Source organism: Methylobacterium sp. C33D, assembly GCF_053345825.1.
In genome coordinates this window covers 54,973-111,976 of sequence record NZ_JBKFAV010000022.1, presented here as the reverse complement: position 1 = coordinate 111,976, position 57,004 = coordinate 54,973, and the positions used below count along the sequence as shown (strand labels likewise).

Genomic DNA, 57,004 nt, shown 5'->3' with positions numbered 1-57,004 from the left:
TGGCCGCGAGGTTCAGGCCCTTGCCGTCGTCGGCGATCTCGATCGTGATGGTGCCGCCCTCGTGGTAGGCGGCGAGCCGGATCGTGCCGCGGGCGGGCTTGCCCGCCGCCACGCGCTCGGCGGTCGATTCGAGGCCGTGATCCGCCGAGTTGCGGACCATGTGGGTCAGCGGGTCCTTGATGACCTCGAGGACCTGCCGGTCGAGCTCGGTCTCGTTGCCGACCATGACCAGGTCGATCTGCTTGCCGAGTTCGGCCGAGAGGTCGCGCACCACGCGCGGCAGCTTCTGCCACGCGTTGCCGATCGGCTGCATGCGCGTCTTCATGACGCCTTCCTGCAGCTCGGCCGTGACGTGCGACAGACGCTGCAGCGGGACCTTGTAGCTCGAATCCTCGTGCCGGCGGGCGATCTCGAGGAGCTGGTTGCGGGTCAGCACCAGCTCCGAGACCATGGTCATCAGGTGCTCGAGCGTGTCGACGTTCACCCGGATCGTCTGGTTCTTGGCGGCGGCGGTCGCCTCGCCCTCGACGGCCTCGGCCTTCTCGGCGCGCGCCGGCTCGGGCTTCTCGGCCTTCTCGGCCTCGACAGGCTCGGCCCGGGCCGGCTCGGGCTTCTTCTCGACCTTGGGCGCCGCGCTGACGGCGGGGGCCGGAGCGGGCGCGACGGCGGCCGCCGGGGCGGGCGCGGGCACCGCGGGGGCCGGCGGCGGCAGGAAATCCGACTCGTCCGGGCCGGGGGCGGCCAGGAAGGCGGCCTCCAGGTCGTCCAGCGAGACCTCGCCGGGCTTCAGCTCGCGGACCACCGGATCGGGCAGGACCGGCTCGGGCGGGGGCGGCGGGGCGGCGGCCTCCGGCTCGTGCGCGCCCTCGGCCATGCGCTCCAGGGCGGAGATGAGGTCGTCATCCGAGCCCGCAGGCTCCGTGCCGGTGGCCTCCAGGTCGGCCAGGATCGCCTTCAGCCGGTCCAGCGTCAGCAGGATCAGGGTGACGGAATCGGACGTGGCGGGCAGCCCGTCGCGGAATCGCCCCATCAAGGTCTCGGCGGCGTGCGCCAGGGCTTCGAGCCGCGGGAGACCGAGGAACCCGCAGGTTCCCTTGATCGTGTGCACGAGTCGGAAAATGTTCCGCAGAATAGTCTCGTTGTTCGGATCCTGCTCGAATCGAACCAATTCTGCATCGACCGTGTCGAGATGCTCCCCGCTCTCGGTCAAAAACTCGCGAAGCAGGTCGTCCATAGGCGCTACTCGTTACGCGGAGAAGGTCTCGCGCAACCTACTTACTCGCGCGGGGTTAGGGAAGCGTTTCCATCCCGGCCCCGCGCGGCACCTTTTTCAGAGTTTCACGCCAGCGCCGTGTCCGAAGCTTCTCCATCGGAGTCTTCGGGCGCGTCGATCACTGCGGGCGTGGCGGTGATAGTCACTTCATCGCCCTCGATGGCGAAGCGCACATCCATGGCGGCGGCCCGCGCCACGAGGCCGGCGTAGAACGGCAGGATGCCGTGGGCGTCGACGGTGCCGCTCTCGGGCCGACCGGCCATCAGCTCCTCGACGTGGGGCGGGATGCGGGCGTGCGAGCCCTTGGCCTTGAGCACCAGCGTGGGCGCCTCGCCGTCGCCGGAGACGACGACGTCGATCAGGCCGCCGCGGGGAATCGCAGAGGTGGCGACCATCACGAGATTGAGGAGGAGCTTGACCTTGTTCTTCGGGAACAGGGCCTGCGGCGCGCTCCAGGTCAGCTTGGTCTTGTCGTCGGAGAACATGCCCTTGGCCACGCTCTCGGCGTCGGCGAGGTCGATCGAGGCTCCGGCCGAGCCGGCGGCCCCGAAGGCAATGCGGGCGAATTTCAGCCGCGCAGAGGCCTGGCGGGCGCTCTTCCCGATCAGCTCCAGGGCGAAGGTCCGCATCGATTCGTCCTGGTCGTCCTCCAGGACCTCGAGCCCGTTCACGATCGCGCCGACGGGGCTGATCACGTCGTGGCAGACGCGGGAGCAGAGCAGGGCGGCGAGGTCGAGGCCGTCGAGAGTCAGGGTGGGCGAGGTCGGGGAGGACATGGTGCGCTCCGGGCGGGCGGATCTGAGGTGCGGACGTCTGCGGGCCGGGGCCCCGATTGAGGCTGCCGGTTCCCGGCCGCCCGGTTCTCGGCCGCCCAGTCCTCGGCCGCCCCTGCGGCGATCGAGTCGCCCGAAAGGGTCCCGCGCGGCCTGCGGGCCGGACCGGGGGCGACGACCGGTCCGCACGGATAGACGCCACGGTCGGCTTTGAAAAGCGTTACCGCATCGGACGGGAGGCCGGGCCGGGCGCCGATTCCGGGCCCGCGCGCGCCGCCGCGGCCCTGTCCCGAAGCCGTGGTGGCCGCGTCGCGAACGCGCGGCCCGCGCTCGGAGCCATGCGCGCGGAGCCGGACACGGGCAGCCCGGTCGGCTACGATGCCGGCCCCGTCGCGCCAGGGAGGATGCGGCATGAGAGACGAGACCGGTCTCCAGAACGGATCGGCCGCGACGCTGCGCGCGAACCTGCGCCCCCGGCTCGGGCTCGCCGACCCGGACGCCGCGCGGGCCCGGCTCGCCGAGCTGGCGCCGGCGCTGCCGCCCGGCTTCCTGACCCCGCCCTGCCGGGACCTGCTCCTCGGGCTGGCGGACCATTCCCCCTTCCTCTGGCGGGCGGCCACCCGGTCGCCCGAGCGGCTCGTCGCCCTGATGGAGCAGCCGCCGGACGCGATGAGCCGGGACATCGTCGCGCGGCAGCGCGGGGTCGGCGCCGCCTGCGGGGCGAATCCCGACCTCGCCGAGGTCGGCCGGCGGCTGCGCGCCAACCGGGAAGCCCACGCCCTCCTGGTCGCCCTGGCCGATCTCGGGGGCTGCTGGGACCTCGAGGCGGTGACCCGCGCCCTGTCGGCCTTCGCCGACGCCTCGGTGAGCGCGGCCGTCGAGGCGCTCCTCCGGCAGAGGATCGCGGCCGGACGATACCGGCCCAGGGATCCGGAGGCGCCGCAGGACGGGTCGGGCCTGATCGTCCTGGGCCTGGGCAAGCTCGGCGGCTGCGAGCTGAACTACTCCAGCGACATCGACCTCGTCGTCTTCTACGAGGCCGAGCCCACCGCCGCGGCGACCGGCGGCGACCCGAAGCCGTTCCTCGTCAAGCTGGCGCAGGGGCTGGTGAAGCTCCTGGCCGACCGGACCGCCGACGGCTACGTCCACCGCATCGACTACCGGCTGCGGCCGGACCCCGGCTCGACCGCGGTGGCGCTCTCCACCGCCTTCGCCTTCGACTACTACCAGACGCTCGGCCAGAACTGGGAGCGCGCGGCCTTCATCAAGGCCCGGCCGATCGCCGGCGACATCCCGGCCGGCGCGGCCTTCCTGGCGGAACTCGCGCCGTTCATCTGGCGCCGGCACTTCGACTTCCCGGCCATCGCCGAGATCCACGCCCTGAAGCGGCAGATCCACATGGTCCGCGGCCACGAGACCGTCGCGGTCGGCGGCCACGACATCAAGATCGGCCGCGGCGGCATCCGGGAGATCGAGTTCTTCGTCCAGACCCAGCAGCTCGTCTTCGGCGGCCGCAAGCCCGCCCTGCGGGGCCGGCAGACCGTCCCGATGCTCGGCGAGCTCGTCGCGGAGGGCTGGATCGACGGGCGGGCCCGGGACGAGCTCTCGGCGGCCTACGCGTTCCTGCGCACCCTCGAGCACCGGATCCAGATGATCCGGGACGAGCAGACCCAGCGCCTGCCCACCGGGACCGAGGCGCTGACCGCGCTCGCCCTGTTCGCGGGCTTCCCCGACCTGCCGGCCTTCGAGGCGGCCCTGCTCCACCATGCCGGGCGGGTCCAGGCGCACTACGCCCTGCTGTTCGAGGCGGAGCCGGAGGCCGGCGCGGACGGGGCCGCCCTGGTCTTCGGCGAGAGCGAGCCGGATCCCGAGACCCTGGCGCGGCTCGGCGCCTTCGGGTTCCGGGACCCGCCCCTGGCCTGGGAGACCGTGCAGGGCTGGCATCTCGGGCGCCGCCCGGCCCTGCGGACAGGCCGGGCCCGGGAGATCCTCGCCGAGTTGCTCCCGGCGCTGCTGCGGGCGCTCGGGGGGACCGCCGATCCCGACGCGGCGCTCCTCGCCCTCGACCGGGCCTTCGCGCGCATGCCCGCGGTGGCCGAACTCCTCGCCATCCTGCGCTCGCACGAGCGCCTGCGCCTCCTGTTCGCCGACATCCTGGGGACGGCGCCGCGCCTCGCCGACACGGTCGGCCTGAGCCCGCACGTCCTCGACACCGTGCTCGACGCCGACTTCGTGACGCCGACCACGGATCCCGGAGAGGTTCGCGCGCAGTACCGGGCGCTCCTGGGCCAGCCGGCGAGCCACGAGGAGAGCCTCGACCGCTGCCGGGACGCCACGCGGCAGATGGCCTTCGTCACCGGGGCCCGCCTCCTGTCGGGCATCCTCACCCCGCGCCAGGCCGGGGAGGCCTACGCGGCGATCGCCGAGGCCACGGTGGCGCTGAGCCTGGAGGCGGAGGAGCGCCGGTTCGCCCTCGACCACGGCGCGGTCCCGGCGGGGCGCTGCTGCATCCTGGCGCTCGGCCGTCTCGGGTCCCGCCAGCTCAGCGCCGAATCCGACCTCGACCTCGTGTTCCTGTACGATTTCGACCCGGAGAACCGCACCAGCGACGGCCGCCGCCCCCTCGACGCCGTGGTGGCCTACAACCGCTTGGCGCAGCGCGTGTTCGCGGCGCTCACCACGGCCACGCGGCGCGGCCGGCTCTACGCGGTCGACCTGCGGCTGCGGCCCTACGGCAGCCACAGCCCGCCCGCGGTGCAGCTCAGCGGCTTCGCGGCCTATCACGGCGGCGAGGCGGAGCTCTGGGAGCACATGGCCCTCGCCCGCGCCCGGGTCGTGGCCGGCGACGCCACGCTGGCGGCCGACGTCACGGCCGCGATCGCCGGGATCCTCCGGCAGCCGCGCGAGACCGCCGCCGTCTGCGCCGAGGCGGGCGCGATGCGGGCCCTGGTCGCGCGGGAGCGGGGCCATGCCGGCCCCTACGACCTGAAGCTCGCCCCCGGCGCGCTGTTCGACCTCGACTTCCTGGCTCAGGCCATCGTGCTGAGCCGGGCCCGCGACTGGCCCGGCTGCATCGGCCTCGGCGCGGAGGCGCTGTTCCGGGAGGCGGCCGCGCGCGGCCTCCTGCCCGCGGCGGCGGGCGAGGCCCTCGCCGAGACCTACGGCTTCCTCGACGCCGTCTACCAGTGGCAGCGGCTCGTGATGACCGATCCCGCCGCCGAGCCGTCCGAGACCGCGTCCCGGCAGATCGCCAAGGCGGTGGGTCTCCCGGACGCGCGCGGCCTCGCGGCGGAGCTGCGCCGCCACCGCCGCCGGAGCCAGGCCCTGCTGGCGCGGATCCGGCGGACGGTGCGGATGCCGGTGCGGATACCGGTGCGGACGCCGGACGCCGCGCGGGAGCCGCCGGAGCGCCGATGAGGCGCGCCCCGGCCGGTGGCCGTCGACATTCACCCCCCGCTCGGGCATTCAGAGCGGTGTCGGGAGGCATCATGACGGGCGCGGCGACGATCTCGGGACCGGAGCGTGAGCGGATCGCCGCGGCGCTCGCGGAGATCGCCTGCGCGGCGGGGGAGATCCTGCGCCGCTACCACCGGGGCCCCTGCCCCCACGCCCTGAAGCCGGACGGCTCGCCCTCCAGCGCCGCCGACGTCGAGGCCGAGGACCTGATCGTCGACGCCCTCACCGGGCGCTTCCCGGGGATCGCGGTCGTGGCCGAGGAGCGGGCCCAGGGCGACACCGCGCGCCCCGCCGACCTCTTCTTCCTCGTCGATCCCCTGGACGGCACCCGCGATTTCCTCGCCGGGACGCCGGACTACTCCGTCAACATCGCGCTGGTGTCGGGTGCCCGCCCGGTGGCGGCCGCGCTGGCGGCCCCCGGCCTCGGTCGGGTCTGGTGGGCGGGCCCCGCGACCCTGGAGGGCCCCGTGGTCGCGGGCCGGCCGGGGGCCGGGCGGCCGGTCCGCGCGCGGCCGGCGCCGGAGGCGGGCCTCGTCGCCCTGGGCAGCCGGCGGCACGGCGATCCCGAGACCGCCACCTGCCTGGCGGCGCTGCCGGTCGCGGAGACGCGCCAGGTCGGGTCCGCCCTCAAGTTCGGGCTGATCGCCGCCGGCGAGGCCGACATCTACGTCCGCTGCGGCCCGACCATGGAATGGGACACGGCCGCCGGCGACCACATCGTCGCGGCGGCGGGGGGCTGCGTGGTGGTGCCGGGCGGCGGCCCGATCCGCTACGGCCAGCACGGGCCCGATCACCGCAACGGGCCCTTCGCCGCCGTCGGGGACCCGGCCCTGGCCCCGCGGCTCGTCCTCCCGGCCCGCGCGAGCGGCCGGCCGGCGGCGCCGGTCAGCGCGGCGCATCCGTAGGCGGCAGGTCGGGCGAGGCGTCGGGCGAGGCGTCGGGCGAGGCGTCGGGCGGGACATCCTGCAGGCGGCTCACGGCCGGCCAGGCCGCCTCCGCCTGCCGGGCCAGGCCGGGCTCCGCCAGGAACCGGGCGCGGCGCCCGGCATCCCGGAACAGGTAGAGCCGCTCGCCGATCACCGCGAAGACCAGGGGATCGGCGTCCACCAGCCGGCCCTCCAGGATCCCGGCGGCGTCGTAGCCCCCGAGGCGCGGGGCGTAGGCGGGCGGATCGTCCCGGAAGGCCGCGCGGTTGGCGCCGCTGGAGAAGCGCCAGACCTGCCCGCCCCAGGACAGCTCGAACCGCGCCAGACCGGCCTGCGGCCCGCCCTCCAGGAAGTAGCTGACCGGGTCGAAGCCGTTGAGCGTCAGCAGCTCGATCCGCGTCCGGGCCGGCAGGCCCTCCTCCGCCGCGGCCCGGCCGGGGGCGGCTCCCGGCAGGGCCGCCAGGGCGACGGACAGCGCGGCGGCCAGCGCCAGCGTGCGCGCCGCCCGCGGGGCGGCCGCGCCCGACCGTCCGGCCGCGCGGAGCGCCCGGGCTGCGGGGTCAGGACGCGTTAACCACATCTTGCGGATTCCCTCAGAAGCTGGTCCGACTCATCCGCCCGGCGCGGCCTCTGCCGGCCCGGCGGGACAGAGCGGCACAGGTCCATCGCACGAACCGTTAATCGAACCGGGCGAGGAGGCAACGATGACGGCACGAGACGATCGCGGCACCGACCGCCGCACCCTCCTGCGCGCGGGCCTCGGCCTGGCGCTGGGCGCCCCTCTGGGCGCTTCCCTCACCGGCCTCGGCACGGCGGGAGCGGCCCGCGCGGCCGGCGAGGATCTCGACACGCCCGAGACCTTCCGCCCCGGCGAGATCGTGGAATCCGGCCACCGCTTCTTCGGCACGGTGTCGCGCGGCCTCGCGCTCACCGTCGAGGAGGCGGGCCGGCGCTGGGGCGAGCCCAACGGCTACATCCTCGGCCAGGAGGGCGGCGGCGCCGTGGTGGCGGGCGTCCGCTACGGCGAGGGCACCCTCTACACCCGCAACGCCGGCAAGCGGCGGATCTACTGGCAGGGCCCGTCCGTCGGCTTCGATGTCGGCGGCGACGGCGCCCGCACCATGATGCTGGTCTACAACCTGCCCAACGTGCGCGACCTGTACCGCCGCTTCGCCGGCGTCGACGGCTCCGCCTACCTGGTGGGCGGCTTCGGGATGACCGCGGTGGTCAACGACCGGGTCATCGTGGTGCCGATCCGCAGCGGCGTCGGCGCCCGCCTCGGGATCAATGTCGGTTATCTGAAGTTCACCCGTGAGCCCACTTGGAACCCGTTCTGATCCGCCACGGGGTCGGACCGCGTTCTGATTGATCGGCGCCGCGAGATTTCACCCTCGCGGCCAACCTGGGCTAGAGTGGAACAGGGTCGGGTTTTCCGACCGGATGCGCGGACTGCACCCTCGTGATCGAAACGGTGATGATCTTCGCGCTGGGCTTCCTGGCGGCGAGCCTGTGCGGCCTGCTGCTGCTGCCGGCCCTCAACGCGCGCGCCGCGCGCCTGGAGCGGCGCCGGGCCGAGGCGCGCCTGCCCCTGTCGCCGGCCGAGATCGCCGCGGAGCGCGACTTCCTGCGCGCGCAGTTCGCCGTGCAGCAGCGCCGCCTGGAGCGCCGGGTCGAGACCGTCGAGGCGCGGCGGCAGGCCGACATGGCGGCGATCGGCGCCGGGACGATGCGGGTCGCCGCCCTGGCGCGCGACGTCGCGGCCCGCGACGCCGAGATCGCCCAGGCCCGGGCCAAGACCCGGGAGTTGGAGACCGAGCTGGCGCTCGTCCGCGAGGACGGGAGCGCGAGCCTCGCCACGCTCCAGGCTCTGGAGGACGCCCATGCCGACCTGCTCGACAGCCTCCTGGCGCTCCGGCAGGGCGCGGCCCCGGCACCGGACGCCGCCGCGCTGGCGGCCGAGCGCGACGACCTGCGCGCGAGCCTGAAGGCCGCCGAGGAAGCCCTGGCCCTGACCCTGGCGGACCGTCAGGACGACCGGGCGGGGCACCCGCCGCCGGAGCGGCAGGCCGGAATCGAGCGCGAGAACGCCGATCTCCGGCGGCGAATCGTCGAGGTCGCCGACGCGCTCACGGCCCCGGGCCGGATGCCCCGGGCCGCCGCGGCGTTGCCGCAGCCCGAGCGGGTCTGAGCGGATCCGCCCCTGAAACGGGGGTTTGGCTACCGGAACGAGACCGAAAACCTGCGATGACTGCCTTGTTTCGACCACGCAAAGGCATCATCGCAACGCCGACGCGTCCCGCAATCACAACTTCGACAGATGGTACGGATACCCATGCGCCTGAAGCCGATCGTCCTCGCCGTCGCGGCGGCCGTTGCCCTGACGCTGCCGGCAGCGGCGCAGCAGACGAAGCGCGGCAATGAGACCCTGAAGAAGTACTGCACCGGCGACTACCTGACCTACTGCGGCAACCTGGCCCCCGACGATCCGGCCACCGATGCCTGCTTCCAGAAGAACTGGAAGAAGCTCAGCGAGAACTGCCGCCGGGCGATCGACGCCTACGAGGCCGAGCAGCAGCAGAACGCCCCCGCCAAGAACCGGCAGGGCTCGCAGGGCGGCAAGGAGCGGCGGGGCTGAGGCCTCCCGACCGACGTGCCCTGAGCCGGCGACCCCGGAACGGGTGCTCGGCCGCGTGCCGGGGCCACCTCCAGAGTGGGCGCATGCGCCGGGGCGTCACCTGTGGCGGGCGGGCGCTCGCGCCGGGGCGCGGCAACGGCTAAGGTAGCGCTCCCGCCGGCCCTCGCGTGCCGGTACCGAGCCCGCCGGACCCTCGCGCGATGTTGTCGAAACCCGCCCTGAAACTCCTCGCCGTATCCGGCCTCGTGGCCCTGACGGCCTCCGCCTGCGGGCGGCGGGGCGCGCTGGAACCGCCGCAGACGGCGGCGCCCGCGGCCGCGCAGGCGGGCCCGGACGCGTCGACCGGACGGCGGACGCTGCCGGTCTCGGTCGGCCTGGGTGGCGGCGCGCCGGAGCCGGACCCGGCCTCGGTGCGCGCCGGCGACGAGCTCTCCGCGGCGGCGGTCCCGCCGGGCGGCACCGAGGCACCGGTGGAGACCAGCCGCGGCGCGCGGCGCGGCTACCGGGTGCCGAAGGAGCCTTTCATTCTGGACCCGCTGCTGTAGAGGGCGGAGGCCGGCACGCCGTCGCGGTGCCGCGCGCCCGGTGCCCCGGTCGGGAACGGTCATCGGCGCGCGCCCGCAGCGGCCCGCGGCGGGGTGTTTCACGGGAAACAGCCCGCGTTCCGGCACGGACGACACACGGCGACGAGACACGGCCGAGATGCACCATTTCCACTATCGCGACGGCCGCCTGCACGCCGAGGAGGTCGACCTGACCGGCCTCGCCGCGGAGGTCGGCACACCGTTCTACTGCTACAGTACCGCCACGCTGGAGCGGCACTACCGCGTCTTCGCGGAGGCGTTCGCGGGCGACGACGCGCTGGTCTGCTTCGCCATGAAGGCGAACTCGAACCAGGCCGTCCTGCGGACCCTCGCGGCCCGGGGCGCGGGGATGGACATCGTCTCGGGCGGCGAGTTGCGGCGGGCGCTGGCCGCCGGCGTGGATCCCGCCAAGATCGTGTTCTCGGGCGTGGGCAAGACCCGCGCCGAGATGGCGGCCGCGCTCGAAGCCGGCATCTTCTGCTTCAACGTCGAGAGCGAGCCGGAGCTCGCGGTCCTGTCCGAGGTGGCCGTGGGTCTCGGCCTCCGGGCGCCGGTCTCGGTCCGGGTGAACCCCGACGTGGATGCCGGCACGCACGCCAAGATCTCGACCGGCAAGTACGAGAACAAGTTCGGCATCCCGATCACCCGGGCGCCGGCGGTCTACGCCGCCGCTTCCGCCCTGCCGGGCATCGCGGTGCACGGCGTCGACATGCATATCGGCAGCCAGATCACCGATCTGGCGCCCTTCGCCGACGCGGCCCGGCTGCTCGCCGGCCTCGCGCGGGAGCTGCTGGCGGCCGGGCACCCCCTGCACCACATCGACTTCGGCGGCGGCCTCGGGATTCCCTACCGCGACGACAACGCGCCGCCGCCGGACCCCGCCGCGCTGGCCGCGACCCTGCGGCCGCATTTCGCCCCCCTCGGCCTGCGCCCGGTCTTCGAGATCGGCCGGATGATCGTCGGCAATGCCGGGATCCTGCTGACGCGGGTGCTCTACGTGAAGCACAGCGCGGGGCGGACCTTCGTGATCGTCGACGCGGCGATGAACGACCTGATCCGCCCGACCCTGTACGAGGCCTATCACGGCCTGCGGCCGGTCATCGAGCCGGGGCCCGAGACCCCGCGCCGCGTCGCCGACGTGGTCGGCCCGGTCTGCGAGAGCGGCGACTATCTCGCCCTCAACCGCGAGATGCCGGAGGTGAAGCCCGGCGACCTGATCGCCGTGATGAGCGCCGGCGCCTACGGGGCCGTGCAGTCCTGCACCTACAACACCCGGCCCCTGGTACCGGAGGTTCTGGTGCGGGGCGACCGGGCGGCCGTGGTGCGCCCACGCGTCGACGTCGACGCGCTGATCGCCCTCGACCGGGTGCCGGACTGGCTCGCGTGAGGCGCGCTGCGGCGGGTGCCGCCGCCCCGATGCGGGGACCCGACGGGCCGCTGCCGCTGTCGGTCTTCATCATCGCCCACAACGAGGCGGACCGGATCGGCGCGACGATCCGGGCGGTGCGCGGCCTGACCGACGATCTGGTGGTGGTCGATTCGGGTTCCACGGACGGGACACAGGCGCTGGCCGAGTCGCTGGGGGCGCGGGTGCTGCACCATCCCTGGCCGGGCTACGGCCCGCAGAAGCGCTTCGCCGAGGAGCAGTGCCGGCACGTCTGGCTCCTGAACGTCGACGCCGACGAGGTGGTGCCGCCGGATCTGGTCCGGGAAATCCGGGGCCTGTGGGCCGCGGGCGAGCCGCGCCGGCCGGCGTGGCGGATCGGCATCGCCGAGATCTTCCCCGGCGAGGGCCGGCCGCACCCGCTCGCCTACACGCTGACGCCGGTCCGGCTCTATCGGAAGGACTGCGGCCGCTACGCCGCCTCGCCGGTCCACGACCGGGTGGCGCTGGAGCCGGGGGTGAATCCGGGGCGGCTCCGGGGCGTGATCCACCATTTCTCGGTGCGCTCGCTCGGCGACCAGCTCGACAAGCTGAACCGCTACTCCGACCAGCAGGCGGACGACCTGGACTCGCGAGGCGTGGTGATCCCGACGTGGCGGGTGTTCGTCGAGCTGCCGGGCAATTTCCTGAAGGCCTATCTCGGCCGCCGCCACTTCGTGCGGGGCACCTACGGCTTCCTGACGGCGATGAACTACGCGATCTCGCGGCATCTGCGCGTCGCCAAGCACGTCGAGCGCCGCCGCGTGGCCGCCGCCCGCCACGATCGGGTTGACCCGCCGGATCCGACCTTCTAGAGCCAGAGCGCCGGAGACGTGGCCGAGCGGCTGAAGGCACTCGTTTGCTAAATGAGCATACCCAGAAATGGGTATCGAGGGTTCGAATCCCTCCGTCTCCGCCATTACGCCTTAAGGCGTTGGCAATCCGAAAGCCTTATGCATTCAAGGGGTTGAGCACAGCATCCTCCCCTACATAGGGCGCTACATTGATGCGGCAGTTCCCGCACCTCAAGCGGAACCACCGGTCCGGCAACTGGGTCTATTTCCGGCGTTTCCCTCTCGCTCTTCAGCCGGCACTGGGCAAAATTTTTTTTGAACGGTCGCTTCGAACTGCCGACCGCACCAGAATTCCGGGGGCATGGGCCGTAGCCCATCAGGAATTTGAGGCCGCTGTCGAACTGGCAACCCGAGGAATGGCGGGCAGCGACCCTCAAAGACAACCGGATCCAGAAGCCGCGAAATGGTTCAACCGAGCCCCCCGCCTGCCGAAATGGGATGGGGATGTCCAAGCCACCTTCGCACCGCTCGACCTTCGTGTCGAAGAGATAAAGAGCGCAATCACCGTATGGGGTAAGCGCCAGCGCTATGAGCGTGCCCAGCGCATCCTCAACGACCCGACATACCGTGAAGCCGAGGACGATTTCGCCTACGAGTGCCGCCTCGTAGGCGCTTGTGGTTTACAGCGGGAGCCATGGGCGCTGTTCTGCCCCCCACTGCTCGCGCTGACCCACGAGGTCCTCGCCGAAGCAGCAATCCCTGTTCCGCCGCTACATGCATCGATGTACTCCATCCAACGGATGGTCGAGGATGAACTGCGAGCGGTGCTGGAAGCGGAGGGGCAGTGGCGTCTGTACAACTTTGCGGACATGCCGTCCTCGCCACCCTTAGATCACAGATCCGCGCCGTTAGCGCCGAACGGCCAGCCCTACATCATGATCCATGCCCTTATTGACCAGTATGTGGCAATAACTCGCAAATCAGTAAAGACGGTGTCTAAACTGCGCATGGTCGCTCGACACATAGAAAGCTTACACGACGGTCCTGTTCCGCTTAATCAATTGTCCAAATCACTCCTCATCAAGCTTCAGACTGACGCATTAAAACTACCGGCGCGGCCTTCACATTCTGAGAAGAGGATGTCATTCGTTCAGCAAGTAGAAATGGCATCACAAGACAAGTCCGGTCGTAATCGACTAACTCCACAGGCTATAAGATCGTGGTTTAATCTTCTTAGTGCAGCACTTTCCTGGGCCGTAAAGGCAGACTTGCTCGACAAAAATCCCACATTGGGGATCAAGCCAGTCGTCAGGCCGGCAGAAGAGCGCAGCCGCAATCCATTTTCCAGCAAAGACCTAGAATTGATATTCGATCCCGCCCGTTATCCAAGCAATGACGAGCCGTCTCGATACTGGATACCAATCATTGCACTTCTGACCGGCGCTCGTCTGAATGAGATCGGTCAACTACATTGCGCAGATGTGAGTTTCGACGACGGAATATGGATTAACATCACTGATTTGAGCAAATTTGATGGGGCACAAAAACGACTGAAAAACTTAAATTCGCGGAGGATCGTGCCGGGACATCCTCTGCTTGAACGCCTCGGCTTCCCTGCTTATTTGCGCTCGCAAAAATCCATCTTCCTTTTCCCAGACCTTCCACACGGCGGGCATTACGAGCCGACGAAAGCATTCTCACAGTGGTTTGGTCGTTACTTATCTAGGGCAGGTATCGACGATCCCACGAAGGTATTCCATTCATTTAGACATACCTTCAAAGATGAGTGCAGGCGTGCTGGCATCGAGGAAGAGGTGCATGATGCACTAACTGGCCACGCGGGAGGCACCCGTGTCGGCCGAAGCTATGGCGCAGGGGTCCCAGCCGATGCTCTTCGCGCAGCGATAAATCGCCTAGAGTTCCGCGATCTGACCCTGATCCTCTACCGCCACATCCGCGTTTGCTGATGCCGTCCCATCAGCGAGCATCGAGGCGAATATGGCCCTTCGTTGCACACGAGAAAGTTCAGAAAGTTTCAAAATGAGGTCCGGTAATTGCGCGTGATTGTTAGCGGGGTCGTATGTTATCGCAACAAGCTTCCTAAGCTTACGATTTATTTCCATGATATTGGTCGGCAAGCCCTCTGCGGTGAAGATGTAGTGCGGTCGAGCGTTCTCATATCTCAATGCGTACATTTCCATCAATGAACATACGGCGGGATCATCCATTGAGAACCCGATAAACAAAAACGTATAATTCAGCAGAAGCGTCTCAATGAAGGAGGAATAGGATGCGCTGCCAAAAGCAAGGCGGATGTACTCAGATCGAGAAAAAATCAAAGTATCGGCATTATCAACAGTGCCATGAATTTTAACTAGATACTTGTTGCTGTGGTCCTTTAGGAGCTTGAATATCTTTGGGCTTATCGAAGGCAGAATAACGGGCAAATGCGTCGATGTACCGAGTTTATTTTCCCAACAAGCTTCAATGATCTTGTCAAAATTCGTGGTCAGTATGATGCGCTGATCCAGAGCAACTATGGCTTTGTGCAGAGCAGAAGGCTCTGCCATTTGGCCGAATTCTCTTGTGACGTGTCCCTCCCAGGCTTCGCTCAGCGCAGCCTGAAGGAGTTCACAGGCCAACAGATAATCTTTTTTATCAAGAAGTCCCGAGATTTGGGTTCGGAGTTCGCCATCTACCTGTAGGCACATGTCGCGGAGGAACCCCTCCCAACCCTTGATACGAGCGCCCGAACGAGTTGTTGCGCTTGACGACACTCCTGCGCCGAGGAACAGCACGACACGTTGGCGCGCAACATCATCTATCAGGTCTGCATTAAACACGGACATGCCGGTAGCGACCTAAGACGCAACTAAATTTTCGAGATATCTGACTGCAATGCCACGATAGATAGTGCGTGCCTGCTTTCGTAGTTGAGTGTAACTCCCCGTGCCTCTTACCGATATCATCGGCAGATGCTGACTTTGAGATCGCGGTGCGAGGCTGCCCAAATGGCGTATATCGCCAAGGTGAGGCTGAACTGCTTCCGAGTTGTAAAAGTTCGACAAATGTCGCCGTATCTCGTCCGGAAAGTTGTCGCTAATCTCTTTGTACGCCTGCACAATTCGTTTGCGCGCTCGTTCACCGCCTTCCTCTAAATCTTGGTCGTCAGTGCCGCTCCGTTCCTTATGCTGTTGAGTGACATAGCCGAGAAAGCGGAGCTTTTTGTTGTGCTCAGATGTCGGAAGTTCCTCGGGCTCTTCTGCGAGACTTATGCCCGTGCGCAATTCGCGCTGCCAAACGCCAACGGTACTTCCGATGTTTTTGATGGCCCAGATCGAAAAGATATCGATGGCCATCGGCACAACAAAGAAGTCCATCGCAAGCAGAATCGAGCGATTTATTGCGCCGAGCGATGGACCCATATCAAAAAAGACAAAGTCGTAACTCATGTCTTTGGCTTTTGAGACGACATCAGCGAACACAAATGTAGTTCTGATGCCGCGCATCCCGCCAGCTTTGGCATCACGCCAATCTTGAGCGAGCAGATCTTCCTGTAGCGCGAGGCGCGGATCGCCAACGATGATATCGAACCCGAACCCCTCGGACTTTCTAATGGGTAGTCGATCCCCGTATCCTTTGCCGAGCGACAGGGGCCTAATCACACTGAACACACTGGAAGGATCCGCCTGCGAATATATTTCTAAAGATTCTTCTTCGCCCAAGACGTATTGGGTAAGATTACACTGCGGGTCGCAATCGACCACGAGGACTTTTGCGTTGAAATTCAGAGATAATTCAGAAGCAAGGTTAGCGACAAGCGTTGTTTTCCCGACCCCACCTTTGTTATTGAAAAAGCAGGTCGCCTTTACTCCCAGCGTTTTAGCCCGATTGAATACATCGACTTGAGCCTGCTCAAGAGCGATGCCCGCCTTCAGCTTTCGCTTGCTTGTGCTCAAATTAGCAATCCATCCGAGAAGGACGCATCCGCTTGCATCGTCGCTTGAGGCGCGGCGAACCGTCCAAACGCTACTGACCGCAGCCTATCACGAAATGGTCGAGCTTGAGGAGAGTGCTTGTGGCCGAGCAAGGCTTGGTTACGATCCCGCACCATAACATTGGGGTACGCCCTGCGGTGACGCTCCGATGTGACGGTGGAAAACGTCACATCGGGGTTGTTCGCGGATCGATGTTACAGCACCTTGAGATGGTCTAATACCCCAAGGTGACACATGGCCCGGATCGGTTACGCACGCTGCTCTGCTCAGGACCAAAGCCTCGATGTGCAGATCGCGCGTCTCCACGCAGAGGGGTGCCAGCCGATCCGCTCGGAGAAGGTGTCTGGTGCCAGTCGTGACGGCCGAAATGAATTAGCGGCCATCCTCGACTTCATCCGAGAAGGGGATGAGTTGGTTTGCCTTCGCGCGGACCGGCTTGGGCGCGACACCCGTGATGTGCTCAACATCGTCCATGAACTTGATCAACGGGGCGCGTACCTGACCGTCCTCGACCCACACATTACGACCCGAGGGGAGAGCGGTCGCATAGTTTTGACGGTGCTCGGCATGGTGGCCGAAATGGAGCGCCGCTTCATCAAGGAGCGGCAACGGGAAGGTATCGTCCAGGCGAGGGCGAAGGGGGTCTACAAGGGCGGCACGCGTCGTGTGGACCGGGAGCAGGTGCTGGCAATGCGCCAGGAGGGCGTTGGGCCTGCGGGAATTGCCAAGGCGCTCGGGTGCTCGCGGATGCAGGTGTACCGCATTCTCGGTGCCCAGGAGGCCGCTCAAACAGCCGCATAAATACGTCTATGCGTTACCGTGAAATCATTGCCGCCGAAGCGGCCACCGAAGCCGGGCTTATCAAGCCGAAAAAGCCGCTCACGCCCGCCCAGGCTCGCCTTAAGTCTGAGCGCAGGGCGGGTATCGAGAAGCGTATCCGCGATCAACAGGCCAACTCGGCGCAGAAGGTTGCCGACCTCCGCGACGAGTTGGAAGACTGATTACGCCGCGCGAGCATCACCCGCGAGCATGTCCTCGATCCGGTCAGGCTTAGTCGCAAGCAGATCGTGCTTATCGAGGGCGGTCAGAAAGTTCTTGGCCTCCCGTGCCAATTTCTCCTTGGACCACTTCTCAAAAGGGTTGGAAGGAGCGGTTTTCGCGCCCTCGACGGCCGGCTTCTTGACGCGCTGCATAGCTTTATAGATGAGGATGTACTTCTCCATCCCGCTCTTGTTGGCCTTGTTGCCCGAATTATCGAGAACGACTTCCTCCTCCTTCTTGAAGGCGGTGAGCACGTCCTCGGACGCCACCTGCTTGGCAACGAGCGCAGCGAGCACATAGCCGCGCTTCGACACGATGGGACGGGCGGTGCCCTCAAGGGAACAGACCTTGGCGAGGCGCTGCCAGGGGTTCTTCACCCCTCCATGAGCCTTGCCAGTCTCATCGTCCAAGAAGCCCATGAGAGCTTCCTCATCGATGGGACCATCCTCGGTCAGCTTGAAGCATTCGGCAAAACGGAGCATTTCGCGGATGGCCTCGCGACCCACCGCCTCCGCCTTCTTGTCGTGCTTCTTCAGAAGCTTATCGTAGCTCTGACCCGCCTCCTGCGCCTTCTTGAAGGCGTCAGACTTCGTTACCGCGGTAACGATTTCGGGCTTACCCGGAGCCCCCGAGTTAGGGGTGGGATCGACCAGCTTCGCAAAAAGCGAAGAGGTCTCAGGAGCTTTACCGATCTTAGACAGCCAACCCCACTTGGGCTTGGCCTTAGAAGCCTTCTCGGCTTCGGAGGGGATAGCGACCATTCAAATTCTCCGATTTGGAACAACATCGAGAGAAAACGCTCTCTCGATGTGTTTCCCTACGGATGGACTGAATGTTCGCCATTCATAGTACCCCTAGTTCTGCACAAATCGATAATGCATCAGCTTTCCCATCAAAGCAAACCCATCTCTTCCTCTTAGTTAAGGGATGGTATTATCCTTTGTAAATTGATCGGATTTCTCGAAGGCGTAGCGAGGCTTGGCCTCGCTCCACCTGCTGGGAGTGATCTGCTGGCTCGACAAGCTCGCCGCCTCTCACTCCCAGCTTCAACTCCGTACCTGGGCTCAGGCAAAGCTTTAGAATTATGGCTTCCCACCGGGAGGCCATTTGAAGCAGACAAGCACCGTGCAGGGAGGGTCCGCGCTGGTTCAGCCCCGGCCTCCCTAGCTCGGCTATGAACGAGCGGGACGGCTCGCGATAAAAAGGGCAGCGTCGCCTTCGAGCGATGCGCCCCATTGATCCTTGGCGGCGTACTCGCTCCATCCGTCATCGCGGATCAGCGTCACGCGGATCGAAGTGAACCGGCTTTTCGCCAACCATACGTCGGTGACGATCTCGGTGAACTCATCGACCCGTGCATCAGGCATGGTCCACACGAGGTGCACATGGATGTTGGAGCTTGGGTTCTCGATGTAGCCTACGAAGCTGGATCGCTTCTCGCATGGCAGTTCGTTGAACCGGGTTCCGAACAGCTTGCGGTCCATCTTCCTGTGCAGCCAGTCCATGTCCCGATGGACCTGTACCAAGGGGACATGACGCACGGTGGGAAGACGGTTGGCAACGGGCACGCCCGGCAGACCGGACGTAGGAGCCCGCAGGCACTCGCCATCCTGTGTGAACCGATATGTCGGTGATGCGGTGCTTCCTGGGCGCTCCGGGTTGTAGCTCAACGTAACGGCGACGTTGGCACGACGAGCAGCGAAGAAGCTTCCCCATGCGGCCGCGCAGGCGGCTCTCTGAGGGGTCATACCGGCAAACTCCGGAGCCAGTCGTTGATAGCCATAGAAACGGCGGCTGGATTTCCATGCCCGGCCTCGTCCCACTCCTTCTCGATGAAGACGTGGGTGGCCGTAGGCCGGAGCAACTGCCCATCGCGCCAGACAGCCCTGAACCGGAAAGAGAAGCCCTGTTCAGGGTGCTCTACGAGGTGACTGAAAGTTACGGCGTCGCTCGGGACATTGGTTCGGTTCGAAACGCGCCTTGTCGAGATGGAGCCGCCCTCGATGGTACGGACGGACTGGAATAGTTCAGGCGATAAATAAGAATGTGCGAGGCGCTGAACCATCAGCAAGTTTGCATCGTTGATTTTACTCGTGTTTGACATTGAAATTCTCCTGAATGGCGACCGTGTTTAGGAGACACGTTCGCACTGCCTTTATTTAGTCAGGAGATCATAAATGATGGGATTTCACCTCACGGAGGTTTATGAGGCCCTATCCGACCTTGGTTTGGTTCGTTCCAAGCGCCACTTCTCTCGCGTTCTGGGTCATCACTGGAGCTACCTCCGTGATGTAGAGAAGCGGAACAACGACGCGTTCCGTGCGCCCCCTGAGACGGTGGCACGACTGCGGACATACCTTCTGGCCCTGACCGAGTTCCTGTCTAAGGCAAGTGCCGCAGAGATCGGGCGGATCGTTGCTCGGATCGATCAGCACATAGCCATTTCCGAGGTGCTTGCACGGAGATGACCGCCCCTACATCGAGCCCACGATCCTCCCCTACATGGAAAAAATTTCAGCACCTAAGACACTGATAAAACTGCATTTTTGCTTTTAGGCGGAGCATCCCTCCGTCTCCGCCATCAAGCCCTAAGACATTGCAGAAACAGGGTTTTCTCGCTTCGCCCGACCCGCTTTCGTGGCACCGTGTCACCGTAGCCGAGAGGTGATGGGGCCCGCGGTGCGGCGCGTCGACCATCTGCGATGCCGCTATGGGCGCTGGTCCGTGCGACTCAGGGTGCCGGCCCACCTCGTCGCCACGATCGGTCGGACCCATCTCGTCCGATCTCTCGACACCGAAGACGAGAGTTCACGCCGGAGTTCAAACGCGAAGCGGTCGCCCTGCCGGAGAGCGGCGGCCGGCCGCAGATGCGGGTCGCGGCCGAGCTCGGGATCCAGCCTGCGATGCTGAGGCAAGGGTGCGCCACGCTGAAGGGGGCGGCGCCCCGGCCGCGCTCTGCCGGATCGACGGGAGCCTCGCCGCCGAGCCCGGTCGCGTCCCCGTCCGATCAGGCCGCCGAGATCGCCTGACTGCGGCGGGAGCTCGACCGCACGCGCACGGAGCGCGACGTGATAGAAGAGCCGTCGGCATCTGCGCGGAGATGCCCGAGTGACCTTCGCCGTCATCGAGCAGCATGCGCGGCCTTGGCCGGTGCGTCTCATGTGCCGCGTGCTCGGAGTCTCACCCAGCGGCTTCTACGGATGGCGGTCACGGCCCGCGAGCGCCCGCTCCACGCGCAGCCGTGCGGATCTCGAAAGCGGACGCATGATCCGCCGCTCCTGCGGGAAAGGTGCGACCGAGCGCCGCCCGAACCGACAAGCGCCGACAGACGCGAGTGCCTGCCAAGTTCAATCAAACTTCGGACGCTCGTGCGCACGCGGCGAGGACGGCGTACCGGGGACGAGGCGCCGGCGAGATGCCGTCGGCCTCCGACGAGCCCTGGCTCCTGGCGGGCCGCGTCATGACGCGGCGGTGACGTGCGTTCGGAACAAGGTTGCCAGCGTCCGCAAGCTCTTGCTGTGCGGCTCAGCCAGCGAGACGGTGCAGACGCTCGGATCGACGTCGGGAAAGGGAGCGGTGATGCGCACTGTGCGCGCATCGACTTTCAGGACGGGAGCACGCCACGCCTGACCGTCCGCGGTCCGAATGACCGCGAAAATCTCCTTCGGAAGCCTTGGAGACACGGGCGAGAATTCGACTTCCGCAGCCCAGAGCTGCCCCGATACGACCGTGATCGCATCCGCGCATTCTGAGAGGCTGTGGCGCAGGCTGACGCTCTGCGGCGGCCCGTTGATGACTCTGCGAGGCTCAGGAATGAAGCGCGCCGGATCTCCGGTGTCGGGCGCGATGAAGACGGACGCGATGTCGTCGAGGACACGCAGCTGACCGCCGGCGACTTGTGCGATCGCGAGGGCATGGCGGCCGAACTCAAGTCCGGAAATGTCGATATGGCCGCAGTAGCCCGACGTCGCTGCGGCAGGTTCTCCATACCACGTGGCCACGTCCGGACGCGGATCGCTCTGAAGGGCGACCCACGATGTCCCGCTGCGGCCGGTCAGCCGCAGGTAGATCGCCTTCGGCGGCGGTCCCGAGACGTGCAGCCACCCGCGCAGGAACACGGAGGCCCGCGCGACCACCGACGTGAGATCCAGACTTCGGTTGAGGCGCTCGTCCGTGCGCAGCACGTCGAGGCGGCAGCCGCACTCGCTGCGCCGGATCGGCCTCAATGTCAGCCGCCGGACGGCGTCGGGCAGCTCCGGAACCGGGCGCGCCCGTGCGCCCGCCGTCGCGGCGGACGGCGCGGCGGACGGCGCGGCCGGAGCGTGGGCGGCCTCGTCCCACTGGATCGCGGTGCTGGTCCACGAGGCTGCATTCGTCCGCAGCCCCAGAGTCTCGAGCCGGAGGTCGAACCCGTGTCGCAGGTGGCTGGGTACCCGTCCGTGGCGGAGGGGCCGCGCCTCGATCAGGCGCTCGTAGAGAGCGCGCACCGACGCGAGGTGGCTGTCGACGTCGGGGAAGGATTTGCGGCCGATGAGGGCCTGCATCCGGCCCAGGCGTGCGCGATCGTAGTGCAGGCCGATGAGACGGGTGCGGACGGCGCCGGCGTCGTCAGGCGGCACCTTGAAACCGTCGATCCCGTCCTCGACGCGCTCGGCGAGGGCGCCGATATCGGCGACGATGGGGACGAGGCCCGCCTGCCACGCTTCGGTCAGCGCGATCACGAACGTCTCGGGCCAGGTCGAGAGGTGCAGCGAGACATCGCACCCGGCCAGCAGGCCGCCGATCGCGTGCGGCTCGTAGGCGCCGGTGACGCTGACCTGATCCGGTCCGAAGCCCGCGACCGCGTCGCGGTACGGGTCGTCGATCCGGCCGATCACCTTGAAGTGGATGGGATAGGCCTCGCAGCTGCGGATCAGGTTGATCGCCTGCTGCCCACCCTTGTGGGCCGCGAGGTTGCCAAGGATCGCGACGGTCAGCCGATCGGCGTCGCGCTTGCGCCGGGCGACCGACCGCGCGTCGGCGGGTGCGGCGGTCGGCGCCACCATCGGGATCGCGACGATCCGCTCGGCGGGAATGCCCGGGAAATAGCGCCTGAGGTATCGCGCCGTCTCCGGCGTGCTCGTGACGAACGCGTCGATCGCGTCGGTCACCAGGGTCATCATGCCGTCGCGGCGCGCCTTCGAGCCGGGCGGATAGTTGTTGCCCGAGACCAGGCAGGCGTCGCACTGGTCCGCGCCGCGATTGACGACGTCGCAGAACCGGCCGTTGTGATCGAGCAGCAGCCAGCGCTCGCAGATCAGGAAATGGTCGTGCAGGTGATAGACGGTGGGTATGCCGCAGGCCCGCGCGATGAGCGGCAGGGACAGCGGGACGTGCATCAGATGATGGATGTGGACGAGGTCGACCTGATGCTCGAACAGCAATCGCTGGACGAGTCCCTCCACGAACGGGTCCGTTGAGAGCGGCGGCGTGACGGCGCCGCAGGCGAAGCTCTCCGCGATCCCGGGCCCCTCGAGCCGCAGCGACCAGCGCCCGTCGCCGAAGACGGGGAACAGGAACAGGACCCGGTACGGCTCGCCGAGTTCGGTCAGCAGTTCCTGATAGACCTCGACCCCGCCAAAGGGGCGATGCCCCATCCGGTTGTGCGTGAGCATCAGGACCGTGCGGATCGCGGTCTTCGCCCGGTGCGGCCGACGCGCCTGCGCCTGCCGGTGGTCGCTCACCGCGTCCAGGATGGTCGCGACGCGGTGGTCGTAGAGGTGTTCGGCCCGCGTCCGCGCCTGCGCGGCGCGGGCGCGGGCGATGCGGGCCTCCGGCTCGGTCAGGGCCGTGAGGATCGCCTCGACCGCACCGGCCTCGTCGCCGCAGAGGGCGATCTCGGCGCCGGGCGCGTAGTACGCGGCCGTCTCCGGCTCGGGCGAGACCACGACCTGGTAGCCGCCGGCGAGCGCGGTCTCGAACAGCCGCGGCGGCGGCGTCGAGCCGGTCGCCTGATCGGCCCGCGCCGACGAGAAGATCCGAGGCAGGGTCAGCACGACGCGACTGCGGTTCGCCAGCAGAGCGAAGTCGCGGTTCCCGCAGCGCCAGTCCGTGACGAGCGCCTCGTCCTCGAGCTCGGGCGGGCCGATGTGCTCGTTCCACGGCAGCGCCAGCTTGAACTTCACGTCCCGCGGCAGCTTCGCCGACAGCGCGTTCAGGGTCGCGACCCGGTTCGGCCACGCCGTTCCGATGAAGAGGAGATCGTAGCGGTAGCGCGCGTCGTCCTCGATCACCGCCAGATCGTGGAAGTGCGACGAGGCGCCGAGAGCGAGGTGGTGCGCCCGCCCCCCGTAGGCCGGGACCGTGGCGCGGTCGTTCGTGAAGACCAGATCGAAAGCCGCCGAGCCGCGCACGTTCGCCTCGCGCTCGTACGGATCCTCCGTGGTCCAGAGCACGCTGGTGCGGGCGAGCCCCGCGAGCCGCCCGACCAGGGGCGCGTGCGCGCGGGCGCCGCCGAAAGCGATCAGCGTGTCGAGGCCCTGCTCGACGAAGGTGACCAGGGCATCGCCATGCCCGCCGACATGGACCCGGCCGACCACAGGATGGCGCCGCAGCGCGTCCGCGATGGCGAGCACGAGGTAGCGATTGTGCGTCTGCGGCTCGGTGTCCAGCAATAGGATCGACAGGTCGGACATGGTCGGTCGGGTCTGTCTCAGCGGCGACGTGATCAGGCCGTGACCGTCAGGCGGCTCAGGTCGAGCAGGCGGGCCGCCCGATGCCGGTAGGTGTGCTCGCGCAGCGCCCGCGCCTGCGCCCGGCGCGCGATCGCCTCGATGGCGGCGGGCTCGTCGAGCGACCGCTCGATGGCGCGCGCGATATCGGCCGCGCCGTCCACCAGCAGGATCTCCGTATCCGGCTCGAAATGCGCGCAGACTTCCAGACCGGTGACGAAGAAGGCCTGCGCCGAGCCCGACAGGGCGACCTCGAAGGTCCGGGGCCCCGGCGTCGCCTGCGGGAGCGACAGCCGGCGATTGGCCACGTCGAGGTCGCGGCCGATATTGAGCGTCAGCCGGGCCGCCGCGGCGTAGTCGGCCATCTGCGCCGGCGTGAGGCGGCGGTTCACCGCGCACCGGAGCGTGTCCGGCCACCCGGCGCCCAGGATCTCCACGACGTGGCGGCACAGGAGATCGTCGATCCGACGCATCAGGGCGATGCGGTTCGGGTAGGCGACGCCGCAGAAGAACAGGACGGTCTCCCGCTCCGCGACCGGGAGGATCGGCCGGAAGTGCCGGTTGGGCGCGGCCGCCAGCGGCAGGTGATGGACGTCCGGGTGACGGTAGTGCTGCGCCGCCCAGGAATCGTTGCTCACGACGATGTCGGCGTAGAGTTCCGCCTTGAAGGCGTAGTCGAACTCGTACGGGTCATCGGTCAGCCAGAAGATCAGCACGCCGCCGACGGCGTCCACCGCCCGGCGAAGCGCGCGCAGATCCGCCAGATCAGGCACGAGGCTTCCGACCGCGACCACGACATCCGGGCGGGACGCCCGGATTGCCGCGACCGCGAGTTCCAGAGGCGCCTGCATGACCCGCTCGGCGCCGAGAAGTTCGCCGAAACCCTCGGCGAGATCGCTCCGGATCCCGGGATTTCTGTTGAGCGCATCGGGGAAGGTGCTCGTGACCAGCACGTGCGGCCCGGCCAACGAAATCGCGCTGACGAAATTCATCCCTCTTGACCTCGGCGAAACAGGCCAGTTTTGTTTGCAGGTTAACGCCAATCGTAAGTAGACACGCAACTGTCGCGTGTCCATTTCGGACATTAATTTCCCCCAACCTCCTGTCGCGCGGGAAAAACCGGACACTCTACTGTTGGCAATCAGGAAGTATGGAACGGGATAAACTGGCAATAGGCGCGCCGACCCCACCGGGAGAGCCGTGCGCGGAGGTGCTGCACCCCTTCCTGCCGTGGTTGACCGGCCGCCTCCTGCTGTTGGGGCCGAGGCCCGACGCGGGGGGCAGGGCGCGCTGGGCTCCCGCCGCCGAGGTGGTCACAACGGCGGATGGCGCCGACCTGCCGGCCGCGACGCGCTTCGATGCCGTCGTCCTGCTGGGTCTTCCGCCCGGTCGCGACGACGGGCGCGGGTGCGTCCTCGACGCGACGATCGCCTGGGCCCAGGAGCGGCTGCGGCCCGGCGGGCGGCTGATCCTCGTCATCGACAACGCCCTGTCGCTCCCCGGCCTCGCCTCGGGGTCCGAGACGGCGGGGGAGCGCGGCTTCCCGAGCCTCGAAGGGCGTCCCCGATCCGACGGCGCCCGGCTGCCGACGCGGGCAGGCTTGAAGCGGTCCCTGCGGGCCCGCGGCCTGGTCCATCAGGATTGGTGGTTCCCGTTCCCGGATCAGGGGCGGCCCCTGAGCCTCATCGCCGAGCGAGGATTGGAGCGCCCGGGGGGGTTCGACCCCGGGATGCTCGCCATCGGCGCGGCCGGCCCGGATCCCGCAGCCTGTGCGGGCGCGCTGTTCTCGCCGCGGCGCGCCTGGGCGCAGGTGGCGGATCTGGGGCTCACCGGCGATCTGGCGCCGGCCTTCGCGGTCGCGGCGTCGGCAGCGCCGCTGCCGCCGGATGACCGGCTGGCGATCCACGTCGGACTGCGCCGCCGCCCGGAATTCGAGCGCTTTGTCACCTTCTCGGAGGCCGGATCGCGGATCGCGGTGCGCCGCGCGCGCGCGAACCCCGGTCTTCCCGCCGCGGTCGCGGGGGTGACGAACCTGTTGCCGTCGGAGACCTACGTGCCGGGCCCTCTCTGGGCGTCGGATCTCGAGGCCCGTCTGGCGCGGGAGGGCTGGTGCCTGGACGCGGTCTCAGCCTGGGCCGGGACGTGGCTGGCGGCCGTCTCACGCTGCTTCGCGGACGGCGCGCCGCTGGGACCGGACACGATCCTCCCGGCACGGGCGCTCGACGCCATCCCGAAGAACCTCGTCTCCGGCCCGGCGGGCACGTTCATAGACCTGGAATGGGACCTCGGCGTCCCTCTGGACGCGGGTCATCTCGCCGTGCGCGGCCTCGTCAACGCGCTGACCGACGCGCCGGACTGGCGGCCCGGCGGAGCGGCCGGCCTGACCCTGCTGGACGCCCTGCGCGCCCTGCTGCCGAGGCTCGGATTCGCCCTGGACGATGCGCAGCTCGCGGACCGGCTGGCCCGGGAGAGCCGGTTCCAGTCGATCGTCAGTGACCATGTGATCGAGCGCGGTCTGGGCTGGGCGGCGGCGACCCGGCTTCCGGCCGGCAATCCGGCCCGGAGCGGCGCGGATCCGCGCGCGGCGCTCGCCGAGGCGTCCGCGGAGATCGCCCGGCTGCGCGAGGAGAACGCGGCCCTGCGCGCCGCGCGCGCCGCCGCCGCCGCCGCGCATGCGGACGCCGAGCGCGAGAGCGCCCGCCGCACCGACCGCGTGATCGCCTACGCGGCCGAGCTGCACCGCGCGCGCGACCACCTTCAGGACGCGCTCGAGACCCGCCGCGCTTCGTCCGGCTACGGGCGCCGTCTGCCCCTTCGCCTCCTGCGCCTGCTCAGAGGAACCCCGTGATGCGGCTGCTCGTGGCCTGTGACCACCTCGCGCTCACGGGCGGCCTCCTGCGCTTCGAGCGGGTCGGGCGCGTGCTCGCGCGTCGCGGACACGCGTTCGCTTTCCTCACGCTCGGCACGGGCGAGGACGGGTTCGAGACGCGTCACCGCGTCCTGCACCCCGAGGAAGCCGCGCGGGAGCGCTGGGACGCCGTGATGGTGCCGGGCGGCGGATTCCCGGATGCCACGATCGAGGGCTTCGCGGACCTCCGGGCCCCGAACTTCGGCGCCCGGATCCAGCACTTCCTCAACGCCCCGGCGCGGCGGGACGCCTACGCGCGCGTCACGCGGACCTTCGCGCCCGATCTCGTGGTGGCGAACAACGACCACTGGGACGATGCGGCCCTCGACGCCCTCGGCCTGCCGTGGCACCGCCTCGTCGGCGCGGTCGATACCGGGCTGTTCGCGCCGCCCGTCTCGCGGCCCGCGCGCGGTGGGCGGCGCCGGCTCGGCGGCATCGCCAACAAGCGCCCCGCCGCGCAGCTCGCGGCGCTCGACAGGCTCGGTGACGCGTGGGCCCTGCACTGGTTCGGACGGCCGGACTGGGGGCTGGTGGGCGCGCGCGCCGATCTGGTGGCCTCCGGCCGCCTCGTCGTCCACGGGCCGCTGGTCGAGGCCGACCTGCCCGCGTGGTATCACGGGCTCGACGCGTTCTGCAGCGCGGAGGCGCATGCCGGCTGGTGCAACCCGGCCGCGGAAGCGATGGCTTGCGGGACGCCCCTCATCACGACCGTGCACGGCACGCTGGCTTTCGCCGCGAACGCCGTGACCGCCCTGGTAGTCCCGGACGGTCCGGAGGCGGCGCTCGGTGCCGCAGTCGCGGAGGCCGCGGACCAGATCGTCGGCGATCCGGCCGGCGCCGCGTCCCGCGCCGAAGCGGGACGGGCACGGATCCTCGCGCTCGACTGGGACACTTACGCGGACGGACTGCTCGCCGCCGTCGCGGAGGCGATCGCGCTGCGGGCGGACCGGGACACAGCGGTGCGCCCGTCCGGCACGCCGCCCCGCGAGACCGTGCAGCGCCTCGCCGACCTCGCGAGCCGGGACGGACCCCTGCCGGAGGACTTCGACGCGCTCGGCTATATCCGGCTGCATCCGGACCTCGCGGCGCTGTTCGAGCACGCGTGGCAGGGGCAGCTGCACTACCTCGAGCACGGCCGGCGGGAGGGCCGGATCTACCCCTCGAATCTGACGCGGGCGCAGCAGAAGGCCGCCCAGGCAGCGCGGATCGCGCTCGCGGTCGACGGGCTCGACGGCTCCGGCAAGTCGAGCATCGCGCGGCACGTCGCCGAGGCGCTCGGCGCGACGGTGCTCAATCCGTTCAGCGGTCAGGTCGGTGCAACCCTGGTTTATCTCGCCCGAACAGGGCAGCACGCCCTCGCCGACGATGTGGCGCACGCAGCCGTGGCGGCGGCGATCGCCAGCGCGCCGGCCGGACCGGTCGTGTTCGATCGGCATTGGTTCACGGCCTCGCAACTCCTGTCGCCGACCTTCCGACGAGGCTGGGAGCCGCGTCCGTTCACCGTGATGTGCTGGGCTGACCGCCCCACCACCATCGCCCGCATGGTCGCCCGCGGCGTGCCCAACCCGTCCGAGCAGATGACGGAGACCCGAATCGCCGGCTACCGAACCCTTGCGGCCGAATTGAAGGTGCCCCTGCTCGATACCTCATCCATCACGCCCGAGGAGGGCGCGGCACAAGTGCTGTCAATGCTGCACGACGCGCGGGCGTGCGAGCCTGCCGTTTGAGCGGGCAAGCAGCTTGTCCGCGTGAACACGCCGGTCGACGGAACACGGAGGAGCCAGTCGCTTCGAATGACGGCCGGCAAGTTCGCCGCCATCATCCGAGCGGTGATCGACCGAGGCGCTCTCCACCATGCCGCACGGCTCACCTCCGGGGTCAGCGATAGCGACGGCCGATGCAGCTCCACGGCGCTGCTACCTCCGAGCTGATCGACAGCGCACTTCAGGTTGCGCTCTCGCCTCGCGCTGCGAGGTGCAAACCGGGCGATCAACGGCTCGAGGACATGCGGACGGCGAAGGCATGCTGCAACTGAGCGGCTGCTTGGCCCCCAAGCCTGGGCAGCGCCGCGGCACGGCTTGAACGTCCGGATGCGGAAGCCGGTGCTGTGAGCTGACCGCGGCAGATCGGGGGCGAGGCGGCGCGATCTCATCGGCCGAGGCCGGCGCCGCCGCCAGTCCTGGGGCCAGATCCCTCGTCCAGCAGGATCGATCGGCTGTCCCGGCCGATCAGGCTGGCCCTACGTGATCATCGACCCTCGGGCCGGCCACGGGCCCGGCTCACCGCGTCGCCGTCGACCGGGCGATTCTCCGGGCGCCCCGTGCGGGCCCGCGAGCCGGTCGCCCGAACCGGCGCCTCTGCCCGGCCGTGCTCAACCTCCCGCCGCGGTCTCGAGCTCAATCCGATCCCGGCTGAAGGCTGCCTCAGGATTTCCGATCCAGAGGCTTCCGGAAATCGTGCTTGATGAGCGGGGGCGGCCATTTAGCCTTCCCTGTCGAGATACGCCTCAACGTGAGGACAAACCACGCGCCACGCGACGGTGACAGGACGTCCTGCAAGAGCGCGACGCAGACCCTCGGCGGTGGCGCGGGGGGCGCCTCCGGAGAGGCAGGTCAGAAAGGGGCGCCAGTATTCCGTGCGGCCGTTCCCGAAGGTTGCTCCGATGGCGGGCCGACGCGGCATGATCGAAGATCGAAGACGCCTCTCGGCAGCGCCGATTTCGATCGAAATCTGAGAAGACGCCGCCAGATCGCGTCGCGCGACCGGCATTCGATTTGCCTGACAGGTGAGACTACAGAGAAAGGAACCGTCGACGTGATGCGTCTTCTGACCCCGCTCCTCGCTGCCTCCGCCCTGGTCGCATCCGTCATCCCGGGACAGGCCGCCGAGAAGCTCGTCGTCAGCACCTGGGGCGGCAGCTTCCGCGATCTGATCGACGAGGCCATCGCCACGAAGTTCAAGGCGGAGACCGGTGCCGAGGTCGAGTACATCACCGGCGGCACCATCGACCGGCTCAACAAGGCCAAGCTCGCCAAGGACGCGCCCGAGAGCGATGTGACCTTCACGACCGCCCATGTCGGCTGGCTGTACGTCAACGACGGCCTGTTCGAGACGCTCGACCTGGCCAAGATCCCGAACGCGACGAACCTCGTCGAGCAGGCCCGGGTCAGCCCCGCGCATCTCGGCACTTGGGGCTACGTCTACACGATCGGCTACCGCGCAGACCTCGTGCCCAAGGGCATGACCTTCGGCTCCTGGGCCGATCTCTGGGACCCCAAGCTCAAGAACAGCCTCGCCGCGCCCGATTTCGACCCGAGCCACATCATCGCCGTCTCGGCGCTGCTGTCCGGCGGCGATCCGGCGACCTGGGAGAAGGGTCAGGCCAAGCTCAAGGCGCTGAAGCCGAACTTCCGGGCCTTCTACACCAACGACGCGAACAGCCAGCAGCTGATCGCCACCGGCGAGACGCCCGTCCAGGTCGTCCTCACCATGAACGCCTACTACATGAAGGGCCAGGACGTGCCGATCACCGTCGTGATCCCGAAGGAGGGCGGCGTTCTGGGCATCGACACGGTCGCGATCAACAAGGGGTCCAAGAAGGCGGAGCTCGCCTACAAGTTCATCAACATCGCCCTCGATCCCGACGTGCAGGCCAAGATCGCGCTGCTGAAGAAGGGCAGCCCGACCGTCACCAACGCCAAGGTCGATCCCGAGATCGCCAAGCTCCCGGGTGTATTCACCACCGCCGAGCAGTGGAAGAGCCAGGCTATCAATATCGACCCGAAGCTCCGGGCCGAGAAGACCGCTCTATGGCGCAAGTGGTTCGCCGAGAACATCATGGCACGCTAGGGCCCGCGCCATGCGCCTCGCTCGACGGGAAGCCTCATGACACCCGCGATCCGCCGCCGGCCCTTCCTGCCGCTGTTCGTGACGCCGGCGGTGCTGATCGCCGCCGCGATCGTGGCCGCCATGGCGGCGATCCTGCGCTACAGCCTGCACGCCTACGTGCCGGGCTCCCTCGACGTCGGCGGGCTCACGCTGGAGAATTTCTCCGATCTCGGCCGCCCGATCGTGCTCCGGGCGCTGCGCGACACGGTGCTGATCTGCTTCGAGACCGCGCTGATCACCCTGGTCGTCGGCTACCCCGTCGCCTACGCCCTGGTGCGCACCCGCTCGCTCCTGCTGAAGTCCGTCATCCTGATCGTCGCGGTGACCCCGCTCTTCCTCGGCGAGGTGGTGCGCACCTATGCCTGGACGGTGGTGCTCGGCAATTCCGGCTTCGTGAACGCCACCTTGCGCCAGCTCGGCCTGATCGAGCGGCCGATCCAGCTCATGTTCACCGAGCTCGGGGTGATCATCGCCCTCGTCCACGTCACGCTGCCGGTGATGGTCATCATGCTGGCAGCGGCCCTCGCGCATATCGACCGCGACTACGAGCGCGCGGCCCAGAGCCTCGGCGCCGGGCCGGTGCGCGCGTTCCTCACCGTGACGCTGCCGCTCTCGATGCCCGGCGTAGTGGCGGGCTTCACCACCGCCTTCGCCTGGACCTTCAGCGCCTTCGCGACGCCCCAGGTGATCGGCGGCGGAAAGGTCGGGGTCGTCTCGACGCTGGTCTACCAGCTCGGCCTGTCCTCCTTCAATTTCCCGGTCGCGGCGTCCCTGAGCCTCGCCGGCCTCGTCCTGGCGCTCGGAACGATGTGGCTCGTGCGCCGCTGCGCCCGCCCGCTCGAAGCGCTCGGAGGCCACTGATGCGCCGCGGCCTCCGCACCCGGCTTCTCGGGATCTCCGGGAAGGTCCTCGTCGGGCTGATCCTCGCCTTCATCGTGCTGCCGGCCTTCGTGGTGACGCTCGCCGCGTTCAACGACCGGGCGATCCTGAGCTTTCCGCCGGCCACGTACTCGACGCGCTGGTTCGCCCGGGCCCTCACCTACCGGGATTTCCAGACGGGCCTGTGGAACAGCCTCGTCGTCACCGCCTGGGCCTCCTCGATCGCGCTCGCCGTGGGCACCGGCTTCGCGATCGCCCTGAAGCGCTACGCCTTCCGCTTCAGGGCGGCGCTGGAGGGCGTGCTGCTCTCGCCGCTGATCGTGCCGCACTTCACCATCGGCCTCGGCCTCCTGGTCCTGGCCACCGGCATCGGTGCGGCGCGGGGCTTCTCCGTCGTGGTCCTCACCCACGTCGTGGTGGTCCTGCCCTTCGTGATCCGCTCGGTCTACATCTCGCTGCAGAACCTCGACGAGCGGCTGGAGCTGGCCGCCGCGAGCCTCGGCGCCCGGCCGGGCCGCGTGCTCGCCACCGTAACCCTGCCGCTCCTCGCGCCCGGCCTCGCCAGCGGCTGGCTGTTCGCGGCGATCCTGTCCTTCAACGAGTTCACCGCCTCGCTCTTCGTGACGGGGCAGGCGACCCAGACCTTGCCGGTGGCGATGTACGGCTACGTCCGCGAGTTCGCGGACCCGACGCTCGCGGCCGTCTCGGTGATCTACATCGCGGTCACGGCCCTGGCCCTGATTGTCGCCAACACCTTCCTCGGGCTCGGCAAGGTTCTGAATGTTGAGCAAGGCTCTTGATCTCACCGCGCCGGCGACCCTCCCGGGCGCAGCCGCGCCGCCCCGGGCAAGCCCGGCGGTCCGCCTCGACGGCGTGGTCAAGCGCTTCGGCGCGGTCACCGCGCTGGAGGAGAGCTGGCTGCGGGTGGAACAGGGCGAGTTCCTGACGCTGCTCGGACCCTCGGGCTGCGGCAAGACCACCCTGCTCAACCTGATGGCGGGCTTCCTGGAGGCGGATGCGGGGGAGATCTTCATCGGGGACGACCTCGTGACCGCCACTCCGCCCTACGAGCGCGAGGTCGGTATCGTCTTCCAGAACTACGCCCTGTTCCCGCACATGAGCGTCGCGAAGAACGTCGGCTACGGCCTGCGCGTGCGCGGCGTGCCGAGACGGGAGATCGCCGAGCGCGTGGAGGAGGCCCTCGCCCTCGTGAAGCTCTCCGGCTTCGCGGACCGCTCGCCCCGCCAACTCTCCGGCGGGCAGCAGCAGCGCGTGGCGCTCGCCCGCGCCCTCGTCATCCGCCCGAAGGTTCTGCTCCTCGACGAGCCGTTCTCGGCCCTCGACAAGAACTTGCGCGGGGCGATGCAGGTCGAACTGAAGGAGATCCAGCGCCGGCTCGGCGTGACGACGGTCTTCGTCACGCACGACCAGGGCGAGGCGCTGAGCATGTCGGACCGGATCGTCGTGATGTCGGCGGGTCGCGTCCGGCAGATCGGCACGCCGGATCAGGTGTACCGTCACCCGCAGGACCGCTTCGTGGCGGGCTTCATCGGCGACGTGAACATCCTGCCCGGTCGCCTCGAGGCGCGGGTGGGCGAGCGCGCGACGGTCGCGATCGGTGACCTGCGCCGCGAGGTCGAGGCCGGCGCCCTGGGCGACAGTGCGGTCGGCGCTGCGGTCGAGGTGTTCGTGCGGCCGGATCACCTCGGCGTGCGCCCGGCGGGCGAGCTCGGTACCCTGCCGGCCCGGGTCGCGGCCCTCGTCTACCAGGGCTCGCACATCGACCTGCATATCGACCTGCACGCCGAACTCCGCTCCGATCCCGTCAGGGGCGGGCGGGTGGTGGTGCGGATGCCGGGGCACGGGGCGCTCGCCACCTACGCCCCCGGATCCCCGGTGGCCCTGCTCGTGCCGCAGGCCGGCCTCGTCGCCTTCCCGGCCGAGCCCGGAAGCCCGGATGGACAAGCGGGCCGGACGGTCTCGGGACAGGACGCCGCGGCCCGATGAAGCTCCTCTCCGCGCGAACCTCGCCCTATGTCCGCAAGGTCCTGGTCCTGGCCCACGAGACCGGTCAGGCCGAGGCGATCGAGATCGTTCCGGTCACGGCCTCGCCGACGGAGCGCAACCCCGAGACGGTGGGTCACAACCCGCTCGGCAAGATCCCGGCCCTGGTGCTGGCCGATGGAGCCGCGCTGTTCGACAGCCGGGTGATCTGCGAGTACCTCGACGCGCGCTCCGCCGGCCCCCGCCTCTTCCCGGAGGGGGAGGCCCGTTGGGACGCACTCGCCCGCCAAGCCCTCGCCGATGGGCTGCTCGATGCCGCGCTGCTGCTCCGCTACGAGCGCGTGATGCGGCCGGCCTCCTCGCGCTGGGATGCCTGGGAGGTGGGGCAGATCGCGAAGGTCGCCGGCGCCCTCGACCGGATCGAGGCGGCCCGCGTCGGGCCTGCGGGCGCGCTCGACATCGGCACGGTCGCCACGGCCTGCGCCCTCGGCTACCTCGATTTCCGCTTCCCCGACCTCGGCTGGCGCACCGGACGGCCCGCCGCCGCCGCGTGGTACGCGGCGTTCAGCCGGCGGCCGTCGATGCAGCGCACGAAGCCCGAGGATTGACGCGCGGCCCCAGCGCGAGGCGGCGCAGGATGGGCGATGACGGACGCGAAGCCGGCGACCCGGTCCGGCGTTCTCACACGCGTCCGGAGGGGCGTGACAGAAGTGACGCGCGGCGGATCCCCCGCCTCACCGGACCGACCGGATCGGCACGGTCGGCACGCGGCACGGGGCCCGAGGCCCCCGAAGCGCGGCGCCCGCCCCGGGCCCTCGGCGGCTTCGGATTTTCCAAACTACGACCCCAGCAAGTGATTGTTGTTGAGACCGACCGGATTGATATCCTCGACGCGCTCAAGCCTGAAGGCGGGCGCCACCGTTCGATCCCGATGCGTCGCGCGGCCGGGTGCGTGCCCTCTGCCCGCCGTGGCAGGCCGCCCTGTTCGCGGGGGCGCCCTGTTCTCGGGGCGCCCTGTTCTCGGGGCGCCCCTTGGCGCCGCACCGACAGGCAGCCCGCGCTCTTGCCCGAGGTAGGAACGACCCGATGACCGTCCACAAGCGGATCCGTCCCTTCAACACCCGCGACACCTATCCGGAGCAGCAGCTCGACAACGATCTCTGCCAGACCGTGGTGGCCCGGGGCCAGATGGTATTCGTGCGCGGGCAGATCGGTCAGGACCTCGACAGCTCCGAGAGCGTCGCGATCGGCGACGCCGCCGGTCAGACCGAGAAGGCGATGGCCAATATCGCGATGCTGCTGGAAGAGGCCGGGTCGCGGCTCGAGCACATCTGCAAGATCACGATCTACCTCGTCGACCCGCGCTACCGTGAGCCGGTCTACCGCACGGTCGGCCGCTGGTTGAAGGGCGTCCATCCGGTCTCGACCGGGATCGTGGTCTCCGCGCTCGCCCGGCCGGAGTGGCTGGTCGAGATCGACGCCATCGCGGTCATCCCGGAGGCGGCATGACGTTCTCGATCGTGGCGCGCTGCGCGTCGACCGGCATGTTCGGCGTCGCGGTCTCGTCCTCCTCACCCGCCGTCGCGGCGCGGTGCGCCCATGCCCGCGCGGAGATCGGCGCGGTCGCGAGCCAGAACGTGACCGACCCGCGGCTCGGCCGGCGCGCCCTCGATCTGATGGCGCTCGGCGCCGACGCCGCGGAGACCGTCGCCGTCCTGCGGCGGACCGGCGGCCCGATGGCGTACCGCCAAGTGCTGGTCGTGGACGCGGCCGGCGGCACGGCGATCCATTCCGGGCCCAGGGCGCTCGGGACCTGGGCCGAGGCGCGCGCCGAGAACGTCGCCTGCGGCGGCAACCTTCTGGCCGACGCGCGCGTGCCTGCCGCCATGGTCGAGGCCTTCCTCGGCACCTCCGGCCATCTCGGCGACCGTCTGCTCGTCGCGATGCGGGCGGCGCTCGCCGCCGGCGGGGAGGCGGGCCCGGTGCGGTCGGCCGGCCTGATGCTGGTGCGCGAGGTCGCGTGGCCCGTCGCGGACCTGCGCGTCGACTGGACGGAGGATTGCCCGATCGCCGGCCTCGCGGCGCTGTGGGACCTCTACCGGCCGCAGCTCGACGCCTACGTCACCCGCGCCCTCGACCCGGTCTCCGCCCCGAGCTACGGAGTCCCGGGCGACCTATGATCGAGGACGGGACGCGAGGCGGCATCGAGGTCGGTCGGCCGCGCGCTGAAGGCAGCGAATGCGGTTCACCCTGCGCCAGCTCGAATACTTCATCGCCGCCGGCCAGACCGGCAGCATCACGCTCGCCTCCGAGCGCATCCACATCTCGCAGCCCTCGATCTCGACGGCCATCGCGCATCTGGAGCGGGAACTCTCCGTGCAGCTCTTCGTCCGTCACCACGCCCAGGGGCTCACGCTGACGCCGATCGGCCGCGAGGTGCTGCGCGAAGCCAAGGCCCTCGTGGAACAGGCCGAGGGGCTCTACACCCTGGCCTCGGAGGCGGGGGGACAGGTGCGGGGGCCCCTCTCGCTCGGCTGCATGGTGACGCTCGCGCCGATGCTCGTGCCCGAACTCGCCCACGCCTTCACCACCGCCTTCCCGGCCACGCAGATCCGCTACGTCGAGGGCGACCAGGAACAGCTCATCGTCGGCCTGCGCCGTTCCGAGACCGAGGTCGTGCTGACCTACGACCTGCACGTGCCGGACGACATCCACTTCACCCCGCTCGTCGACCTGCCGCCGCACGTTCTCGTGGCGGAGGGACATCCGCTGGCGGAGCAGACCGCCGTCGCGATGGCCGACATCGTGGACGAGCCGATGATCCTCCTCGACTTGCCGCTGAGCCGCGAATACTTCCTCGCCCTGTTCATGGCCGAGGGTTTGCAGCCGAAGATCGCCGCGCGCTCCGCGCACCAGGAGGTGGTGCGCACGATGGTGGCCAACGGTCACGGCTACACCCTGTTCAACGTGCGCCCGCGCTCCGACCTCGCGCTCGACGGGAAGCGGCTCCGGCGCGTGCGGCTCGCCGGCACGCACCGGCCGATGCGCATCGGCCTCGCGCGCCTGAAGCAGCTCAACCGCTCGCGCCTCGTGGAGGCCTTCGAGACCCATTGCCGGGCCTTCATCTCGGACGCCTACATCCCCGGCATGGTCGCGCCCGCCATCGAGCGGCGGGTGCCGCGCTGACGCCGTGCCCGGCGCGGCGAGCCCCGAGGAACGCCCCGAGGAACGCCCACAGGAGAGCTCCATGACCGCGCCGATCCCGATCCTCTTCCTGAACGGCCCGAACGCCAACCTGTACGGGCTCGATCCGAGCGGCACCTACGGCACGGAGAGCTTCCCCGCGCTCAGGACGCGCTGCGAGCGGCACGCCGAGAGCGTCGGGGTCGGCCTCGACTTCCGGCAGTCGAACCACGAGGGCGTGCTCGTGGACTGGATCCAGGAGGCGCGGGGCACGGCCGCGGGCCTCGCCGTCAACGCGGCCGGGCTCACCTACACCTCGGTGGCGATCCTCGACGCGCTGCTGGCCTTTCCCGGCCCCATCGTCGAGGTTCACATGAGCAACATCTGGAAGCGGGAACCCTTCCGTCACCATTCCTACGTCTCGCGGGCGGCGACCGGCGTGGTCGCGGGGCTCGGCGGCCTCGGCTACGAGCTGGCCATCACCGCCCTCGCCACCCTGGTGCGGGAGGTCCGCGCGTGACCGAGACCCTCGTCTTCGCGAGCGCCGTCGATCCGATCGAGCCCTGGCGCGAGGCGCTGGAGGCGCTGCTGCCGGACGTGCGCGTCAGGGCGCCGGACGAGATCGGGCCCGGGGACGATGTCCGCTACGCGTTGGTCTGGAAGCCACCGGCCGGCTTCTTCGCGCGGCATCCGGGCCTGCGGCTCGTCACCATCTTGGGCGCGGGCGCCGACGCGCTCGTCGGCCGGGACGACCTGCCCGACGTGCCGATCACCCGCCTGTCCGACCCCGAGATGGCACGGATGATGACCCACTACGTGCTGTTCGCGGTGCTGCGCTACGCCCGCGACATCCCGGCCTTCGAGGCGGCCCAGCGGGCCGGCCGCTGGCACTACGTCCATCCGCGCGAGGCCCGGGAGATCCGGGTCGGCGTGCTGGGCCTGGGCGAGCTCGGCGGCGCGGCGGCGCTCGAACTCGCGCGGCAGGGCTTCTCCGTCGCCGGCTGGTCGCGCACGCCGAAGGCGCTTCCCGGGATTGACTGTCGCGCGGGGCCGGACGCGCTGATCCCGTTTCTCGCGCGGAGCGAGATCCTGGTGGTGATGCTGCCGCTGACCCCTGAGACCCGGCGCTTGATCGGGGCGGACGAGCTCGCCGCGCTGCCGCGGGGCGCCGCGCTCGTCAACGTGTCGCGCGGGGCCGTGCTCGACGAGCCCGCGCTCGTCGCGGCTCTGGCGGCCGGCCATCTCGGCGGGGCGACGCTCGACGTGTTCGAGACCGAGCCGCTCGCGGAGGGGCACCCGCTCTGGGCGATGGAGAGCGTGCTCGTCACGCCGCACCTCGCCTCGGTGGCGATCCCCGCCTCCGCGGCGCGGCAGATCGCCGAGAACATCCACCGGGTCCGCGCGGGCCGCGCGCCCGAGCACCGCGTGGACCTGGCGCGGGGCTACTGAGGACCTCGCACGGGACACCCGTCGCGCCGTCTCGCGCAACGGGTGATCGGCCGGCGAGCGGGCGTCTCGTGCGGGGGCCCCGGCGCGGTCCGGACCCGTCAGGCCCGGGTATAGGCGTCGTAGTTGCGCTGGACCACGATGTGGTCGGCGATGTGCTTCGCATCCTGCCAGCAGCCGTAGATGAAGGCGGAGGCGCGGTTGGTCAGGTCGGGCAGCCCGAGGAAGTAGATGCCGTTCTCCGCGGAGACGCCGCGCTTGTGCAGGGGCATGCCCTGCTCGTCGAACGCATCGACGTCCAGCCAGCTGAAATCGTACTTGAAGCCGGTCGCCCACAGGATGGTGCCGATGCCGGCCTCGCGCAAGTCGAGGCTGAGGATCGGCTCCCGGAGGCAGTCCGGGTCCTCGTAACGCCGCCACGCCTCGGGCTCGGGCGGCAGGTCCATGCCCTTGCGCGCGATATAGGCGTCGGCGTCTCGGAGGACTTCGAAATAGGCCTCGTCGCCGTCGGCGATATTCCGCACGAGGTCGTCCGCGAAGTGGAGGGCGCCGCTCTCGTACGCGCGGGTCACGCCGACCAGCGTGACGCCCATATGCGCCAGGCGCCGGAAATCGACGGTCCGCCCGCCCTCGTAGCCGCTCACGGCGAAGGCGACGTGCCGCTTCTTGCGCTTCGACTTCACTTCGTCCCAGAGACCGAGCGCGCCCAGCCACCAGCAGTAGTCCCGCTGACGATAGGCCCGGGGCGGCCGGTAGTGCTCGCCCACGGACAGGTAGACTTGCCGTCCGGCCTTGCAGAGCTCCTCCGCGATCTGCGAGCCCGAAGCGCCGCATCCGACGACCAGCACGGCGCCGTCGGCCAGTTGGCCCGGGTTCTTGTAGGTCGAGGAGTGCAACTGATCGACCGCCGCCTCGCTCGGAACGATGTCGGGGAACGAGGGCACTTGGAACGGCCCGGTCGCCGCAACGACCCGCCGCGCCTCGAAGATGCCGTCCGAGGTCGTCACGGTGTATCCCGGGCGACCCTGGCAGTGCCTGACGTGCCTGACCTCCACGCCGGTCCGGATGGGGGCCGCGATCATCGCGGCGTAATCGGTGAAGTATTTCGCGACGCGATCTTTGCCCGGAAAGGCGTCCGGATGCACATCCTCGAACAGCATGTTGGGGAAGCGGTCGTGCCAGGCCGGCCCGTTGGCCACGAGGGAGTCCCAGCGCATGGAGCTCCAGTTCTCCGCGATACGGCTCCGCTCCAGCACGATGTGCGGGATCTTCGAGGCGCTGAGATGCTCGCTCATCGCGATACCCGACTGGCCCGCCCCCACGACCAGGGTGTCGGTGGTCTCGACTGCCATGTCAGCTCCCGAAAACTCGCGGACCCTTCGATCACGGAATCCGCCGGCGGCGTCAGCGCCGGCCGAACTCGACCTGCTCCACACGGGATCAGTGATGTGATTGGTCAGTGAGGTCTGCTGGAACGGGGCGCAGATGAGAAGTACGATTATCTTATGGGGCGCTTCGGAAAATGCGAATCGCCGGATCCTGGCTGAAGGCAGCGCTGCGCGGACCCCATTCCGTAGGACGGAAGCGGCGAGACAGCGAGGCGATGGCTCGGTCTCGCCCTGGAAGCGGGTCGCGATGCGGTGCACGCTCTCCGACTTCGCGGATCCGAATCCGTTGCCGGCGGCCGACCTGCGCGACGGCAGCCTCCTTCGCGCGGCGCCCGCCTCGGGGCCTCTCTCAGACGGCCCAGTCCGCCGCCAGCGCGGCGGCCGCGTACCGGGCGCGCGCCGCGGCGTCGCGCGGGAGCCCGGCGCGCTCGCACCACGCCGCGAAGATCTCCGGCTCGATCGGCACGCGCACGACCTCGACGCCGCTGCGCTGCACCTCCCGCTCCATCTGCTCCGTGGCGACGCGCCAGGTCTCGTAGTCGGGCGGCAGCTTGGCACCGTCCGCGAGGCTGGTGCGCAGGGCTGGGTACTGCTCCGGGGTGTACCAAGGCAGTCCGACGCGGCGGGGACGGTCCATCTGGGCTCTTCGAACGGTCACGCTGAACGACCGTCAACGGTCATGGGCGCCCTCCGGTTCGCATCCGGATCGCGGGCGGGCCGCGATCATGCCGCAGCGGCCGAACGCCCGATGGCCGCCCCGGCGGCGAGCCGCTAGCCGGCGGGGATGGATCCGCTCGTTCTGGCCCTCGTGGCCGCGACCCTCACCTTCTCGAGCTTCGTCGTGCTGCTCGGCTGGCGCTGAGCCTCGGGATCGCGCGTCGGGCCGGCGGGGCCGGCGGCCTCACCGCGGCGGCGCGCGCCCGGCTTCGGGCCGGTCCGGGATGTCCAGATCGAGGAGCGCGGAGCCGAGGCCCTTGCCGTGCGCGTCGAGGGCGAGGGAGCGGGTGACGCCGCCGCCGAGCGCGCCCGTGAGCACGAAGTTCAGCGCCCCGAGCTTCGGCAGCGCGTAGCGGGTCACATCGCCGGCCACGATCGCGCGGAAATGCGCCCGCACCCGCTCGGCCGTGACGTGCGCCGCCAGGTGCTCGTAGTCCGCCGCATCGTAGGCGATCAGCGCGATGTTCGACGTGTTGCCCTTGTCGCCCGTGCGGGCATGGGCGAGCGCGCGCAGCTTCATCCTCGGGACTCCCGGCTCTCAGGCTTCGACGACGTGCACGCGCGGCCGGGCGAGCGCGGCCGGGACGAGGACCGACTGCACCGCCACCACCTCGCGGGCCGACTTCCAGGCACCGCCGCCGCCGGCCGGGCCGTTGGTGTAGAGCGTCTCGACCTCGTTGCCGATCCGCACCGCCTCGGCGTGTGTGTCGGTCCGACCGGCGACCCGCAGGCGGACCTCGTAGGGCTCGCGCCCGCCCGACAGCGCCGCGCCGTGGAGCGCGTCGACGCCGATCAGGTCGCAGCGCAGCTCGGTCGTCGCCACGCCGGTGAGGGCGAGGCGCTCGCGCACCACCGCCAGGGCGAGGCGGCCGCGGGCCAGGGCACCGGGCCCGGCGTAGGAGATCTGCCCCTCGCCGATATACGAATCCACGTACCCGACCGAGACCTTCAGGAGGCCCGTCGCCGGCGCCCCGGTCGCGCCGCTCACGCGGACGCGGTCGGGGCCGGTCTGCTCCATCGCGACGCCGGAGAAGTCGCCGACCACGTCCGGCTGGATGTAGCGGGCCGGGTCGTGCACCTCGTAGAGCAGCTGCTCCTTGCAGGTGGCGAGGCTGATCCGGCCGCCCGAGCCCGCGACCTTCGTGATCTCGACCGTGCCGTCCTCGGCCACGATCCCGATGGGGAAGCCGAGGCGCGCGAGGTCCGGGACGTCCTTGAAGCCCGGATCGGCGAAGTAGCCGCCGGTGATCTGGCCGGCGCATTCGAGGAGGTGCCCCGCGAGGGTGCCGCGGCCCAGGCGCTCCCAATCGTCCATCGCCCAGCCGAAGGCGTGCACCAGGGGGGCCAGGAACAGGGCCGGGTCGCCGACGCGGCCGGTGATGACCACATCGGCACCGTCCGCGAGGGCGGCCACGATCGGCGCCGCGCCGAGATAGGCGTTCGCCGAGACGACGCGGTTGCCGAGGCTGGCGACCGGCTCGCCGCTCTCCTCCAGGACGAAGTCGCCCGCCCGGACCGCGTCGAGCAGGTCGTCGCCGGTCACCGCGGCGATCCGCAGGCCGGCGAGGCCCATCTCCCGCGCCAGCGCCCCGGCCTTCCGGGCGGCGGCGACCGGGTTGGCCGCGCCCATGTTGGTGACGATGCGGACGCCGCGGGCCCGGCACGGCCCGAGCACGGCCCGCAGGCGCGCCTCCAGCAGCGGATCGTAGCCGCCCGCGGGGTCGCGCAGCTTCGCCTGCTGCGCCAGCGCGATGGTGCGCTCGGCGAGGCACTCGAACACGAGGTAGTCGAGGTCGCCGCGCTCGGCGAGTTCGACGGCGGGCTCGATGCGGTCCCCGGCATAGCCGGCGCCGGCGCCGAGGCGGACGGTTCTCATGGCGTGCTCTCCGCTGTCAGAGGGGTTCAGATGGGGAAGACGCCGAGGACGACGCAGGCGAGGGTCATCACCACCGAGGCCGTCAGCAGGAACGGGAAGGTGAACTTCTGGTGGTCGGCGAGGTCGATCCCGGTCAGGCCGCAGACCAGGAAGGTCGCGGGCGTCAGCGGGCTGACGGGGAATCCCGTCGTCATCTGGCCGAGCAGCGCGCCCTGGGCGACCTGCACCGGCGGGACGCCGAGCTGGTGGGCCACCTCAGCCACCACCGGCAGGACGCCGAAGTAGAACGAGTCCGGGTCGAACAGCATCGACAGGGGCATCGACACGAGGCCGAGCCCGAACGGGATGTGGCGGCCCATCTCGGGGGGCACGAAGGTGACGGCCGTCTGGGCCATGGCCCTGAGCATGCCGGTGCCCTGCATGATCCCGGTGAACACGCCGGCGGCGAGGAGGATCGAGGCCATCAGGATCGCGGCCCGGGCGTGCGCGTCGATGCGCTGCCGCTGGGCGTCGACCTGCGGGTAGTTGATGACCAGGGCGAGCGCCGTGCCGAGCATGAACATCAGCGCCGGCGGCACTTTCTCGGCCAGGAACACCATCGTCCCCAGGACCGCGGCGGTGAGGACGATGTTGATCCAGAAGCGGTCGGGGCGGCGCAGGCTCCGCTCCGCGTCGCTCAGGGTCCGGGCGGTCGGGACCGGGCCGGGCGCGGCCCCCGCGGCGCCGGGAACGAGGGCCAGACGGCGCTCCTCCCGCAGGCCGAGCCAGTACGAGGCGGCGAAGATGAAGACGAGGCCGACCGCCTGAACCGGCACGAGGGGCGAGAAGATCTCGGGGATCGGCAGCTTCAGGGCCGCCGAGGCGCGGATCATCGGCCCGGTCCAGGGCAGGAAGTTCACGCCGGCCGCCATCGAGGCGGCGCAGGCCAGGATGCGCCGGTCGATGCCGACGCGGTCGTAGAGCGGCAGCATCGCCGGGATGGTGATCAGGAAGGTCACCGCGCCCGACCCGTCGAGGTGGATCAGCAGCGCCAGCAGGGTGGTGCCGGGCACGATCCGGGTGGGGCGGGTGCCGACCCGGGCGAGGATCCGGTCGATGATCGGGTCGAGCATCCCGGCATCGCTGACGATGCCGAAGAACAGGATCGCGAACACGAACATGCCGACGACGCCCGCGAGGCTCTGCAGGCCCGCGAGGACGAACTTGCCGGTCTCGAAGCCGAACCCGCCGATCAGGGCGGCCGCGACCGGGATGACGATCAGCGCCACGAGGGGCGACATCCGCTTGGTCAGGATGGCGGCGAGCAGCAGCGCGATCGTGCACAGGCCGAGCAGGGCCAGCATCCGTTCCTCCCGTTGGGCGCCGGCGCGGTTCGAATCCGCGCCTGTATCGGGTCAGGAGACGGCGGAACACTTCATGACACAATTGAAAAGATCGGATCGCGGCGATAGCCTGAGCTTATGGATCTCAACCTCCGGCAGGTGCGGGCCTTCGTGTCGGTCGTCCAGGCCGGCAGCTTCACCCGGGCCGCCGCCCTGCTGAACCTGTCGCAGCCCGCCCTGACGGTTCAGATTCGGCGCCTGGAGGAGACGCTCGACGCGCGGCTCCTCGACCGGACCAGCCGCACCGTCGCGCCGACGCGGCTCGGCCGCGAGCTGCTGCCCGTGTTCCAGCGCGTGCTGCGCGACCTCGACGCGGTGGTGGTCGACACCCGCGACCTCGCGGCGAGGCGGCACGGAGTCGTGCGCGTCGCGACGCTGCCGTCCTTCGCGGCGAGCGTTCTGTCCGATGCGATCGTCCGCTTCCGCGCCGAGCACCCCGCCGTGACGTTCCTGATCAAGGACGTCATCGCGCAGCGGGTGCTCGACCTCGTGCGCGGCGAGGAGGCGGATCTCGGCATCGTCGGCGGCGACGTCCGCGATCCGGAGATCGGCGTCCTGCACCGGACGCGCGACGCCCTGCACGTGATCTATCCCGCCGATCACCCGATCGGCGCGCTGCCCCGGATCACGATCGCGGCGCTCGCCGAGCATCCCCTGATCCTGATGGACCCGGCCACGAGCGTGCGGGCGGTGGTCGACCGCGCCTTCGTCGGCTCGGGCCGGCTGCCCCGCGTGGCCTGCGAGGCCACCTACATGATGACCGCCGTCAGCATGGTCCGGGCCGGCCTCGGCCTGACGATCCTCCCGGGCGCGGCGCGGGAGATCCGGGCCGAGCCCCTGCTCCGTTCGCGGCCGATCGACGACCCGCTGTTCGAGCGTCCGGTCTGCCTGATCAAGAAGGCGGGGCGGACGATGCCGCCGGCGGCCGAGGCGTTCTGCCGGATGGTGGCGGACCGGCTCGCGGCTCCGGGCGGGCCGGCCGCCGGCGCACCGTCGAGCGCCTGATCGGCCGATCGGAGCCGCGGGCCCGGTGCCGCACGGAACCGTCCATCTTGGTCAGGGCGACCTCGGTCCGGTGGATCACGCGCGGGTCGATCGTCGGGCTGCTGCGGCCGAGGACGATCAGGTCGGCGCGCCTGCCCGCCGCCGCCGACCCGCTCCTGTCGTCCATGCGGAGCCGATAGGCGGCGCCCATCGCGTTGGCGCGGATCGCCTCCGCGACCGTCAGGCTCTCCTCGGCCGGGCTCAGCACGGGCCCGTCCGGCCGCCCGACCAGCTCCCGCGTCACGCCGACCCGGATCGGCGAGAGGGGCGCGTCGCTGTCCGCGACATGGACCAGGTGCGCGACGGCGTGACGCCGGTCGCGGGCGGATTGTTTGCGACGGCCCTCACACGCGACGCACCTGCAAGCCTCCCGGTTCCCGAACCCGACGAGACCTGTTTTCATTCTCGTGACATTTGGATAATATCTACTATCGATTGACGAATAACCGATCGCATAGCGTTCGCGGGATGAGCGAGCCGACCGGCGCAGATCGACCGGGCCCGCAACCGGCCCGGCCCGCCACACGATCGCTCCGCGCGACGCCGGAACTCTATCGGTCAGTCGGATTACGGTGGATCGTGGAGTCATCCGGCTCGCGACTGGACGAAAACGGTTCCGGCAGGCGACGGATACTGCCAGGCTGGTTCACGCGCTCGAAGACGGGAGGTACGATGACCCGAACGCTCTACCGCTCCGCGGCCCTGGCCACGCTGAGCCTGGCCGTCCCCGCCACGCTCGCGGCGCAGGGCCTGGCGCCGGACCAGACCGGCACCGGCGGCGGCCCGGCCTCGACGATCACGGCGCCGAACACCAACAGCCTCGGCGTGACCAAGCCCCCCGGCACCTCGCTCGGCCCGGGCGAAGTGCCGCCGCGCGCCGTGCAGGAATACGAGCGCGCCCGGGTCAACAAGATCGAGCGCAGCATCTGCGACGGCTGCAACTGAGCGCGGGCGCGGCCGGTCGCGACGGAGGCAGGCCCTCCCGCCCCAGCCCCTCTCGCCCCAGCCCGATCGCTAGGCGGCCCGGACCTCGTCCAAGAAGCTGCGGACGGCCCGGCTGAGTCCGTCGGACCGGACCGCGAGGGTGCGCGCGGCGCCGAGAACCTGCGTGGCGGCCGAACCCGTCTCGCCGGCCCCCTCGCGCACCGACCCGATATGGCCCGTGACCTGCCGCGTCCCCTGCGCGGCCTCCTGGACGTTCCGCGCGATCTCGCGCGTGGCCGCGCCCTGCTCCTCGATCGCCGAGGCGATGTGGGTGGCGATGCCGGACATGTCGTCGATCGTGCGGCTCACACCCTGGACCGCCTCCACCGCGCCCCGCGTGGCGGACTGGATCGCGCCGATCCGGGCGGAGATCTCCTGGGTCGCCCGTGCGGTCTGCTCGGCCAGCGTCTTCACCTCGGCGGCCACCACCGCGAAGCCGCGCCCGGCCTCGCCGGCGCGCGCCGCCTCGATGGTGGCGTTGAGGGCGAGCAGGTTGGTCTGGCTCGCCACGCCCGAGATCAGGCCCGCGGCCGCGCCGATCCGGTCGGCGCTGTCGGACAGCTCCCGGATGATGGTGCCGGTCTCCTGCGCGCGCGCGATCGCCGAGGCGGCGATCTCCACCGAGTGGGTCACCTGCCCGCTGATCTCCTGCACGGAGGCCGCCATCTCCTCGGTCGCGCTCGCGACCTGCTGGACGTTGCCGGACGTCTGCTCGGCGGCGACCGAGACGCTCGCCGCGAGGGTATTGGTCTGCGCGGCGATCTCGGTCATCGAGGCGGCGGTCGCCTCCATCTCGGTCGCGGCGGCGGTCAGCTCGTCGGTGAGCGCCCCGGCCTCGCGCTCGAACCCGCGCGTGATGCGGTCGAGCAGCTCGGCGCGGCGCATCTTGGCGGCGTCGGCCTCGGCCTGGAGGGCGGCCAGCCGCCGCGCCTCGATCCCCGATTCCTTGAAGACCTGCACGGCGTCGGCGATCTGGCCGATCTCATTCCGCTCGCCCTGGTGGGGGATCGCGACCGCGAGGTCCCCGGCCGCCAGCCTGCGCATCGGTTCGAGCACGGCGCGGACGCTGGCGGCGATGCTCCGTACGATCAGCGCCCCGAGCGCGGTGGCGAGGGCGAGGGCCACGGCGCCGATCACCAGCATGAGCCGCTTCGCGCCGGACGCGGCGGCCGCCCCCTGGGCGATCGCCGTCTCACCGCTGGCGTTGTTGAGCGCCACGATCTCCTCGAGCGCCTGGGAGGCCGCCTTGATGTGGGGGCGGACGCCGACGAGGCTCTCGCGCAGCGCCAGATCCTTGCGGCCCGTCCGCGAGTAGTCCAGCACGGCGGGTATCGCCGCGAGGTAGCCCTTCCATTCCCGGTCGAACACCTCGAAGAGCGCGCGCTCCTTCGGACCGTCGATCAGCGGCGCGTAGTTGCGCATCGCGGCGGCCACCGCCTCCGTCTTCTTCGACAGGGCCTTCTCCTCGGCCCGCATATGGGCGGCCTCAGGGTAGAGGATGTGGTTCACGACGCTGACGCGCACGTCGATCACGTTGCCGCGCAGCTCGCCGGCGTACCGCACGCTGGGCAGCGTGTTGTTGCCGAGGCGGCTCTGATCCTCGGCGAGATTACCCACGGCGTGCAGACCCACGCCGTCGACGAGAAGCAGACAGACGATGAGCAGCCCGAGTGCGCCGACGAGACGGTGCTTGATCGAGAGTTCCGCGAACCAAGCTTTCATTGTCCGAGCGCAGCTCCTGAGCGAAACCAACAGCGTGGGAGCGCGACGATAAGATTCCGTTACACATTCTGTTTCCGACCTCCCGCTGTCGACCTGATAAAATCAATTTTCAGTTGAATACCTGCATCCCGAACTTCGTCGGCGCGCGCCTCGACGGTCGGACGAGATCTGACGCGGGCCATGCCGGGAGCCTTCGCGGACTGGGGCAGCGCTGGCCGTCGCGGGGCTTCGTCCCGGGGCCGGGCAGCCGCGGCGGCCCTGCATCGGCCGCTGCTTTACGCGACCGTCGGACCGCGCGGGCTGCGCGCAGCTCACCGGACGCCGGTTCCCGACGCGCGGACGACGCCCCTGCCGAAGCCGGGGCGGCCGGCGGGCGGGGACATCTGCGGATCCTCCGTCACCGTGCCGGGCGGCGCGACCGGGACGGGATCGACGCGGACCGCCGGTCCGGCGGCGTCACAGGGGGTAGCGCATGGCCACGTTGCAGCGGGCATAGCGCCGGCCGAACCGGTCCATGATCTCCGGGTCGTGCCGGAATCCGACCTTCTCGTAGAGGTGCACGGCGGCTTCGCACTTGGTGTTGGTCAGCAGGTAGAGCGTCTCGATCTCCATGGCCGCGACCCGGGCCAGCACCGCCCGCAGCAGGTGCTCGCCGGCCTTGCGGCCCCGGGCCCGCTCGGACACGGCCATCTTGGTCAGCTCGTAGCAGCCCGCGTCCGTCCGCATCAGCGCGCAGGTGCCGACGATTCCGAGATCCTCGGCCTCCACGAACAGGATGAGGCCGCCGCGCTCCAGGATCTGCCCGCGGGGATCGGACAGGATCCGGCGGTCGTTCTCCTCCAGCGCGAACATCGCCTCGATCCACTCGGCGTTGATGTCCCGGAAGCGATCCGCCAGCGCGTCCGTGTAGTCCCGGATGGCCAGGCCCGGCGCGGCCTCGCCGACCGCGCGGTCCGGGCGGACGCGGTCCGCGAACGGGACGGCGTCGAGCCTGCGCTCCAGCGCGGCGATCTGCTTCAGCAGCGGGCCCGACAGGCCGTCGCACAGCCCCGCGACGGCCCTGTCGACGCGGGGCCAGAGCGCCTCCTTGGCGCGCACCATCAGGGCCTCGCCCGGCACGCTGAGCGACAGCGCCTTCTGGCGAAGGTCCGCGTCCGAGCGCGCCTCGTCGAGCAATCCGAGCGCGACGAGGCTGGCTGCCGTGCGCGTGACCGCCGGCTGGCTGACGCCCAGCGCGGCGGCGGCGTCTCCAATGGTCAGCGGGCCGTAGCGGTCGAGGGCAGCGAGGAGCGGGAACTGGGCCGGCTGGATGCCGAGACCCTCGTCCTTCAGGATCCGGGCTGCGTCGGCCTGGAAACGGTCTGCGAGACGCTTGAGGCGGCTGCCGAGGAACAGCGGTCCGAGTTCGTCGAGGATGTCCGCACGCATGTCGTTCTCCTACCCTAATTATATAACGCGTTATGTTTCGCGCAAGCCCGCGCCGTCCGGGGCGCCTCACGTCGGCGCTCGACGCGGGCGCCGCGGCACGCATGATCGTCGATTGTGTCCCGCGGGGGCTAGGCGGAAGCGCAACGTAAGGTAAAGTCGCCGATCTTCGATCGTCGGTCCCGCCGTGAACTTCGTACCCCGGTCCCTCTTCACAACCGACCCTCTGCCGGAGCGCGACCGTTTCGCCGCGTGGCGGGCGCTGTTCTCGGCCCACGACCTCGATGCCGATCCGCGCGGCTTCACGGGCCGGATCGAGACGACGCAGATCGGCCCGATGGCCCTGCGCGTCATGAACGCCGCGCCGCAGGGACCCGCCCGGACCCGGTCCCAGATCCGGCGCGACGGACAGGACGGCTTCGTCCTGCACCTGAGCCGGCACGCCTACAGCGTCGAGACCGAGCGGGGCGTGGCGGAGGTTCCGGCGGGCGCGGTCAGCCTCAACGACCTGTCGCAGCCGTACCGCCGCAGCCGGGTTCCGGAGACGGACTCGCTGATCCTGGCCGTCTCGCGCGCCTCCATCGCCACCGTGCTGCCGGACGAGGACGCGATGCACGGGCTGATCCTCGCGGGCGGTGCGGGCCGCCTCCTGGCCGACCACATCCGGAGCCTGGCCGCGCACAGCGACGCGATCACCACGGCCGACGCCGCCCACATCGCCCAGGCCACGCTCCACATGGTGGCGGCCTGCGCGCGCCCGAGCCTCGACGGGGCGGCCCGCGCGGCCGCGCCGCTCGAGGCCGCCCGGCTCAGGGCCGCGAAGCGGCTCATCCGCGGCCATCTCGCCGCGCCGCCCCGGATCGACGCGCTGGCGCGGGCGCTCGGCATGTCACGCTCCCAGCTCTACCGCCTGTTCGAGCCGGAAGGCGGGGTGGCACGCTACCTCGCGCGGCAGCGCCTCGCGGCCGTGCGGGCCGCCCTCGACAATCCGCTGGAGCCGCGCTCGATCGGCGCGATCGCGGAGGCGTACGGCTTCGGGAGCGGCGCCCAGCTCAGCCGCGCATTCCGGGAGACCTACGGCCTGACTCCCCGCGACTACCGGGTCTCGCGCAGCGGCGGCTGACGCGACCGGGGCGCCGGTGACGATCCCCGGATACCGGTCGGCGAGGCGCCGGCGCGCCGGGACGAAGTCCGTCACGGCGTGGGTCTGCCGCGAGGAGGGCAGGACTTGCGTGCGGCGGATGCCGGCGGTCAGAACCGTCCGGCGATCGTCAGCCGCACGGCCGTGGGCTCCACCGGGTGGAAGACGCGGTCGATCAGCCCCTCGGCGGGCTCGCCCGGCAGACGGGACACGTACGCGTAGGTGATCTGGTCGGACTTGCTGTTGGTCAGGTTGAGCACATCCAGCGAGACGCTCACCCCGGTGTCGAACAGGTAGCCGATGCGGCCGTTGAGCAGGGCGGTCGCCCGGGAGCGGATCGCGTTGTCCTCGATGAGCGGGCGCGGCCCGAAATAGCGGACCCGCAGGCTCCCGAACCAGCCGAGGGGCTCGCCGAAGGTCACGCCCGCCGACGCGATGGTCGTGGGGGCCTCCGGCACGCGGTTGCCGGCCGGGTCGTAGCTGGAGAACCGGGCGTTGGTGATCGTCAGATCCCCGTCCAGGGACAGCCACGGCGTCACCGCGTAGCGGTTCGTCCACTCGACGCCGAACCGGCGGGTCGGGCGGCTCGGCTCCGTGGTGCCGGTGTCGCCCTGGAAGATGTTCTCCGAGGCGAAGTCGAGCCGGAACAGGGCGAGGCTCGTCTCCAGCCCGGCGATCGAGCGGTTGCGCAGGCCCAGCTCGTAGCCCGTGGACGGCACCAGGAAGGGCGACCGGGTGATGTTGAACAGGGGGCTCGCGGGATCGACGGTGGCGGTGACGCCGCGCGCGTCGTTCGAGTGGAAGCCGCCGCCGTAATTCACGTAGATCTCGGTGTCGGACCACGGTCCGAGCACGAGGCCGAGCTTCGGGTTGACGATGCCGTCGGTGGCCCGTCCGGAGTTCGCCGGCGTGTCCGAGCGGATATCGGCGTAGTAGCCGTCGGCCCGCACGCCGACGCTCGTGCGCAGCCACTCGGTCCAGCGCACCCGCGTGTCGAGGTAGAGGGCGCCGCTCGATTCCAGCACCCGGTCGTCGAGCACGGTCGAGCGGTACTGGCGGAAGGCGGTGTTGAACAGGCCGACGCGGATCGAGTCCGTCCGCGTCTGCGCGCCGACCTCGACCTCCAGGGGCCGGCCGAACAGGTCGCCCTGGAAGATGTGCAGCACCTCGCCGCCGCCGAGGATGCGCTGGTCGCGCTGGTGGAACTGGTCGCCGTTCACCGGATCGTTGAGGGCGTAGGTGAAGTCGTTGAACAGGTTCATCTGGTAGCGGATCACGTAGGCGGAGGCCCGGGTGATGCCGGTGTCGTCCGTCGCGCTGAACCGGCCCGACAGCGAGAAGCGGGCGGTGTCGCCGCCATCCGTGGGGTTGAGGGTGCCGTAGCGGCCGATCAGCCCCGCGCCGACGGCCCGCTCCGGGATCTGGTTGGTGGCCGTCCAGCGGGACGCGTAGGCCATGCCGGTGACCGCGAACCCGTCCAGCGCCGTGCCCTGGCTGTAGCGGGCGACGCCGTTGAGCTTGCGCAGGGCGTCCGGGACGGCCCACGGCCCGTCGTAGACCTGCGCCTCGCCGGCCACCAGCAGGGTGCCTTCGCCCAGCGGAGCCGAGGCGATCGACAGGGCCCGCCTGTAGCCGAAGCTGCCGATCGAGGTCAGCGCGAGGTTCTCCCGCACGGTGTCGAGATAGCCGATGCGCACCGAGCCCGCGGAGGCGAAGTCGCCGTCGCGCACGAAGTACGGTCCCTTGTGGTACTCCACCGCGCCGACGAGTTCGGGGATGAGGAAGTTGAGGTCGGCGTAGCCCTGGCCGTGGGCGTGGGTGCGCATGTTGACCGGCATGCCGTCGAGGCTGATGGCGATGTCGGTCCCGTGATCGAGGTTGAAGCCGCGCAGGAAGTACTGGTTGGCCTTCCCCTCCCCGCTGTGCTGGGTGACGATCAGGCCCGGCACTGCCTCCAGCACCTCGCCGGGCCGCGTGACCGGGCGTGCGTTGAGAACCGCGCCGTCGATGAGGCCGGCGCTGGCCGCGTCGACGCTGAGCAGGGCGCCGCCGATCCCGGCGACGCCGCCGACATAGCCGGCGCTGGCGCCGGGCCCGTCCGTCGCGCGGATGACCGGCGGCGCCGCGGAGACCACCGAGATCTCCGACAGGGTCACGGCGGACGGTGTCGGGGCGTCCTCACCCGGCGCCGCCCGGCCGCGCCCGGCGGTCGCGACGACGAGGCCGCCCGCGGCGAGCAGCCGGGTCACGGCGCGGAGGCCGGTGGCGGCAGGCCGGTGGCGGCAGACGGGACGGGAGGTCGGGCGGGACACCGGCAGACCGAGCGAGGCGTGGCGATCCCCGGACTCTCGCATGCCGGGCGTATGATAAACATACGAAAAAATCATACGGGCGGATCGAGCCGGTCGTGTTGCGCGCGGGGCGCAGTCGCCGGGGCGCCGGATCGCGGGCGGGGGAAGCCCTCACCCCGGGCCGTCGTCGCCGTGGCCCGGATGGGCGTGGGCGTCGTCGCCCTCCGGGATGAGGTGCAGGTGACCGTAGCGGACGCCGCGCTGCGTGACGACGGCGTCGGCGTAGCTCTGCATCCGGGCCACCGGCCCGCGCAGGACCGCCACCTCGAGGCACGCGTCGTGGGTCAGGTGCACGTGCAGGCTGGCGATCGAGACGCCGTGCTCATGCCCCTCGCCGGTCAGCCGGCGGGCCAGATCGCGGGTGCCGTGGCTGTAGACGTAGCTCAGGGCCCCGTAGCAGGCCTCCGATCCGTTGGTCTCCGCGGCGCCGGTCGGCGCCAGGGCGTCGCGGACGATGTCGCGCACCGCCTCCGAGCGGCTGCCGTAGCCGCGCCGCGCGCAGAGGTCGTCGACCGCCGCCAGCAGGGCGTCGTCGATGGTGATGGTGATGCGCTGCATGCCCGTCCTGCCGCTCCCGTGGCCCTCTGGTACGGGGGCGCGGGGCCCGTGAACAGGCGGCGGGCATCGTCCGGGGCGGCAGAAAAGGAGCCTCGAGGGCCGCGCCTCGAGGCTCGAGTTCTGGGTCTCGGGGACATGTCCAGCGTGCGCTTGGGATGGACCGCGCTGGAGCGCCTGGGCCGAAGGATCAAGGGCGTGAAAATCGACGACACAGGCGCGACCGGCTGGCATGCCGGCCGAACCATTCTGCACAGATACAGTCGCGGCGCATCCGATGTATGTCAGATTTCGGGAGTTATTTTGAATTAATTCGCCGCACCAGGTTCAATATACCAGTTCAATTTTATCATATCGGTTCCCGATCTCCCGGTACCGGCATGCCGGGCCGGCCCTGGTCCCGCGGCGCGTGCCCCGCGATCGAGAGCCCCGCGGCCTTCGCGGGGCCGCGGGACGCTCCGCCGCGCCGCGCGATCGTGCGGACCGCGAGCAGGAAGAGGGCGGCGAGGGCCAGCATCGCGCCGTCGAAGGCGAGGAAGACCGGCTCGACCGGCGCGTCGCCGCCGAGCCGGAGCGCGACGAGGCGCCCGATATCGGCGGCCGCGACGGCGCCGTACAGCGCGGCCGCCGCCGTCAGCGTCTCCGGCCAGACCCGCCCGGCCGGGCGCAGGAACGCCGCCAGGGCGACGAGCAGCCAGACGGCGAAGAAGGCCCCGACCTCCCCCTCCGCCCGCGCGGGCAGCGCGGCGGGCAGCAGCCGGTTGGCCAGGAAATAGGCGGCGACGGCCGCGGGCAGGCCGGCGATCGTCGCGACGTTCAGGCCCTGGACGAGGCGCAGGCCGACGCCCCGGGGTGCGTCCCCCTTGGGCAGGCGCGCCACCGCCCAGAGCAGCAGCCCGGTCGCCACCATGGCGCTGCCGGCGAGGCCGCACAGGAAGAACAGGACCCGCAGCGCGGGGCCGGCGAAGTGCGCCTCGTGGAGGCCGACCATCGCGGTGAAGGTCTTGGTCGCCGGCCGCAGGCCGCCCGCGCGCACCTCCAGGACCGCGCCCGTCGCGCCGTCGAAGGCGATCTGCGGGTGCTCGTGGGAGAGGCCGTGCGGCTCCTCGAACACCGCCACCACGGTGGCGCGCGCGTCCGTCGGGTTGACGACCGTGATCCGCTCCAGGGGTTCCGACCGCATCGCGAGGGCGCGGACCACCAGCGGCCCGACCGGTGCCAGCGTGCCGGGCTGGCCGTCGGGCGGGCGGGGCGCGGTGATCTGGCCGGACTCGGCGAAGTAGCGCTGGCTGTCGCCGCGATAGGCCGCGTTCAGGCCCCAGGGCACGTACATCACCATGAGGGTGGCGAGCCCGGTATAGGTGATCATCAGGTGGAACGGCAGGGCGAGCACGCCCGCGACGTTGTGCGCGTCGAGCCAGCCCCGCTGGGCGGACTTGTCCCGCCGGAAGGTGAAGAAGTCGGCGAAGATGCGCCGGTGGGTGACGACCCCCGAGATCAGCGCCACCAGCAGGATCATCGCGCAGGCGCCGACGATCCAGCGGCCCCAGAGCGGCGGCAGGTTCAGCTCGAAGTGGAAGCGGTAGAGGAAGTCGCCGCCGCGCGTCGCCCGCACCGCCGCCGGCGCGCCGCTGTCCGGATCCAGGAGGACGTGGCCGGGCGGGCGGCCCGGCCCCGTCCGCCAGAACAGCTCCAGCACCGGCCTGTCCGGCCGCGGCAGCGCGAGGAACCACGTCCGCGCGCCGCCCGCGTGGGCCTGCAGGTGGGCGACGCCGCGCTCGGCCGCCGCCGCGAGCTCCGCCGCCCCGAAGGTCCGGTCGGTGCGGAGCTCGGGCCGCATCCACTGCGAGATCTCCGGCCGGTAGTAGCTCGCCGTGCCCGTCACGAAGACGGCGAACAGCACCCAGCCGACGACGAGGCCCGACCAGGCGTGGAGCCACGCCATCGACTGGCGGAAGGTCCTGCGCACGGCGGCCGCCTCACCAGCGGTAGCGCAGGGTCGCGTAGACCGTGCGCGGCAGGCCGTAATAGCAGCCCGAATAGGTGAAGCAGCCGGTCACGTAGCGCTCGTCGAGCAGGTTCTGCACGTTGATCTGCGCGCTGAGGCCGGCGAGCCGCGGGTCGAGGTGCTTCATGTCGTAGGAGGCGACGGCGTCGACCAGCACGCTCTCGGGCACCTGGAAGGTGTTGGCCGGGTCGCCCCAGGACGGGCCGAGGTAGCGCACGCCGCCGCCGAGGCCGAGGCCGAGGAGCGGGCCGTCGGTGAAGCGGTAGTCGACGAACAGCGACGCGGTCGTGTCCGGCACCTGCACCGGCCGCAGGCCCTGGAGCGGCACAGACCGGCGGGTCAGGTCGTTCGTGGTGAAGCCGGTGTCGCGGACGTTGCGGATGTCGAGGAGCGAGAAGCCGCCGATCAGGCTGAGGCCCTCGGCGAGGGTGGCCCGCGCCTCGAACTCGACGCCCTGCACGCCGACCTCGCCGGTCTGCACGACGAAGCCGGGATTGACCGGGTCGGTGGTGGTCGCGTTCGAGCGGCGGATGTCGAAGAACGCGGTGGTCAGCAGGATGTCGGTGCCGGGCGGCTGGTACTTGATGCCGGCCTCGTACTGGTTGCTGGCGATCGGGACGGGGATGCGCCCGGCCGAGCCGAGGGCCGCGTCGAAGATCCGGCCGTTGACGATCGGCTCGAAAGCCTCGCTGTAGGAGACGTACGGGGCGACGCCGCTGTCGAACAGGTAGAGCAGGCTGGCGCGGCCGGTGAAGGCCTCGGCCGGCACGTCCTGGATGGTCAGACTGTTCGGCGCGAAGGTGCGGGTCGGGCCGCTCTGCCGGGCTGTGTCGTAGCGGCCGCCGAGCGTCAGGACGAAGCGGTCGAACTTCGCCTGATCCTGAAAGTAGACGCCGGTCTGCTGGGCGTCGATCCGCGCCGTCGACGTGAAGGCGGGGAACCGGATCGGCAGGTCGTGGTCGGGGGCGAGGGCGTTCAGGCCCGTCGTCGCCGGGAACGGGCCGGTGACCGACCGCGTACTGAAGGTCCGGTGGTCGACGCCGAGCAGCGCCGTGTGGGCGATCGGGCCGGTGTCGAAATCGGCGATGAAGGTGTTGTCCATCGTGAAGGCTTCGATGTCGACCTGGGTGCCGCCGACCGAGCGGCCGATGGTCGGGCCGGTCGTGTACGGGCCGTTGACGTCGCCGAAGGTCGTGAACGCGCTGCGGTAGTCGCCGTTCGAGCGCAGGTAGCGGCCGGCCGAGTGGAAGCGCAGGTTCTCGGTGATCCGGTGGTCGAACAGGTACTCGACGGAGGCCTGGGTGCGGTCGGAGCGCTCGATGTTGCGGTCGCCGTCGTAGAAGTTCACCGGGAGCCGGCCGAAGACGCCGTTGCCGAAGTTGCGCGGGAACACCGTGCCGACGGCCGGGAAGCCGCCGTAGAAGCCCGAGAACGGGTCGCGCTGGTAGTTGGCGATGACCGTGAGCGACGTGTCGGCGGAGGGCCGCCACGTGAGGCTCGGGTTGATGAAGGCGCGCTCGACCTTGGTGGTCGCGGCCGGCCCGTCGCCGTTCCAGCCGAGTCCGACGACCCGGTAGGCGAACTGGTCGGCGAGCCCCGGGACGTCGGACGCGATCGGCCCGCCGATGTCGAAGCCGCTTCGGACCTCGCGGAACCCGCCGCCCTGGACGAACACCTCGCCGTGGCGGACGAATTGCGGGACCTTCGAGACGAGGTTGACGAGGCCGCCCGGGCCGGACTGCCCGTAGAGGACCGAGGCCGGCCCCTTGATGATGTCGACCCGCTCCACGCGATAGGGATCGACGCTGGGGAAGGCGTCGCGGTTCGTGGGCAGCGCCATGTTGTCGAGGAAGATCGGGGCGGTGAAGCCGCGGATGTAGAACTGCTCCAGGCGCGTCGAACCGGCGCCGCCCCGCTGCTCGGTGGTGACGCTCGGGGTGAAGCGCAGCGCCTGATTGATGGTCAGGGCGTTCTGGTCCTCGATCTGCTGGCGTCCGATGACCGAGACCGACTGCGCCGTCTCCAGGATCGGCGTGTCGGTCTTCGTGCCGACCGTGCTGCGGCTGGCGACGTAGCCCGGTACCGGCCCGGTCGCACCGCCGCGCCCGTACAGATCGCTGTTCAGGCTGCGCCCGCGCCCGTCGCCCGTCACGCTGAGTTCGGACAGCTCGATGTCGGTGGCGGGCGCGGGCTGGGCGAGCGCGGCCGCTCCGAGCGTGAATAGAGATGTCGACGATACAAACCCGACCCGGAGCAGCCTCTCCGCGTGATCGAACGCGCGCGACGCGGCTCGCCGGTCAACAGATCTCGACATTACACCAACTCTAAACAAGAAAGACCGGACGAAGATAGGCGCCAATGTCCGGTTATCACGGATCCGTGAGCAGTATGTGCCCCTTATGACACATCATCAAGAAACGTATTTTGGTATTGATCTAATGAAAATATTCGGCGCGTCGAACCTCGGACCGACCGACACCCCGTTCTCCG

49 protein-coding genes, 1 tRNA gene and 1 pseudogene (1 of these 51 cut by a window edge) are annotated in these 57,004 nt (G+C 70.0%); 30 read left to right on the top strand and 21 right to left on the bottom strand.

Annotation, left to right across the window (positions count from 1 at the left end; all coding sequences use genetic code 11):
- Both ACLBXO_RS18760 and chpT read right to left on the bottom strand, forming a co-directional pair.
- Positions 1–1,234: the start of a hybrid sensor histidine kinase/response regulator gene (locus tag ACLBXO_RS18760; protein WP_447686281.1), read on the bottom strand. It extends 1,538 nt beyond the left edge of the window; the window shows 1,234 of its 2,772 coding nt (coding positions 1–1,234); the start codon lies at positions 1,232–1,234; its stop codon lies off the left edge, out of view.
- Positions 1,235–1,338: 104 nt separating this feature from the next.
- Positions 1,339–2,049: a histidine phosphotransferase ChpT gene (chpT, locus tag ACLBXO_RS18755; RefSeq protein ID WP_331313668.1), complete on the bottom strand. Its 711-nt coding sequence runs from the start codon at positions 2,047–2,049 to the stop codon at positions 1,339–1,341.
- A gap of 408 nt (positions 2,050–2,457) precedes the next feature.
- Between chpT and ACLBXO_RS18750 the strand changes: the two genes are divergently transcribed.
- On the top strand, positions 2,458–5,463 hold the full coding sequence (locus ACLBXO_RS18750) for a bifunctional [glutamine synthetase] adenylyltransferase/[glutamine synthetase]-adenylyl-L-tyrosine phosphorylase (protein WP_447686280.1): 3,006 nt from the start codon (positions 2,458–2,460) through the stop codon (positions 5,461–5,463).
- 71 nt (positions 5,464–5,534) lie between these two features.
- Entirely contained in the window at positions 5,535–6,407 is an 873-nt protein-coding gene (locus tag ACLBXO_RS18745; RefSeq protein ID WP_447686279.1) for a 3'(2'),5'-bisphosphate nucleotidase CysQ family protein, read from the top strand.
- Here ACLBXO_RS18745 and ACLBXO_RS18740 read toward each other — a convergent pair.
- Entirely contained in the window at positions 6,388–7,008 is a 621-nt protein-coding gene (locus tag ACLBXO_RS18740) for a YHS domain-containing (seleno)protein (protein ID WP_447686278.1), read from the bottom strand. The genes ACLBXO_RS18745 and ACLBXO_RS18740 overlap by 20 nt on opposite strands.
- Before the next feature lie 124 nt (positions 7,009–7,132).
- Between ACLBXO_RS18740 and ACLBXO_RS18735 the strand changes: the two genes are divergently transcribed.
- The 8 genes from ACLBXO_RS18735 to ACLBXO_RS18700 all read left to right on the top strand — a co-directional run bounded on the left by ACLBXO_RS18735 (position 7,133) and on the right by ACLBXO_RS18700 (position 13,831).
- Positions 7,133–7,765 carry a DUF1134 domain-containing protein gene (locus ACLBXO_RS18735; protein ID WP_447686277.1) on the top strand — a complete coding sequence of 211 codons (633 nt, stop codon included), beginning with the start codon at positions 7,133–7,135 and terminating at the stop codon, positions 7,763–7,765.
- Between the two features lie 122 nt (positions 7,766–7,887).
- On the top strand, positions 7,888–8,616 hold the full coding sequence (locus ACLBXO_RS18730; protein WP_447686276.1) for a hypothetical protein: 729 nt from the start codon (positions 7,888–7,890) through the stop codon (positions 8,614–8,616).
- Positions 8,617–8,760: 144 nt separating this feature from the next.
- A complete protein-coding gene (locus ACLBXO_RS18725) occupies positions 8,761–9,063 on the top strand; it encodes a hypothetical protein (RefSeq protein WP_020094369.1) in 303 nt (100 codons plus the stop codon).
- A gap of 200 nt (positions 9,064–9,263) precedes the next feature.
- Entirely contained in the window at positions 9,264–9,608 is a 345-nt protein-coding gene (locus ACLBXO_RS18720; RefSeq protein WP_447686275.1) for a hypothetical protein, read from the top strand.
- Positions 9,609–9,765: 157 nt separating this feature from the next.
- A complete protein-coding gene (gene lysA, locus ACLBXO_RS18715; RefSeq protein ID WP_447686274.1) occupies positions 9,766–11,034 on the top strand; it encodes a diaminopimelate decarboxylase in 1,269 nt (422 codons plus the stop codon).
- A 29-nt stretch (positions 11,035–11,063) separates the two neighbouring features.
- Positions 11,064–11,885: a glycosyltransferase family 2 protein gene (locus ACLBXO_RS18710; protein ID WP_447686287.1), complete on the top strand. Its 822-nt coding sequence runs from the start codon at positions 11,064–11,066 to the stop codon at positions 11,883–11,885.
- Between the two features lie 12 nt (positions 11,886–11,897).
- Positions 11,898–11,989: transfer RNA gene (locus tag ACLBXO_RS18705), tRNA-Ser, on the top strand.
- Positions 11,990–12,076: 87 nt separating this feature from the next.
- On the top strand, positions 12,077–13,831 hold the full coding sequence (locus ACLBXO_RS18700; RefSeq protein ID WP_447686273.1) for a tyrosine-type recombinase/integrase: 1,755 nt from the start codon (positions 12,077–12,079) through the stop codon (positions 13,829–13,831).
- Here the strand turns inward: ACLBXO_RS18700 and ACLBXO_RS18695 are convergent.
- Together ACLBXO_RS18695 and ACLBXO_RS18690 are read right to left on the bottom strand one after the other, a co-directional pair.
- Positions 13,778–14,713, bottom strand: a complete 936-nt coding sequence (locus ACLBXO_RS18695) for an SIR2 family protein (RefSeq protein ID WP_447686272.1) — start codon at positions 14,711–14,713, stop codon at positions 13,778–13,780. The genes ACLBXO_RS18700 and ACLBXO_RS18695 overlap by 54 nt on opposite strands.
- A 12-nt stretch (positions 14,714–14,725) precedes the next feature.
- Positions 14,726–15,823 (bottom strand): ParA family protein, encoded by a 1,098-nt coding sequence (locus ACLBXO_RS18690; protein ID WP_447686271.1) that lies wholly within the window; start codon positions 15,821–15,823, stop codon positions 14,726–14,728.
- A 273-nt stretch (positions 15,824–16,096) separates the two neighbouring features.
- On the opposite strand from ACLBXO_RS18690, the gene ACLBXO_RS18685 reads away from it, so the two are divergent.
- Entirely contained in the window at positions 16,097–16,663 is a 567-nt protein-coding gene (locus ACLBXO_RS18685) for a recombinase family protein (protein ID WP_447686270.1), read from the top strand.
- Between the two features lie 8 nt (positions 16,664–16,671).
- Positions 16,672–16,863, top strand: a complete 192-nt coding sequence (locus ACLBXO_RS18680) for a hypothetical protein (RefSeq protein ID WP_447686269.1) — start codon at positions 16,672–16,674, stop codon at positions 16,861–16,863.
- Here the strand turns inward: ACLBXO_RS18680 and ACLBXO_RS18675 are convergent, their stop codons facing one another.
- Both ACLBXO_RS18675 and ACLBXO_RS18670 read right to left on the bottom strand, forming a co-directional pair.
- Positions 16,864–17,664, bottom strand: coding sequence for a hypothetical protein (locus ACLBXO_RS18675; protein WP_447686268.1), 801 nt, complete (start codon positions 17,662–17,664; stop codon positions 16,864–16,866).
- A gap of 411 nt (positions 17,665–18,075) precedes the next feature.
- Positions 18,076–18,408, bottom strand: a complete 333-nt coding sequence (locus ACLBXO_RS18670) for a hypothetical protein (RefSeq protein ID WP_447686267.1) — start codon at positions 18,406–18,408, stop codon at positions 18,076–18,078.
- Positions 18,409–19,080: 672 nt separating this feature from the next.
- Between ACLBXO_RS18670 and ACLBXO_RS18665 the strand changes: the two genes are divergently transcribed.
- The 3 genes and pseudogenes from ACLBXO_RS18665 to ACLBXO_RS18655 all read left to right on the top strand — a co-directional run.
- On the top strand, positions 19,081–19,371 hold the full coding sequence (locus ACLBXO_RS18665) for a hypothetical protein (RefSeq protein WP_447686266.1): 291 nt from the start codon (positions 19,081–19,083) through the stop codon (positions 19,369–19,371).
- A gap of 199 nt (positions 19,372–19,570) precedes the next feature.
- Entirely contained in the window at positions 19,571–19,813 is a 243-nt protein-coding gene (locus tag ACLBXO_RS18660; RefSeq protein ID WP_447686265.1) for a DUF6538 domain-containing protein, read from the top strand.
- Positions 19,744–20,377: pseudogene (locus ACLBXO_RS18655) on the top strand (IS3 family transposase); the annotation flags it as partial. The gene ACLBXO_RS18660 and the pseudogene ACLBXO_RS18655, both read left to right, overlap by 70 nt.
- Here ACLBXO_RS18655 and ACLBXO_RS18650 read toward each other — a convergent pair.
- Together ACLBXO_RS18650 and ACLBXO_RS18645 are read right to left on the bottom strand one after the other, a co-directional pair.
- Positions 20,362–23,577 carry a glycosyltransferase family protein gene (locus ACLBXO_RS18650; RefSeq protein WP_447686264.1) on the bottom strand — a complete coding sequence of 1,072 codons (3,216 nt, stop codon included), beginning with the start codon at positions 23,575–23,577 and terminating at the stop codon, positions 20,362–20,364. The pseudogene ACLBXO_RS18655 and the gene ACLBXO_RS18650 overlap by 16 nt on opposite strands.
- A gap of 32 nt (positions 23,578–23,609) precedes the next feature.
- Entirely contained in the window at positions 23,610–24,605 is a 996-nt protein-coding gene (locus ACLBXO_RS18645) for a glycosyltransferase family protein (RefSeq protein WP_447686263.1), read from the bottom strand.
- Between the two features lie 218 nt (positions 24,606–24,823).
- Here ACLBXO_RS18645 and ACLBXO_RS18640 point away from each other — a divergent pair, with 218 nt between their 5' ends.
- The 12 genes from ACLBXO_RS18640 (at position 24,824) to ACLBXO_RS18585 (ending at position 37,924) form a co-directional block, all read left to right on the top strand.
- The gene (locus ACLBXO_RS18640) at positions 24,824–26,461 is read left to right on the top strand and encodes a hypothetical protein (RefSeq protein WP_447686262.1); all 1,638 of its coding nucleotides are present in this window, start codon (positions 24,824–24,826) and stop codon (positions 26,459–26,461) included.
- On the top strand, positions 26,461–28,248 hold the full coding sequence (locus ACLBXO_RS18635; protein WP_447686261.1) for a glycosyltransferase: 1,788 nt from the start codon (positions 26,461–26,463) through the stop codon (positions 28,246–28,248). Before ACLBXO_RS18640 ends, ACLBXO_RS18635 begins: the two co-directional genes overlap by 1 nt.
- A 1,090-nt stretch (positions 28,249–29,338) precedes the next feature.
- Positions 29,339–30,370: an ABC transporter substrate-binding protein gene (locus ACLBXO_RS18630; RefSeq protein WP_447686286.1), complete on the top strand. Its 1,032-nt coding sequence runs from the start codon at positions 29,339–29,341 to the stop codon at positions 30,368–30,370.
- Between the two features lie 36 nt (positions 30,371–30,406).
- Complete coding sequence (locus tag ACLBXO_RS18625) at positions 30,407–31,270, top strand: ABC transporter permease (protein WP_331317384.1); 864 nt, start codon at positions 30,407–30,409, stop codon at positions 31,268–31,270.
- A complete protein-coding gene (locus tag ACLBXO_RS18620; protein ID WP_331317386.1) occupies positions 31,270–32,088 on the top strand; it encodes an ABC transporter permease in 819 nt (272 codons plus the stop codon). Before ACLBXO_RS18625 ends, ACLBXO_RS18620 begins: the two co-directional genes overlap by 1 nt.
- Positions 32,069–33,295, top strand: coding sequence for an ABC transporter ATP-binding protein (locus ACLBXO_RS18615; protein ID WP_447686260.1), 1,227 nt, complete (start codon positions 32,069–32,071; stop codon positions 33,293–33,295). Before ACLBXO_RS18620 ends, ACLBXO_RS18615 begins: the two co-directional genes overlap by 20 nt.
- Positions 33,292–33,900, top strand: a complete 609-nt coding sequence (locus tag ACLBXO_RS18610) for a glutathione S-transferase N-terminal domain-containing protein (protein WP_331317388.1) — start codon at positions 33,292–33,294, stop codon at positions 33,898–33,900. Before ACLBXO_RS18615 ends, ACLBXO_RS18610 begins: the two co-directional genes overlap by 4 nt.
- Positions 33,901–34,378: 478 nt before the next feature.
- Complete coding sequence (locus ACLBXO_RS18605) at positions 34,379–34,801, top strand: RidA family protein (RefSeq protein WP_331317389.1); 423 nt, start codon at positions 34,379–34,381, stop codon at positions 34,799–34,801.
- A complete protein-coding gene (locus ACLBXO_RS18600; protein WP_331317390.1) occupies positions 34,798–35,472 on the top strand; it encodes a DUF1028 domain-containing protein in 675 nt (224 codons plus the stop codon). The genes ACLBXO_RS18605 and ACLBXO_RS18600 overlap by 4 nt, the downstream gene beginning before the upstream one ends.
- Positions 35,473–35,530: 58 nt before the next feature.
- Positions 35,531–36,478: a LysR family transcriptional regulator gene (locus ACLBXO_RS18595; RefSeq protein WP_056530311.1), complete on the top strand. Its 948-nt coding sequence runs from the start codon at positions 35,531–35,533 to the stop codon at positions 36,476–36,478.
- Positions 36,479–36,539: 61 nt separating this feature from the next.
- On the top strand, positions 36,540–36,995 hold the full coding sequence (locus tag ACLBXO_RS18590) for a type II 3-dehydroquinate dehydratase (protein ID WP_331317393.1): 456 nt from the start codon (positions 36,540–36,542) through the stop codon (positions 36,993–36,995).
- Positions 36,992–37,924: a 2-hydroxyacid dehydrogenase gene (locus tag ACLBXO_RS18585; RefSeq protein ID WP_447686259.1), complete on the top strand. Its 933-nt coding sequence runs from the start codon at positions 36,992–36,994 to the stop codon at positions 37,922–37,924. Before ACLBXO_RS18590 ends, ACLBXO_RS18585 begins: the two co-directional genes overlap by 4 nt.
- A gap of 98 nt (positions 37,925–38,022) precedes the next feature.
- Here the strand turns inward: ACLBXO_RS18585 and ACLBXO_RS18580 are convergent, their stop codons facing one another.
- The 5 genes from ACLBXO_RS18580 to ACLBXO_RS18560 all read right to left on the bottom strand — a co-directional run bounded on the left by ACLBXO_RS18580 (position 38,023) and on the right by ACLBXO_RS18560 (position 43,245).
- Positions 38,023–39,273 (bottom strand): flavin-containing monooxygenase, encoded by a 1,251-nt coding sequence (locus tag ACLBXO_RS18580; RefSeq protein ID WP_447686258.1) that lies wholly within the window; start codon positions 39,271–39,273, stop codon positions 38,023–38,025.
- Positions 39,274–39,658: 385 nt separating this feature from the next.
- Positions 39,659–39,946, bottom strand: coding sequence for a hypothetical protein (locus tag ACLBXO_RS18575; protein WP_447686257.1), 288 nt, complete (start codon positions 39,944–39,946; stop codon positions 39,659–39,661).
- Positions 39,947–40,210: 264 nt separating this feature from the next.
- Positions 40,211–40,546, bottom strand: a complete 336-nt coding sequence (locus ACLBXO_RS18570) for an AtuA-related protein (protein ID WP_447686256.1) — start codon at positions 40,544–40,546, stop codon at positions 40,211–40,213.
- Between the two features lie 18 nt (positions 40,547–40,564).
- Entirely contained in the window at positions 40,565–41,902 is a 1,338-nt protein-coding gene (locus ACLBXO_RS18565) for an acyclic terpene utilization AtuA family protein (protein WP_331313670.1), read from the bottom strand.
- Positions 41,903–41,928: 26 nt separating this feature from the next.
- Entirely contained in the window at positions 41,929–43,245 is a 1,317-nt protein-coding gene (locus ACLBXO_RS18560; RefSeq protein WP_331313671.1) for a CitMHS family transporter, read from the bottom strand.
- A 117-nt stretch (positions 43,246–43,362) separates the two neighbouring features.
- Here ACLBXO_RS18560 and ACLBXO_RS18555 point away from each other — a divergent pair, with 117 nt between their 5' ends.
- Complete coding sequence (locus ACLBXO_RS18555) at positions 43,363–44,289, top strand: LysR family transcriptional regulator (RefSeq protein ID WP_331313672.1); 927 nt, start codon at positions 43,363–43,365, stop codon at positions 44,287–44,289.
- Here the strand turns inward: ACLBXO_RS18555 and ACLBXO_RS18550 are convergent.
- A complete protein-coding gene (locus ACLBXO_RS18550; RefSeq protein ID WP_447686285.1) occupies positions 44,177–44,731 on the bottom strand; it encodes an amidohydrolase family protein in 555 nt (184 codons plus the stop codon). The genes ACLBXO_RS18555 and ACLBXO_RS18550 overlap by 113 nt on opposite strands.
- Before the next feature lie 269 nt (positions 44,732–45,000).
- Between ACLBXO_RS18550 and ACLBXO_RS18545 the strand changes: the two genes are divergently transcribed.
- Positions 45,001–45,273, top strand: coding sequence for a hypothetical protein (locus ACLBXO_RS18545; RefSeq protein WP_331313674.1), 273 nt, complete (start codon positions 45,001–45,003; stop codon positions 45,271–45,273).
- A gap of 69 nt (positions 45,274–45,342) precedes the next feature.
- Here the strand turns inward: ACLBXO_RS18545 and ACLBXO_RS18540 are convergent, their stop codons facing one another.
- Both ACLBXO_RS18540 and ACLBXO_RS18535 read right to left on the bottom strand, forming a co-directional pair.
- Positions 45,343–47,034 (bottom strand): methyl-accepting chemotaxis protein, encoded by a 1,692-nt coding sequence (locus ACLBXO_RS18540; RefSeq protein ID WP_447686255.1) that lies wholly within the window; start codon positions 47,032–47,034, stop codon positions 45,343–45,345.
- Positions 47,035–47,490: 456 nt separating this feature from the next.
- Entirely contained in the window at positions 47,491–48,462 is a 972-nt protein-coding gene (locus ACLBXO_RS18535) for a bifunctional helix-turn-helix transcriptional regulator/GNAT family N-acetyltransferase (RefSeq protein WP_447686254.1), read from the bottom strand.
- Positions 48,463–48,646: 184 nt separating this feature from the next.
- Between ACLBXO_RS18535 and ACLBXO_RS18530 the strand changes: the two genes are divergently transcribed.
- A complete protein-coding gene (locus tag ACLBXO_RS18530; protein ID WP_447686253.1) occupies positions 48,647–49,582 on the top strand; it encodes a helix-turn-helix domain-containing protein in 936 nt (311 codons plus the stop codon).
- Positions 49,583–49,710: 128 nt separating this feature from the next.
- On the opposite strand, the gene ACLBXO_RS18525 is transcribed toward ACLBXO_RS18530, so the two are convergent.
- The 4 genes from ACLBXO_RS18525 to ACLBXO_RS18510 all read right to left on the bottom strand — a co-directional run bounded on the left by ACLBXO_RS18525 (position 49,711) and on the right by ACLBXO_RS18510 (position 56,828).
- A complete protein-coding gene (locus ACLBXO_RS18525; RefSeq protein WP_447686284.1) occupies positions 49,711–51,849 on the bottom strand; it encodes a TonB-dependent receptor in 2,139 nt (712 codons plus the stop codon).
- Positions 51,850–52,062: 213 nt separating this feature from the next.
- A complete protein-coding gene (nikR, locus tag ACLBXO_RS18520) occupies positions 52,063–52,509 on the bottom strand; it encodes a nickel-responsive transcriptional regulator NikR (protein ID WP_447686252.1) in 447 nt (148 codons plus the stop codon).
- 346 nt (positions 52,510–52,855) lie between these two features.
- Positions 52,856–54,475, bottom strand: coding sequence for a PepSY-associated TM helix domain-containing protein (locus tag ACLBXO_RS18515; RefSeq protein WP_447686251.1), 1,620 nt, complete (start codon positions 54,473–54,475; stop codon positions 52,856–52,858).
- A gap of 10 nt (positions 54,476–54,485) precedes the next feature.
- On the bottom strand, positions 54,486–56,828 hold the full coding sequence (locus ACLBXO_RS18510; RefSeq protein WP_447686250.1) for a TonB-dependent siderophore receptor: 2,343 nt from the start codon (positions 56,826–56,828) through the stop codon (positions 54,486–54,488).
- Positions 56,829–57,004: the final 176 nt, after the last annotated feature.

Coding starts and splice junctions, on each gene's coding strand:
- ACLBXO_RS18535 (WP_447686254.1), bottom strand. CDS start 48,462: ATGCGTGCGGACATCCTCGACGAACTCGGACCGCTGTTCCTCGGCAGC.
- ACLBXO_RS18545 (WP_331313674.1), top strand. CDS start 45,001: ATGACCCGAACGCTCTACCGCTCCGCGGCCCTGGCCACGCTGAGCCTG.
- ACLBXO_RS18575 (WP_447686257.1), bottom strand. CDS start 39,946: ATGGACCGTCCCCGCCGCGTCGGACTGCCTTGGTACACCCCGGAGCAG.
- ACLBXO_RS18750 (WP_447686280.1), top strand. CDS start 2,458: ATGAGAGACGAGACCGGTCTCCAGAACGGATCGGCCGCGACGCTGCGC.
- ACLBXO_RS18540 (WP_447686255.1), bottom strand. CDS start 47,034: ATGAAAGCTTGGTTCGCGGAACTCTCGATCAAGCACCGTCTCGTCGGC.
- ACLBXO_RS18720 (WP_447686275.1), top strand. CDS start 9,264: ATGTTGTCGAAACCCGCCCTGAAACTCCTCGCCGTATCCGGCCTCGTG.
- ACLBXO_RS18605 (WP_331317389.1), top strand. CDS start 34,379: ATGACCGTCCACAAGCGGATCCGTCCCTTCAACACCCGCGACACCTAT.
- lysA (WP_447686274.1), top strand. CDS start 9,766: ATGCACCATTTCCACTATCGCGACGGCCGCCTGCACGCCGAGGAGGTC.
- ACLBXO_RS18710 (WP_447686287.1), top strand. CDS start 11,064: ATGCGGGGACCCGACGGGCCGCTGCCGCTGTCGGTCTTCATCATCGCC.
- ACLBXO_RS18700 (WP_447686273.1), top strand. CDS start 12,077: ATGCGGCAGTTCCCGCACCTCAAGCGGAACCACCGGTCCGGCAACTGG.
- ACLBXO_RS18630 (WP_447686286.1), top strand. CDS start 29,339: ATGCGTCTTCTGACCCCGCTCCTCGCTGCCTCCGCCCTGGTCGCATCC.
- ACLBXO_RS18625 (WP_331317384.1), top strand. CDS start 30,407: ATGACACCCGCGATCCGCCGCCGGCCCTTCCTGCCGCTGTTCGTGACG.
- ACLBXO_RS18510 (WP_447686250.1), bottom strand. CDS start 56,828: ATGTCGAGATCTGTTGACCGGCGAGCCGCGTCGCGCGCGTTCGATCAC.
- ACLBXO_RS18595 (WP_056530311.1), top strand. CDS start 35,531: ATGCGGTTCACCCTGCGCCAGCTCGAATACTTCATCGCCGCCGGCCAG.
- ACLBXO_RS18620 (WP_331317386.1), top strand. CDS start 31,270: ATGCGCCGCGGCCTCCGCACCCGGCTTCTCGGGATCTCCGGGAAGGTC.
- ACLBXO_RS18645 (WP_447686263.1), bottom strand. CDS start 24,605: ATGAATTTCGTCAGCGCGATTTCGTTGGCCGGGCCGCACGTGCTGGTC.
- ACLBXO_RS18735 (WP_447686277.1), top strand. CDS start 7,133: ATGACGGCACGAGACGATCGCGGCACCGACCGCCGCACCCTCCTGCGC.
- ACLBXO_RS18670 (WP_447686267.1), bottom strand. CDS start 18,408: ATGGACTGGCTGCACAGGAAGATGGACCGCAAGCTGTTCGGAACCCGG.
- ACLBXO_RS18685 (WP_447686270.1), top strand. CDS start 16,097: ATGGCCCGGATCGGTTACGCACGCTGCTCTGCTCAGGACCAAAGCCTC.
- ACLBXO_RS18650 (WP_447686264.1), bottom strand. CDS start 23,577: ATGTCCGACCTGTCGATCCTATTGCTGGACACCGAGCCGCAGACGCAC.
- ACLBXO_RS18680 (WP_447686269.1), top strand. CDS start 16,672: ATGCGTTACCGTGAAATCATTGCCGCCGAAGCGGCCACCGAAGCCGGG.
- nikR (WP_447686252.1), bottom strand. CDS start 52,509: ATGCAGCGCATCACCATCACCATCGACGACGCCCTGCTGGCGGCGGTC.
- ACLBXO_RS18665 (WP_447686266.1), top strand. CDS start 19,081: ATGATGGGATTTCACCTCACGGAGGTTTATGAGGCCCTATCCGACCTT.
- ACLBXO_RS18565 (WP_331313670.1), bottom strand. CDS start 41,902: ATGAGAACCGTCCGCCTCGGCGCCGGCGCCGGCTATGCCGGGGACCGC.
- ACLBXO_RS18740 (WP_447686278.1), bottom strand. CDS start 7,008: ATGTGGTTAACGCGTCCTGACCCCGCAGCCCGGGCGCTCCGCGCGGCC.
- ACLBXO_RS18635 (WP_447686261.1), top strand. CDS start 26,461: ATGCGGCTGCTCGTGGCCTGTGACCACCTCGCGCTCACGGGCGGCCTC.
- ACLBXO_RS18675 (WP_447686268.1), bottom strand. CDS start 17,664: ATGGTCGCTATCCCCTCCGAAGCCGAGAAGGCTTCTAAGGCCAAGCCC.
- ACLBXO_RS18590 (WP_331317393.1), top strand. CDS start 36,540: ATGACCGCGCCGATCCCGATCCTCTTCCTGAACGGCCCGAACGCCAAC.
- ACLBXO_RS18610 (WP_331317388.1), top strand. CDS start 33,292: ATGAAGCTCCTCTCCGCGCGAACCTCGCCCTATGTCCGCAAGGTCCTG.
- ACLBXO_RS18555 (WP_331313672.1), top strand. CDS start 43,363: ATGGATCTCAACCTCCGGCAGGTGCGGGCCTTCGTGTCGGTCGTCCAG.
- ACLBXO_RS18550 (WP_447686285.1), bottom strand. CDS start 44,731: ATGAAAACAGGTCTCGTCGGGTTCGGGAACCGGGAGGCTTGCAGGTGC.
- ACLBXO_RS18570 (WP_447686256.1), bottom strand. CDS start 40,546: ATGAAGCTGCGCGCGCTCGCCCATGCCCGCACGGGCGACAAGGGCAAC.
- ACLBXO_RS18725 (WP_020094369.1), top strand. CDS start 8,761: ATGCGCCTGAAGCCGATCGTCCTCGCCGTCGCGGCGGCCGTTGCCCTG.
- ACLBXO_RS18660 (WP_447686265.1), top strand. CDS start 19,571: ATGGGGCCCGCGGTGCGGCGCGTCGACCATCTGCGATGCCGCTATGGG.
- chpT (WP_331313668.1), bottom strand. CDS start 2,049: ATGTCCTCCCCGACCTCGCCCACCCTGACTCTCGACGGCCTCGACCTC.
- ACLBXO_RS18560 (WP_331313671.1), bottom strand. CDS start 43,245: ATGCTGGCCCTGCTCGGCCTGTGCACGATCGCGCTGCTGCTCGCCGCC.
- ACLBXO_RS18745 (WP_447686279.1), top strand. CDS start 5,535: ATGACGGGCGCGGCGACGATCTCGGGACCGGAGCGTGAGCGGATCGCC.
- ACLBXO_RS18695 (WP_447686272.1), bottom strand. CDS start 14,713: ATGTCCGTGTTTAATGCAGACCTGATAGATGATGTTGCGCGCCAACGT.
- ACLBXO_RS18580 (WP_447686258.1), bottom strand. CDS start 39,273: ATGGCAGTCGAGACCACCGACACCCTGGTCGTGGGGGCGGGCCAGTCG.
- ACLBXO_RS18600 (WP_331317390.1), top strand. CDS start 34,798: ATGACGTTCTCGATCGTGGCGCGCTGCGCGTCGACCGGCATGTTCGGC.
- ACLBXO_RS18615 (WP_447686260.1), top strand. CDS start 32,069: ATGTTGAGCAAGGCTCTTGATCTCACCGCGCCGGCGACCCTCCCGGGC.